This window comes from Larkinella sp. VNQ87, assembly GCF_049445795.1.
Classification (GTDB): domain Bacteria; phylum Bacteroidota; class Bacteroidia; order Cytophagales; family Spirosomataceae; genus Larkinella.
The window spans coordinates 57672-115342 of sequence record NZ_JBMSDT010000017.1 but is presented as its reverse complement, the minus strand read 5'-3'; the positions used below and the strand labels follow the sequence as shown (position 1 = coordinate 115342).

The 57671-nt window shown below is 51.1% G+C and carries 53 protein-coding genes and 1 tRNA gene (2 of these 54 cut by a window edge); 25 read left to right on the top strand and 29 right to left on the bottom strand.

Annotated elements, in window-relative coordinates; genetic code table 11:
- Positions 1–1247 carry the 3' portion of a beta-N-acetylhexosaminidase gene (locus ACO2Q8_RS25665; RefSeq protein ID WP_423347745.1) on the top strand. Its footprint begins 418 nt before the window's first position, so only the last 1247 of its 1665 coding nucleotides appear in the window; its start codon lies beyond the left edge, outside the window; it ends in the stop codon at positions 1245–1247.
- A 62-nt stretch (positions 1248–1309) separates the two neighbouring features.
- On the opposite strand, the gene ACO2Q8_RS25660 is transcribed toward ACO2Q8_RS25665, so the two are convergent.
- Positions 1310–1558: a (4Fe-4S)-binding protein gene (locus ACO2Q8_RS25660; protein WP_423347744.1), complete on the bottom strand. Its 249-nt coding sequence runs from the start codon at positions 1556–1558 to the stop codon at positions 1310–1312.
- A gap of 107 nt (positions 1559–1665) precedes the next feature.
- Here ACO2Q8_RS25660 and ACO2Q8_RS25655 point away from each other — a divergent pair, with 107 nt between their 5' ends.
- From ACO2Q8_RS25655 to ACO2Q8_RS25645, 3 genes are all read left to right on the top strand, one after another.
- Entirely contained in the window at positions 1666–2964 is a 1299-nt protein-coding gene (locus tag ACO2Q8_RS25655; protein WP_423347743.1) for an acetylxylan esterase, read from the top strand.
- 91 nt (positions 2965–3055) lie between these two features.
- Complete coding sequence (locus tag ACO2Q8_RS25650) at positions 3056–3952, top strand: SAM hydrolase/SAM-dependent halogenase family protein (RefSeq protein WP_423347742.1); 897 nt, start codon at positions 3056–3058, stop codon at positions 3950–3952.
- Positions 3953–4238: 286 nt separating this feature from the next.
- A complete protein-coding gene (locus ACO2Q8_RS25645) occupies positions 4239–5021 on the top strand; it encodes a M48 family metalloprotease (RefSeq protein ID WP_423347741.1) in 783 nt (260 codons plus the stop codon).
- A gap of 90 nt (positions 5022–5111) precedes the next feature.
- On the opposite strand, the gene ACO2Q8_RS25640 is transcribed toward ACO2Q8_RS25645, so the two are convergent.
- Both ACO2Q8_RS25640 and ACO2Q8_RS25635 read right to left on the bottom strand, forming a co-directional pair.
- Entirely contained in the window at positions 5112–5942 is an 831-nt protein-coding gene (locus tag ACO2Q8_RS25640; RefSeq protein WP_423347740.1) for an ion transporter, read from the bottom strand.
- Positions 5943–5995: 53 nt separating this feature from the next.
- Complete coding sequence (locus ACO2Q8_RS25635; RefSeq protein WP_423347739.1) at positions 5996–7633, bottom strand: amidohydrolase; 1638 nt, start codon at positions 7631–7633, stop codon at positions 5996–5998.
- 142 nt (positions 7634–7775) lie between these two features.
- Here ACO2Q8_RS25635 and ACO2Q8_RS25630 point away from each other — a divergent pair, with 142 nt between their 5' ends.
- From ACO2Q8_RS25630 to ACO2Q8_RS25620, 3 genes are all read left to right on the top strand, one after another.
- Positions 7776–9149, top strand: a complete 1374-nt coding sequence (locus ACO2Q8_RS25630; RefSeq protein ID WP_423347738.1) for a TolC family protein — start codon at positions 7776–7778, stop codon at positions 9147–9149.
- A gap of 114 nt (positions 9150–9263) precedes the next feature.
- On the top strand, positions 9264–9479 hold the full coding sequence (locus ACO2Q8_RS25625) for a DUF2188 domain-containing protein (RefSeq protein ID WP_423347737.1): 216 nt from the start codon (positions 9264–9266) through the stop codon (positions 9477–9479).
- Positions 9480–9567: 88 nt separating this feature from the next.
- On the top strand, positions 9568–10257 hold the full coding sequence (locus ACO2Q8_RS25620) for a DUF421 domain-containing protein (protein ID WP_423347736.1): 690 nt from the start codon (positions 9568–9570) through the stop codon (positions 10255–10257).
- Positions 10258–10273: 16 nt separating this feature from the next.
- On the opposite strand, the gene ACO2Q8_RS25615 is transcribed toward ACO2Q8_RS25620, so the two are convergent.
- The 8 genes from ACO2Q8_RS25615 to ACO2Q8_RS25580 all read right to left on the bottom strand — a co-directional run bounded on the left by ACO2Q8_RS25615 (position 10274) and on the right by ACO2Q8_RS25580 (position 19436).
- Complete coding sequence (locus ACO2Q8_RS25615; RefSeq protein WP_423347735.1) at positions 10274–11335, bottom strand: DNA topoisomerase IB; 1062 nt, start codon at positions 11333–11335, stop codon at positions 10274–10276.
- Between the two features lie 188 nt (positions 11336–11523).
- Positions 11524–13161: a SulP family inorganic anion transporter gene (locus tag ACO2Q8_RS25610; protein ID WP_423347734.1), complete on the bottom strand. Its 1638-nt coding sequence runs from the start codon at positions 13159–13161 to the stop codon at positions 11524–11526.
- A gap of 122 nt (positions 13162–13283) precedes the next feature.
- Positions 13284–13595 (bottom strand): hypothetical protein, encoded by a 312-nt coding sequence (locus tag ACO2Q8_RS25605; RefSeq protein ID WP_423347733.1) that lies wholly within the window; start codon positions 13593–13595, stop codon positions 13284–13286.
- A gap of 115 nt (positions 13596–13710) precedes the next feature.
- Positions 13711–15087: an ATP-binding protein gene (locus tag ACO2Q8_RS25600; protein WP_423347732.1), complete on the bottom strand. Its 1377-nt coding sequence runs from the start codon at positions 15085–15087 to the stop codon at positions 13711–13713.
- Between the two features lie 3 nt (positions 15088–15090).
- Positions 15091–15774, bottom strand: a complete 684-nt coding sequence (locus ACO2Q8_RS25595) for a response regulator transcription factor (protein ID WP_423347731.1) — start codon at positions 15772–15774, stop codon at positions 15091–15093.
- A 10-nt stretch (positions 15775–15784) separates the two neighbouring features.
- Positions 15785–17338, bottom strand: a complete 1554-nt coding sequence (locus ACO2Q8_RS25590; protein WP_423347730.1) for a hypothetical protein — start codon at positions 17336–17338, stop codon at positions 15785–15787.
- Between the two features lie 154 nt (positions 17339–17492).
- Positions 17493–18062: a cupin domain-containing protein gene (locus ACO2Q8_RS25585; protein ID WP_423347729.1), complete on the bottom strand. Its 570-nt coding sequence runs from the start codon at positions 18060–18062 to the stop codon at positions 17493–17495.
- A gap of 33 nt (positions 18063–18095) precedes the next feature.
- Complete coding sequence (locus ACO2Q8_RS25580) at positions 18096–19436, bottom strand: hypothetical protein (RefSeq protein ID WP_423347728.1); 1341 nt, start codon at positions 19434–19436, stop codon at positions 18096–18098.
- 110 nt (positions 19437–19546) lie between these two features.
- On the opposite strand from ACO2Q8_RS25580, the gene ACO2Q8_RS25575 reads away from it, so the two are divergent.
- Both ACO2Q8_RS25575 and ACO2Q8_RS25570 read left to right on the top strand, forming a co-directional pair.
- Positions 19547–20455, top strand: coding sequence for an outer membrane beta-barrel protein (locus tag ACO2Q8_RS25575; RefSeq protein WP_423347727.1), 909 nt, complete (start codon positions 19547–19549; stop codon positions 20453–20455).
- A 160-nt stretch (positions 20456–20615) separates the two neighbouring features.
- Positions 20616–21506: a PIG-L deacetylase family protein gene (locus tag ACO2Q8_RS25570; protein ID WP_423347726.1), complete on the top strand. Its 891-nt coding sequence runs from the start codon at positions 20616–20618 to the stop codon at positions 21504–21506.
- A 352-nt stretch (positions 21507–21858) separates the two neighbouring features.
- Here the strand turns inward: ACO2Q8_RS25570 and ACO2Q8_RS25565 are convergent, their stop codons facing one another.
- Together ACO2Q8_RS25565 and ACO2Q8_RS25560 are read right to left on the bottom strand one after the other, a co-directional pair.
- The gene (locus ACO2Q8_RS25565; protein WP_423347725.1) at positions 21859–22260 is read right to left on the bottom strand and encodes a hypothetical protein; all 402 of its coding nucleotides are present in this window, start codon (positions 22258–22260) and stop codon (positions 21859–21861) included.
- 251 nt (positions 22261–22511) lie between these two features.
- On the bottom strand, positions 22512–23843 hold the full coding sequence (locus tag ACO2Q8_RS25560; RefSeq protein ID WP_423347724.1) for a DUF2254 domain-containing protein: 1332 nt from the start codon (positions 23841–23843) through the stop codon (positions 22512–22514).
- A gap of 222 nt (positions 23844–24065) precedes the next feature.
- Between ACO2Q8_RS25560 and ACO2Q8_RS25555 the strand changes: the two genes are divergently transcribed.
- From ACO2Q8_RS25555 to ACO2Q8_RS25515, 9 genes are all read left to right on the top strand, one after another.
- Positions 24066–24329 carry a hypothetical protein gene (locus tag ACO2Q8_RS25555; RefSeq protein ID WP_423347723.1) on the top strand — a complete coding sequence of 88 codons (264 nt, stop codon included), beginning with the start codon at positions 24066–24068 and terminating at the stop codon, positions 24327–24329.
- A gap of 38 nt (positions 24330–24367) precedes the next feature.
- Positions 24368–25309, top strand: a complete 942-nt coding sequence (locus ACO2Q8_RS25550) for a sterol desaturase family protein (protein ID WP_423347722.1) — start codon at positions 24368–24370, stop codon at positions 25307–25309.
- 72 nt (positions 25310–25381) lie between these two features.
- The gene (locus ACO2Q8_RS25545; RefSeq protein WP_423347721.1) at positions 25382–26074 is read left to right on the top strand and encodes a response regulator transcription factor; all 693 of its coding nucleotides are present in this window, start codon (positions 25382–25384) and stop codon (positions 26072–26074) included.
- A gap of 2 nt (positions 26075–26076) precedes the next feature.
- Complete coding sequence (locus ACO2Q8_RS25540) at positions 26077–27447, top strand: sensor histidine kinase (RefSeq protein ID WP_423347720.1); 1371 nt, start codon at positions 26077–26079, stop codon at positions 27445–27447.
- Between the two features lie 126 nt (positions 27448–27573).
- Entirely contained in the window at positions 27574–28485 is a 912-nt protein-coding gene (locus ACO2Q8_RS25535; protein WP_423347719.1) for a hypothetical protein, read from the top strand.
- A 201-nt stretch (positions 28486–28686) separates the two neighbouring features.
- Entirely contained in the window at positions 28687–30291 is a 1605-nt protein-coding gene (locus ACO2Q8_RS25530; RefSeq protein WP_423347718.1) for a GNAT family N-acetyltransferase, read from the top strand.
- Positions 30288–30479: a hypothetical protein gene (locus ACO2Q8_RS25525; protein ID WP_423347717.1), complete on the top strand. Its 192-nt coding sequence runs from the start codon at positions 30288–30290 to the stop codon at positions 30477–30479. Before ACO2Q8_RS25530 ends, ACO2Q8_RS25525 begins: the two co-directional genes overlap by 4 nt.
- A gap of 31 nt (positions 30480–30510) precedes the next feature.
- On the top strand, positions 30511–32253 hold the full coding sequence (locus ACO2Q8_RS25520) for an APC family permease (RefSeq protein WP_423347716.1): 1743 nt from the start codon (positions 30511–30513) through the stop codon (positions 32251–32253).
- A 27-nt stretch (positions 32254–32280) separates the two neighbouring features.
- Positions 32281–32652, top strand: a complete 372-nt coding sequence (locus tag ACO2Q8_RS25515; protein WP_423347715.1) for a hypothetical protein — start codon at positions 32281–32283, stop codon at positions 32650–32652.
- 351 nt (positions 32653–33003) lie between these two features.
- Here the strand turns inward: ACO2Q8_RS25515 and ACO2Q8_RS25510 are convergent.
- Positions 33004–33077 (bottom strand) — tRNA-Asp (locus tag ACO2Q8_RS25510).
- Between the two features lie 98 nt (positions 33078–33175).
- Between ACO2Q8_RS25510 and ACO2Q8_RS25505 the strand changes: the two genes are divergently transcribed.
- From ACO2Q8_RS25505 to ACO2Q8_RS25490, 4 genes are all read left to right on the top strand, one after another.
- Entirely contained in the window at positions 33176–33697 is a 522-nt protein-coding gene (locus ACO2Q8_RS25505) for a DinB family protein (protein WP_423347714.1), read from the top strand.
- 85 nt (positions 33698–33782) lie between these two features.
- On the top strand, positions 33783–34904 hold the full coding sequence (locus tag ACO2Q8_RS25500; protein ID WP_423347713.1) for a Nif3-like dinuclear metal center hexameric protein: 1122 nt from the start codon (positions 33783–33785) through the stop codon (positions 34902–34904).
- Positions 34905–34922: 18 nt separating this feature from the next.
- Entirely contained in the window at positions 34923–35672 is a 750-nt protein-coding gene (locus tag ACO2Q8_RS25495) for a zinc ribbon domain-containing protein (protein ID WP_423347712.1), read from the top strand.
- A 91-nt stretch (positions 35673–35763) separates the two neighbouring features.
- Positions 35764–37248, top strand: a complete 1485-nt coding sequence (locus tag ACO2Q8_RS25490; protein WP_423347711.1) for a tetratricopeptide repeat protein — start codon at positions 35764–35766, stop codon at positions 37246–37248.
- 102 nt (positions 37249–37350) lie between these two features.
- Here ACO2Q8_RS25490 and ACO2Q8_RS25485 read toward each other — a convergent pair whose 3' ends face one another.
- The 3 genes from ACO2Q8_RS25485 to ACO2Q8_RS25475 all read right to left on the bottom strand — a co-directional run bounded on the left by ACO2Q8_RS25485 (position 37351) and on the right by ACO2Q8_RS25475 (position 40061).
- Positions 37351–38082, bottom strand: a complete 732-nt coding sequence (locus tag ACO2Q8_RS25485; protein ID WP_423347710.1) for a LytR/AlgR family response regulator transcription factor — start codon at positions 38080–38082, stop codon at positions 37351–37353.
- 111 nt (positions 38083–38193) lie between these two features.
- A complete protein-coding gene (locus tag ACO2Q8_RS25480; protein ID WP_423347709.1) occupies positions 38194–39261 on the bottom strand; it encodes a sensor histidine kinase in 1068 nt (355 codons plus the stop codon).
- A 161-nt stretch (positions 39262–39422) separates the two neighbouring features.
- Entirely contained in the window at positions 39423–40061 is a 639-nt protein-coding gene (locus ACO2Q8_RS25475) for a histidine phosphatase family protein (protein WP_423347708.1), read from the bottom strand.
- Between the two features lie 158 nt (positions 40062–40219).
- On the opposite strand from ACO2Q8_RS25475, the gene ACO2Q8_RS25470 reads away from it, so the two are divergent.
- Complete coding sequence (locus ACO2Q8_RS25470) at positions 40220–40639, top strand: hotdog fold thioesterase (protein ID WP_423347707.1); 420 nt, start codon at positions 40220–40222, stop codon at positions 40637–40639.
- Between the two features lie 263 nt (positions 40640–40902).
- The gene (locus ACO2Q8_RS25465) at positions 40903–41310 is read left to right on the top strand and encodes a response regulator (RefSeq protein WP_423347706.1); all 408 of its coding nucleotides are present in this window, start codon (positions 40903–40905) and stop codon (positions 41308–41310) included.
- 7 nt (positions 41311–41317) lie between these two features.
- On the opposite strand, the gene ACO2Q8_RS25460 is transcribed toward ACO2Q8_RS25465, so the two are convergent.
- The 12 genes from ACO2Q8_RS25460 to ACO2Q8_RS25405 all read right to left on the bottom strand — a co-directional run bounded on the left by ACO2Q8_RS25460 (position 41318) and on the right by ACO2Q8_RS25405 (position 56085).
- The gene (locus ACO2Q8_RS25460; protein WP_423347705.1) at positions 41318–42610 is read right to left on the bottom strand and encodes an HlyD family efflux transporter periplasmic adaptor subunit; all 1293 of its coding nucleotides are present in this window, start codon (positions 42608–42610) and stop codon (positions 41318–41320) included.
- Between the two features lie 73 nt (positions 42611–42683).
- Positions 42684–45050 carry a peptidase domain-containing ABC transporter gene (locus tag ACO2Q8_RS25455; RefSeq protein ID WP_423347704.1) on the bottom strand — a complete coding sequence of 789 codons (2367 nt, stop codon included), beginning with the start codon at positions 45048–45050 and terminating at the stop codon, positions 42684–42686.
- 108 nt (positions 45051–45158) lie between these two features.
- A complete protein-coding gene (locus ACO2Q8_RS25450; RefSeq protein WP_423347703.1) occupies positions 45159–46241 on the bottom strand; it encodes a glycosyltransferase family 2 protein in 1083 nt (360 codons plus the stop codon).
- Between the two features lie 3 nt (positions 46242–46244).
- Entirely contained in the window at positions 46245–47678 is a 1434-nt protein-coding gene (locus tag ACO2Q8_RS25445) for a TlpA family protein disulfide reductase (RefSeq protein ID WP_423347702.1), read from the bottom strand.
- 676 nt (positions 47679–48354) lie between these two features.
- Positions 48355–49077 carry a hypothetical protein gene (locus ACO2Q8_RS25440; RefSeq protein WP_423347701.1) on the bottom strand — a complete coding sequence of 241 codons (723 nt, stop codon included), beginning with the start codon at positions 49075–49077 and terminating at the stop codon, positions 48355–48357.
- 63 nt (positions 49078–49140) lie between these two features.
- Complete coding sequence (locus ACO2Q8_RS25435; protein WP_423347700.1) at positions 49141–49404, bottom strand: hypothetical protein; 264 nt, start codon at positions 49402–49404, stop codon at positions 49141–49143.
- A 52-nt stretch (positions 49405–49456) separates the two neighbouring features.
- On the bottom strand, positions 49457–51070 hold the full coding sequence (locus ACO2Q8_RS25430) for a vitamin K epoxide reductase family protein (protein WP_423347699.1): 1614 nt from the start codon (positions 51068–51070) through the stop codon (positions 49457–49459).
- On the bottom strand, positions 51051–52433 hold the full coding sequence (locus ACO2Q8_RS25425; protein ID WP_423347698.1) for a nucleotide disphospho-sugar-binding domain-containing protein: 1383 nt from the start codon (positions 52431–52433) through the stop codon (positions 51051–51053). Before ACO2Q8_RS25425 ends, ACO2Q8_RS25430 begins: the two co-directional genes overlap by 20 nt.
- A gap of 165 nt (positions 52434–52598) precedes the next feature.
- Positions 52599–52964, bottom strand: coding sequence for a helix-turn-helix domain-containing protein (locus tag ACO2Q8_RS25420; RefSeq protein ID WP_423347697.1), 366 nt, complete (start codon positions 52962–52964; stop codon positions 52599–52601).
- 217 nt (positions 52965–53181) lie between these two features.
- Complete coding sequence (locus ACO2Q8_RS25415; RefSeq protein ID WP_423347696.1) at positions 53182–54069, bottom strand: class I SAM-dependent methyltransferase; 888 nt, start codon at positions 54067–54069, stop codon at positions 53182–53184.
- Positions 54066–55280 (bottom strand): glycosyltransferase family 4 protein, encoded by a 1215-nt coding sequence (locus ACO2Q8_RS25410; RefSeq protein ID WP_423347695.1) that lies wholly within the window; start codon positions 55278–55280, stop codon positions 54066–54068. Before ACO2Q8_RS25410 ends, ACO2Q8_RS25415 begins: the two co-directional genes overlap by 4 nt.
- Positions 55249–56085, bottom strand: coding sequence for a glycosyltransferase (locus tag ACO2Q8_RS25405; protein ID WP_423347694.1), 837 nt, complete (start codon positions 56083–56085; stop codon positions 55249–55251). The genes ACO2Q8_RS25410 and ACO2Q8_RS25405 overlap by 32 nt, the downstream gene beginning before the upstream one ends.
- A gap of 240 nt (positions 56086–56325) precedes the next feature.
- On the opposite strand from ACO2Q8_RS25405, the gene ACO2Q8_RS25400 reads away from it, so the two are divergent.
- Positions 56326–57671: the 5' portion of an ELWxxDGT repeat protein gene (locus ACO2Q8_RS25400; protein ID WP_423347693.1), read on the top strand. 292 nt of this gene lie beyond the right edge of the window; the window shows 1346 of its 1638 coding nt (coding positions 1–1346); the start codon lies at positions 56326–56328; its stop codon lies beyond the right edge, outside the window.

The window sequence follows — 57671 nt, the reverse complement described above, 5'->3', positions numbered from 1 at the left end:
CCGTGGCACAGGGCGTCGACTGGTCGGTACCGTGCTGCTCGATTGAAGACCAGCCCCGGTTTGCCTATCGCGGGATGATGCTGGACGTGGCGCGGCATTTTTACCCGACACCGGCGGTCAAGAAGTTCATCGATCAGATCGCTCTTCACAAAATCAACACCTTTCACTGGCACCTGACCGATGACCAGGGCTGGCGGATCGAGATCAAAAAACACCCAAAACTGACCGAAATCGGCTCGGTTCGCAAAGAAACGATGCTGGGTCGCTACGGCAACAATAAATTTGACAAAACACCCTACGGCGGTTTCTACACCCAGGACGAAATCCGGGATGTGATTAAATACGCTCAGGAGCGCTTCATTACGGTGATTCCGGAGATTGAAATGCCGGGCCACGCGATGGCGATTCTGTCAGCTTACCCGCAGTTGGGCAGCAGTCCGGACAAAATTGTGCCCGTAACGGGCCGGTGGGGCGTTCACGAAGATGTGCTTTTTCCGCGCGAAGAAACGTTCACATTTCTGGAAGAAGTGTTGACGGAAGTGATCGACCTGTTTCCGAGCCAGTACATTCACATTGGAGGTGACGAATGTCCGAAAAAGCAATGGCAGGAAAGCCGGTTTTGCCAGGACCTGATCAAGAAACAGGGCTTAAAAGATGAACATGAACTGCAAAGTTACTTCATCGGCCGGATCGATAAATTCATCACCTCGAAAGGCCGGAAAATGATCGGCTGGGACGAAATTCTGGAAGGCGGTTTGTCGCCTAACGCGACAGTTATGAGCTGGCGGGGCGTCGATGGCGGAATTGCGGCTGCCAAACAGGGACACGATGCGATCATGACGCCGACGACGTATTTCTACCTCGACTATTACCAGGCAGACCCGAAAACGACGAACATGCCCCTGGCCATCGGCGGTTTTCTGCCGCTCGAAAAAACCTATTCGTACGAACCGCTTCCCGATTCACTTTCAGCCGACATTAAAAAGCACATCATCGGTGTTCAGGCCAATGTCTGGACGGAATACATTAAAACGCCGGATTACCTCGAATACATGATTTACCCCCGGGCCATTGCGATGTCGGAAATAGGCTGGACGCCCCGGGAACGCAAAAACCTTGAGGATTTCAAGCAGCGGCTAGACGTTCATAAGAAACGGCTCGATGTGCTGGGAATTAACTACTACGGTGCGCCCATCAACCCGAACTTCCAATACGTAAAACCGGACGGATCAGTCGGGAAGTTGTAAGAAAACTGGTATAAATAACCGCCTAAAATCTGGAATATCCGGGTTTTAGGCGGTTTTGTTTTCTACCTTCCCAATGAATTACCATTCCCTTCGACATCGCTTCGGTCATAACTCAAGGCTCCGGAAGGGCATTGGTCGATCTGACGCATAATTCGCTCGGAAGTGGCGCCCTGAATCGTCACCCAGGGGCGTTTTCCGGGATCGAAAACCTGGGGTAAGCCCGTAAAACAGCGCCGGGAATGCATACAGATAGATGGTTTCCAGACAACGGTGATTTCGCCATTGGTGTAGCGGGTTGTAATGTCGTTCATGAATGATCTGGTCAGGATGGAAAGTTCGTACAGGCAAATCGGTAGAGAATGCAGATTTTCGCCTTACCAACACAAATTGCTAAAATTATCTCAATGTCTGCTTTCGTATGAAAAAATACTCCTTACTGCTTTTCCTGAACCTGTTTGTCCTGTTCGGAACTTTCGCCCAACCCGCCGAACGACCGATTAAAATTGTGGTAGCCCCGGATCACATCAACTGGCAGTACCGACCGGGCGAGCCGGTGAAGTTTACCATCTCGGTGCTGCAAAACGGCAACCCGATTAAAGGCGCTAAAATCCGGTACGAAATCGGGCCGGAGAAAATGGAGCCCACGAAAAAAGAAACCGTCACCCTGGCGAACGGTACGACCACCGTCGAGGGTGGAACGATGAAGGCACCCGGTTTTCTGCGCTGCGTGGCCACGACCGACATCGACGGTAAAACCTACCGGAACCTGGCGACGGCCGGTTTTAGCCCGGAGCAAATTACCCCGACGGTTGACAATCCGGCTGATTTTCAGATGTTCTGGGATAGCGCCAAAGCCGAGCTGAGTCGCGTTCCGCTCGACGCCCGGATGACGCTGATGCCCGAGCGTTGCACCGAAAAGGTGAATGTTTACCACGTCAATATTCAGAATTACGCCAATTCGCGATTGTACGGGATTCTTTGCGTGCCGAAGCAGGAGGGGAAGTATCCGGCTTTGCTGCGGGTGCCGGGTGCGGGCATCCGGCCGTATGGCGGCAATATTACTGATGCTGAAAAAGGAATGATTACGCTCGAGATCGGGATTCACGGAATTCCGGTCAACCTTGATCCGGCGGTTTACCTGAACCTGAGCGCGGGCGCTTTGAGTGGCTACATGAACATCAACCTCGACGACCGCGACCGGTATTACTACAAACGGGTGTACCTGGGTTGTGTACGTGCCAATGATTTTCTGGTCAGCCTGCCACAGTACGACGGACGGAACCTGGCCGTAACGGGCGGGAGTCAGGGTGGAGCCTTGTCCATCATTACGGCCGGACTCGACAGCCGCGTGAAATGGCTGGGCGCGTATTACCCGGCGCTGTCGGACATGACCGGTTATTTGAAAAACCGGGCGGGCGGATGGCCGCATCTGTTTACCGGCAAGGCGCTGGCGTTTAACAACACCCCCGCCAAAATCAAAACCGTCGCGTATTATGATGTCGTCAATTTTGCCCGGCTGGTGAAGGTGCCCGGCTATTATTCCTGGGGTTTCAACGACGAAACCTGTCCGCCCACGTCGATGTATGCGTCTTATAATGTAATTTCAGCCCCGAAACAGCTTCAACTTCGTGAGGATACCGGCCACTGGACTTACCCCGAACAAACCGAGTTGATGACCAACTGGCTGGTGCAGCAGTTGAAAGGCAGTGCGAAATGACGGACCGCCGGGCGGCCCCGTTTAGTCCGTGAGTTTTAGCTATCACATTGACTAATTAGCAACTCACGGACTTTAGTCCGTGGGTACTACCATGAACCGAAAAACCGCTTTGTTTTTGATCCACGGTTGGCTAATGGCCACGACGCTGTTTGCCCAGAACGGCGTTTTGGTGTTTCAATCGGATTTCGGGCTTAAAGACGGAGCGGTTTCGGCCATGAAAGGGGTTGCTATGGGCGTGTCGCCAAACCTCAAAATTTTTGATCTGACCCACGAAATACCGGCTTACAACATCTGGGAAGCGGCCTACCGACTCCTGCAAACGGCCCCGTATTATCCGAAAGGCACAGTGTTCGTGTCAGTTTGCGATCCGGGCGTAGGCACCGACCGGAAATCGGTGGTTCTGCTGACGCAATCGGGCCATTATGTTGTGACGCCCGATAACGGAACCCTCACGCTGATTGCCGAAAAGATGGGCATCCGGGAGGTGCGTGAAATCGACGAAGCGGTCAATTGCTTGCGCAATTCCGACGAGTCCTATACCTTTCACGGCCGCGACGTTTATGCGTACACGGGTGCCCGGCTGGCCGCCCGGGCCATCACGTTTGTGCAGGTTGGCCGAAAATTACCCCCGGAAGTTAAAAAGATTCCGTATCAGCAACCGGTGCTTGAAAAAGGGATTTTGAAAGGAACCATACCGGTGCTGGATGTGCAATACGGGAACGTCTGGAGCAACATTCCAAAACCGCTGGTAACGAAGCTCGGGGTAAAAACCGGCGCTAAGGTGCAGGTACGCATTTATTCCAAAACCGAAAAAGTTTTTGACGACCGGGTGGCGCTAGTCAACACGTTTGGCGAGTCGAACGAAGGAGAAAATGTGGCTTACTTTAACAGTTTACTCAACTTTTCGGTAGCGGTGAACATGGGTAATTTCGCCGAAAAATACAAAGTCAGTAGTGGCCCGGACTGGCGTATCGAGGTTGAAAAGTGATGCAGAAGGTTCGAAACGATGAACCGGCGTATCGTTTCGGGACGCCCAAACGTTTTAGCGCAGCCGGCTTTACATACCGAACCACGAGGCAATCCGCAGGCAGACCGTCAGACTGTAGAAACACGGCAGGTAGTCTGCACCCGACGGGTGTGATCGATTGCCTATTTTTAGTGTAACTATTTGGTTGTTAGCGCCTTGTTTTCAATCCTCAAAGGTCTGTAAGAACTTTTCGTACCTTTTTGGTTTAGTATACGACTAAAGAAGAACCTCATTACGCTCTCCGATCATGCGCTCACGAATCACACAAGTTTTAATTGGTTTGGTAATGGCCGTCGTGGCCCTCTTTACCTATTTCACCAATACGCAGGAAAATCCGGTAACGGGTGAAAAACAACACATTAGCCTGACGCCCGAACAGGAGGTTCAGCTTGGGCTGGAAAGTGCTCCTCAGATGGCCCAGGAATTCGGCGGTTTATACCCCGACGAAAAGGTGCAGCAGGCCGTCAAGCGTGTCGGTCAGAAAATCGTCAATTCGACCAGTGTGAAGAATAGTCCTTACCAGTTCGACTTTCACGTTCTGGCCGATAACCGCACCGTGAATGCCTTTGCGGTGCCGGGTGGACAGATTTTCATTACGGCAGCTTTGCTCGACAAGCTCAAGAACGAAGATCAGTTGGCGGGTGTGCTGAGCCACGAAATTACGCACGTGGTCGGGCGACATTCCGCTGAGCAGATTTCCAAACAACAGCTCACCCAGGGCCTGGCCGGTGCAGCCGCCATCGCGACGGAAGACCCCAACTCTCCGGGCCGGAACGCGGCCATTGCCAGCTACGTTGCGAACCTGATTAACCTCAAATATGGCCGTGACGATGAAGTGGAATCCGATCAGTTGGGGGTTCGGTGGATGATCGAAAGTGGTTACAAACCCGAAGCCATGATCGACGTCATGGAAGTGCTGAAAGCTGCCGGAGGTCCCAACCGCCCCTCCGAATTCATGAGCAGCCACCCCGACCCCGATAACCGCATCGAGCGGATCAAGGAAGCCATTGCGAAGTACAAAGGGCAGTAACGTTGGAATGATGAATGATAAATGATGAATGATAAATGTAAAAGTGCCGGACTGAGAATCACCTTTACGTTCATCATTCATCATTCTCTTTCACAGTTCCTTCCCACAATGCGGACAATGGTGTTTGCGGACGGTTTTCTGGGAACGGATGTGTTCGGCGAAACCGGAAGCCAGAATACCGGTCGGCAGGGCAAATAACCCAATTCCCATCACCGCCGTAATCCCCGCCAGCAGTTTCCCCAACGGTGTCACGGGATGAATGTCGCCGTACCCGACCGTTGCCATCGCATTGATGCCCCACCAGAGCGTGGCCGGAATGCTCGAAAATGCTTCCGGCTGCGTCGCGTGTTCGAGGTAGTACATGGCGCTCGAAATGATCACCAGCATAAACAGCAGGAACGACACACTCAGCACCAGTTCTTCTTTCTTGTCTTCCACCACGCTTTGAATGACGTGATAAGCCTTGGAATAGCGCGTGATCCGGAACAAACGGAAAATCCGGAAAATGCGAAGAAGCCGAATCAGGGCCAGATCGGTGTGGAACAGCGTGACGTAAAACGGCAGAATGGCCAATAGGTGAATGAGTGCCGTCGTGGAGAGCACATACCGCAGACGGCCAAAAACCGGGTGGTGATATTTTTCGTTTTCAACACAAACCCAGACCCGTAATAGGTATTCGATGGTAAATAAGATTACCGAAACAATTTCAAACTCCACGAAAAACCGGTGGTATTTCTGGTGGAGGGAAGGCACGGTGTGCAGGATAATCGCCAGCGCGTTTAGGGCGATCAAGATAAATAAAAACAGGTTAAATACCAGGCTGATGCCCCGTTTTCGGCCCGACGAAGTCTCCAGAATCCGGTATAGATTCCGGCGGATCGAATGGGTCGAAGCCGAGTGGGTGTGTAGAGTGGGCTGCATGGCACGAATCGGTCAAAAGGCGGAAAACGACGCTTCGTTTTCGGGTACGGTGGTTATTTTTGAAACAGTTTTTCACCACCCACCCAGGTTTGTAAGACGGTGGCTTTGCGGAGTTCGGTCGCGGGGATTTTCATAATATCTTGTTGCAGAACGACAAAATCAGCCTGTTTGCCGGGTTCGATGCTGCCGCGCAGGTGGTCCTCAAAATTAGCAAAAGCCGCCCAGCTTGTCATGGCTTTCAGGGCCGAAGCCCGGTCGACGGCATTTTCCATCTGAAAACCGCCCGCCGGAAAGCCCTGCGCATCGACCCGGGCCACGGCCGCGTGGAAACCGTACAGCGGATTGACGGCTTCGACCGGAAAATCACTTCCGAACGCAATCCGTCCATTTTGCTTCAGCAGATCCTTGTACGCATACGCCCCCTTCACCCGCACCGGCCCCACGCGCTCGGCGGCCCAGTACATATCGGATGTAGCATGGGTGGGTTGCACTGACGGAATCACCGAATACCGGTTGAACTTCCAGAAATCATCGGGCGACACGACCTGGGCGTGTTCAATACGCCACCGGCGGTTGTTGCTCTTTTTCAGGAGTTTACCATATAGGTCCAGAATCAGGTGGTTGGCGGAGTCGCCGATGCAATGCGTGTTGGCCTGAAACTCGCTCTTCGCCAGCAAGGTCAGCGCCCGTTCCAGTTCATTCGGACTCAGGAGCAGAAAACCGCCGGTTTCGGGCCGGTCGTTATACGGTTTCCGCAGGCAGGCTCCGCGCGAGCCCAGCGCCCCGTCGGCGTAGAGTTTAAACGAACGCACCGTTAGCCGGTCGGTCTGAAACGGGCCGCGTTTGAGGTAGTAGTCCAGGTTCGGTTCACCGAGGCTGATCATCACATAATCCCGGATTTTTAATTTGTTCTCCTTTTGAAGCCGCTCCACCAGCTCAATATCCCGGCGGTCGAGCCCGGCATCGGAAACCGTCGTCAGGCCCAGCGACAGGCAGACCTGCTGAGCGGCCAGCAACTGGCGTTCCTTGTCCTGGGCGTCGGGCTGCGGAATGACACGCCGAACCAAGCCCATCGCGTTGTCGACCAGCACGCCCGTCGGTTCATTTCCGGTTAAGACCACTTCGCCCCCCGGAACTTTGGTATTTCGGGTGATGCCCGCCAGCCGCAGGGCTTTCGAATTGATCACTACCGCATGCCCATCGACCCGAGTGAGGCAAACTGGTATGTTTGGAAAAGCCGCATCCAGCTTTTCTTTGGTCGGAAACTGCTTATCCGGCCAGTCGTTCTGATCCCAGCCCCGCCCAATGAGCCAGAGGGCAGTCGGATTTCTTTTGTGAAAAGCGTTGAGTCGTTGGATAACCTCGTCGTACGAACTTGTACCAACTAAATCGGCCTGGTCGAGCATTTGGCCCAAGCCGAGAAAATGGGCGTGAGGATCGTAAAAACCGGGGTAAACCGGCTGGCCCCGCAGATCGATCACGCTATCGGCAGTGTAGTTGTTCAGAAGGGATTCGGACGAGCCAACGGCCAGGAATTTTCCATCTTTGATCACAAACGCCTGAGCGGTTGTAAAGGCCGAGTCGGCGGTGTAAACCGTGGCGTTGTGAATGAGGATATCCCCCTGTTTTTTTGAGGAACAGGCGATCAATCCGAGCAGGCAAAAACCGGTAAGAAAGTTACGGTAGCGCATAAGTCCTTTTTGATCAGGTACAAGGTAGAAGTTTCGGTACGGTTCGGTTAAAAAGAATTCCCTCCAAATCTAATTCCGGGATACCAGGAATGACAGAATATCTTTTAATTTTGAAGGTCAGTTACCTAAAAATAATACCAGAATGCGCTTTCTTCTAAGCCTAACCCTTTGTATATCGTTCTTCACCGCCTGGTCGCAATCCACCCAATCGCTTCTGCTCCGAAACCGCCGGTCCTCGGTCATCACGCAGGAGGGCCCCACACTGACACTGCAGGAGGCCATTTCAGCCGCGCTTGAGAAGAGCTACCAGATTCGCCTTTTCAAGTCACAGGAGCAAATTGCCCGTACCGATTACAAAACCGCCAAAGCCAGTTTTTTCCCGAACGTGACGGGTAACCTAACCAACAACAGCAACTTACAGAATCTTCGGCAGGAATTTCTCGATGGCCTGCGCCCTCCACAGAATCTCTATGGAATAACCAACCGAAACACGCAGGTGGGGGTGGCCATGAACTGGACGGTTTTTAACGGATTCGGGAACTTCATCGCCTACGACCGGCTGGGCGAAGTGGTGAAGGTCAGCGAAGCCAATACCCGGGCCAACGTCGAAGCGACGGCGGCCGATGTGGCCACGGCCTACTATGACGTCATCCGGCAACTGCAACAACTGGTTTCGCTTCGGCAGGCGCTCGATATTTCCCGGGAACGGCTCGAACTGGCGCGGGCTAACTTTGAAGTCGGCACGCGCTCGCGGGTCGATTTCCTGAGTGCCCAGGTCGATTACAACGCCGATAGTTCGGCCCTGGTGACGCAGCAGCAAAATGTTCGAAACGCGAAAGTGTTGCTGAATCGATTGATTGTCCGCGATCCGGCTACCGAATTTGCCGTCCGGGATACGATCATTGTCAACCCGGACCTGTCGATCGACCAGCTTCGGCAATCGCTGACGAGCAACAACCCGCAGTTGATTGCGGCATCGCTGAATCGCCGGGTAGCCGATCTGAACATCCGGCTGGCGCGGTCGCAGCGGTTGCCGGTCGTTAACCTGGTGGGCGGATACAACTTTACGGCCATCGACAACCAGGGCGGTTTTGGGGTGCGGAGCGCCCGCAACGACGCGCTTCAGTACGGCATTCAAGCCAGTATTCCCATTTTTACCGGTTTCGCTCAGCGTCGGGCTGTTGCCAACGCCCAGACGAACGCTCTGATTACAGAATACCAGGAATCTGATCAACGATTGCTGCTGCAACAGGCGCTGGAACAGACTTACTCGCAATACCGAAATAGCCTAATTTTGGTGAATCTGGAACTGGAAAGCCTCAAGATCGCTAACCAGAATGTTGATATCGCTTTTGAGCGGTACCGGGTCGGGAACTCTACGGCCGTGGAATTCCGGGATGTGCAGCGCAACGCCGTAGCCGCGGAAACCCGCCTGATCGATGCCGAATTCAACGCAAAAATTGCCGAAATCGAACTTCTCCGCCTGAGCAGCCAGATTCTGCAACAAACGAAATAGAATTAAAAATTAAAAGTTAAAAATTAAAAGTAGAGGTGGCAGAGAAAACCGGATAACAAACCACTGGTGGGCTTGTTTTACTTTTAATTTTTAACTTTTAATTTTTAATTGGATATGCCCTGGACGAAGAAGGAGTATCCGGTGTCGTTGAAGAATTTTATGGCACCGGTTCGGAATAAAGCGATCGAGATTGCGAATGCGCTGCTGAAGGAGGGAATGCCGGAAGACCGGGCTATTCCAATTGCCACGGCCCGGGCCGAAGAGTGGGCGTCTAACCGAAATCTGAAGATTCGTAAAGACCGGACCGCCAACAAAGTAGTTAAGAATTAAGAGTTATGAGTTAAGCGCTGCCACTTTATCGGAAACGGCGGAGCCAACTCTTAACTCTTAATTCTTAACTCATAACTCATAACTCTTTATGAAGGAGCCGGTCCAGCCGTTTGACTGGCAGCGCATTTTTTTGCACGATTTCCCGGTGGGCTACCTCGGTGAGGTGGCCCTGCGGACGCTCGTGATGTTTCTGATCCTGCTGTTTGCGCTGAAGATTTCGGGCAAGCGGGAAGTGAAACAACTGTCGGTTTTTGAACTGGTGCTGGTCATCGGGCTGGGCTCGGCGGCTGGTGACCCGATGTTCTACCACGACGTTCCGTTGCTGACGGCTGGGGTGGTGTTCGTGGTGATGATGCTCTGCTACAAATTCTTTACCCGCCTGGCCGACAAAAACAAAACCGTTCGGGAGTCATTGGAAGGTAGCCCAGTCTATGTCATTGAGAATGGGTGCATTCTGGTGCAGAACTTCGACGAGGAAGACCTGGGGCTGGACGAGTTGTTTGCCGAACTTCGGCTCGGCGGCATCGAACACCTCGGGCAAGTCCGAACGGCCATTCTGGAGCATAACGGTGATGTCAGTATTTTTCGCTTTGCCGACGACGAGATAAAACCAGGTCTGCCCCTTCTGCCCCACCTTCTGGAAAAGCCCTTCGAAACCCTTTCCAAGCCCGGTTTATACGCCTGCTGTAAATGCGGTCAAGTGATCGACTTCGGTCAGGGACCAGTGACAACCTGCCAGCGCTGCGAGCACCACAAGTGGGTGCAGGCGCAGGTGTGAAAACCGCCCTATAAATTCACCCCTTCACCTGGTCCTTCAAAAAACGCAGGAGTAATTTCTCGATGGAATCCAGACCGTATTTGGAGGTTTGCCGGAACTGGTTTTTGCGTCTCAGGTACGGGTTCAGGTCCTGGCATTCGTAGGCTTCGAGAATCTGCGGATGTACGTAATACTTCCGGCTGACCGTGCGGGTGTTGCCCAGCCGGTGCGCTACCTGTTCCAGAACCGTATTGAGATTCTTTTTCGCTTCTTTTTCCGTCGAACAGGGTTCCAGTTCGGCCAGCAGACGAAGGGCGTTGACGGTTCCGGCCCAGGTCCGGAAATCCTTGGCCGAAAACTCCTCGGCCGTGTATTCGCGCAGGTACTCGTTGACCATGCCGGAATCGATGCTGCGGTGTTCGCCGGTTTCGTCGTAGTACTGAAACAACTCCTTGCCGGGAATGTCGCGGCAGGCTTTCACCAGCCGGGCGAGTCGCCGGTCGCGGACGGTAATGTCGTGGTAAACCCCCTTTTTGCCTTTGAACCGAAACCGCAGATCGCCGGTGCCGACGTTGACATGCTTGTCTTTCAGTGTCGTTAGTCCGTAGTGCCCGTATTCTTTCTCGTACGAGGCATTGCCAATGCGGATCAGGGTTTGTTCCATCACACTCAGGGCAATGGCAATCACTTTTTCCCGGGTCAGTTCCCGGCGTTGCAGGTCTTTGGCAATCCGGGCGCGGAGGTTGGGAAGGTGTTCGCCGAAGGCAATCATGCGCGAAAACTTGGTTTCGCTTCGCATGGCGTTCCAGTTGGCGTGGTAGCGGTATTGCTTCCGGCCCCGGGTATCGATCCCGGTGGCTTGGAGGTGACCATTCGGTTTGGCGGAAATCCAGACGTTCTCCCAGGCTGGCGGCAGCGCCAGTTGACGGATGCGGAGCAGCGTTTCTTCGTCCTCAATCGGGTTGCCTTTCGCATCGTCGTATTCAAACTGATCGCCCACCCGCCGACGCCGGATACCGGGGGCAGAGTCGTTGACATACACCAATTTGACCGCTCTGGCGGCCTGGGCCGGGTCATGGGCCAGCGCTGCTACATTCATCGGAATCTTTACCATGTTTCCATAAACTGCCCGTGGGGCCAAATGGTTAAAACCGCTCTCCGGAAAAGTTATCGTTGAACGTATGAACAAACGCTACTAATGGTTTCTGTGGGCTGCTGGTTGCCCACAAAAAAATGAGACTGGCCGGAAACCGGTCAGCCTCATCGTCATCTGTCACACAAATTGGATTATTCTCGCTCTTCAATTTCCCGCAAATGCCGGTTTCGTTTGGCGATTATCGATTCGGGAAGGGGGCGGTATTCCGCCGGTTCGCGCAGGAACACCAACTGGATGTTTCGCTGCTGCGCCGTTTCCCGGAAGTTCTGAATGGTGCTCATCACATCGCTGTCGATGTAGGATGAATGGCTGCTGTCGATTTCCACCACGGCGTTGTCCGGCACGGAGGTCAGCAGCTTGACAATGCTGGCTTTACTCAGAAAGGAGACGTAGTCGCCGAGGCTGATTCGGATGTATTCACGATCCCCATCCTGAAAGGTTTCGGTGCGGTGGGCATTCCGGTAGCTTTCCCGCAGCACGAAAAACAGGGCCACCAGCATACCGACGGCAATCCCGGTGAGCAAATCCGTCAGCAGGATAGCGGCAATGGTGACGACAAACGGCACAAACTTGTCGAGGCCCTCGTTAAACAGCTCTTTAAAAATCCGGACCCGCGCCAGTTTATAGCCGGTGATGAGCAGAATCGACGCCAAAGCCGCCCACGGAATCTGGTTCAGCACCGTTGGCAGCGCAATCACGCAGACCAGCAGCAACGTACCGTGGATGAGTGCCGCTACCCGGGTTCGCGCCCCGGCGTTGATGCTGACCGAACTCCGGACAATCACCGAGGTAACCGGAATCCCGCCAATGAGTCCGCTGACGAAATTGCCGATTCCCTGGGCCTTTAATTCGGCGTTGGCGGGCGTTTTGCGCTTCAGCGGATCAAGCTGGTCCGACGCTTCGATGGCCAGCAGAGCTTCCAGGCTGGCAACCAGGGCAATGGAGAGCGCCGAGCTGTAGACCTGCGGGTTGCTCCACTGACTCCAGTCGGGAAAGGTAAACAAGTTCAGAAAACCGCTCAGGCTGACCGCCACCGGCAATTGGACGAGGTGGTTGCCTTTTAATGCCAGTTCGGGAGCCAGTGTCCTGACCAGCCCATTAATGGTAATGCCCAGCACAACGACCACCAGAGCGGCCGGAATATTCTTGAATACCGCATTTTGTTTGAAGAAAGGCCGTTCCCAAAGCAGCAGAATCCCCAGTGACAGAGCCGCAATCAGGATGGCGATTTCGTTCAATTGCCCCATCGCCAGTCGAAACTGACTGATTATGTTGAATCCCTCCGGTTGAAAGAGCGAAAACTCCTCGGCTGCGTCGGCATCGTAGCCAACCAGGTGCGGGATTTGCTTGATGATCAGGATGATACCGATACCGGCCAGCATGCCTTTGATGACCGAGGAAGGAAAGAAATTACTGATAATTCCGGACTTCAGGAAGCCCAGCCCGATTTGGATCAGACCGGCCAGACAGGTGGCCAGCAGAAACGCCGGGAAGGAGCCAAGCACTTCGATGGCGGCCAGCGTAACGACGATTAGTCCGGCTTCTGGCCCTGAAATACTCAGAGCCGAGCGGCTGAACAACCCGACGACCAAACCGCCGACAATACCGGCGATGATACCTGAAAACAGGGGGGCTCCGGACGCCAGCGCAATTCCCAGGCAGAGCGGAACGGCCACCAGAAAGGAAACACCACCGCCCCGGAGATCGCCCTGAAATGTGCTAAAGTCAAAGCTTCGTGTTTTTTTATGCGTTGTTTTTACTTGATTCATCTGCATGATTAGGGTTCCGTTTTGCCTGGCTTTCCGGGCGGTTTCGCCTGCGGAAGTTCGGCTTGCGGGTGTGACAGGTGGTATCCGGTATCTGTTCCGGATAAAAAGAATGGATAGGATGCTTAATTGACGACGTCCGTTGACGCTAGGACCGTTTTCTCATTGTCCGGCCGGGCGACCGAACCCGTTGATTCGGATCCACGCGTAGCTTTCATTTCAAACAACTGACGTTCCAGTTCGCTTTTGACGGCGCGGAGGGAGTCGGCTTCCGATGCTTTCGCTTCATACTGCGAGCGATACGTCTCTTTGCCTTTCTTTTGCTCGTCGTAATTGACATAGAGGTCGAGCGCAATGGCAAAAAAGATCAATCCCCAGACGGTTGCCCAGTTGACCAGGTAATTCGTCTTTTTCGTGGAATTTGTGCGGGTGGCCATAACTTTTGAGAATCGCTTGGTGTGACTTTACAAAAGTAAGCCCCCTATTTAATAGGCTCATTAAGAGTCTATTAGAAGTCAATGAGAAGACGGTTATAAACTGATTAGAATTCGATTAGACCGTTTTGGGAAATTTCAATAAAAAGTTGGTTCCTTCGTTGATGCGCGACGAAACGTGAATCTGACCTTTGTGAAGCTGAATGATGCGATAGGTTAGCGGCAGGCCAATGCCGTAGCCGTGAATCCGTTTGGCGTTTTCGGCCCGGAAAAATGGTTCATAGATGTGTTTGATATCGCCTTCGTCAATACCGATTCCTTTGTCCCTAAATTCGACGGTAACCCACTGACGATCAGCGCCAAGAATAACTTCTACCCGGTTGTTGGTAGAAAACTTACAGCCATTTTCCATTAGGTTCAAAAAGGCCGAAATCAGCAGCGACAGACTTCCTTGTACGGTCAGTGACGAAGGTATGGACCCGGTTTCGCTGGCAAACGAAAACGCCACCTGATAATCCGGTCGGCGGGTAGTCAGCATCTTCGTCGCCTGATAGATCGCTTCGTCGATCGGCACATCATGAAATTTCATGGTCACGTCGTCCAGGCTGACCTGTGCCAGTTCGAGCAGGTTGTTGGCCAGCAGGTTCAGCCGTTTGATGACTTCCAGCACGGATTTCCATTTAGCCTCATGTTCTTCAACCGTGCGCTTTTTGATCAGTGTGACTTCGATCTGACCCGTGATAATGGTCAGGGGAGTGCGTAGTTCATGCGATGCGTTAGCAACGAAGTTGCGCTGAACTTCAAACGCTTCCTGAACCCGGTCGAGCATAGAGTTGAATGTATGTGCCAGTTGGTCGATTTCGTCGCTGTTATCGCCCGCATCGACGCGCTGGTTCAGGTTCGACACCTTGATTTGATCCACCTGACGGATCACGTTGGAAATCGGACGTAGAAACCGCCCCGCAAACACCCAGCCCGACCAGCCGACCAGCGCGATACTGAAGGCCAGTCCAAAGCCCAGAATCTTCCGCAGGTGATCCATCTCAATCAGGCCGTATTCATCGTAAGCCGACGCAATGATCACATACTCCTGGTCCTGGTAGGGGTACGTAATGCCAACAATTTCTTTCCGGTTCCGGCGTAGGTACAACTGTTTCCGCTCCCGAATCCGGGAAAGAAGGTTGCTGCGATCAGCAATTTCTCCGGCGGTGTCGGCACTGGCGTACATCAATTTATTTTGCGGGTTGTAAATAATGATGTGCTCTTCGGGCAACGAGGTTAGATTTTTTCGTTCGATGAGCCGGAGAATCGTCGAGTTGATCTCGTTTTCTTCAATCAGCAGGGATGCCGTAGTTCGGGCTTTATCGGCCAGCCGGTTATAAAAATCCCGTTGCCGGAAATATTCGGAAATAAAGTAAATCACCAGCGAGAAAACCACCAGGTTGGCAGCGACGATAATCAGAAAAGTAACCGAAATCCGGGCGCGTATTTTCATCGTTTATTCCTCCGATTCCTGCATGATGTAGCCAATTCCGCTGATCGTATGAATCAGTTTAGGGGTATAGTCTTTATCGATTTTTTTGCGTAAGTAATTGACGTAAACATCGACAACGTTGGTTCCGGTATCAAAGTTGACATCCCAGACTTTCTCGGTGATTTCGTTGCGGGTTAAAGCCTTGTTCTGATTTTTCATGAAAAATTCCAACAAAGCCAGTTCGCGGGCAGTCAGCAGGATTTTCTGGTTGCCTCGTTTGACGGTTTTGCTCGCCTGATTATATTCCAGATCCGCAATTTTTAAAACCGCCGAATCCGCCGATGGTCCGGAGCGACGCCGGTTAAGTGCTTTTAGTCGGGCTACCAACTCCCTGAATTCGAACGGCTTGATGAGATAATCGTCGGCCCCGGCTTCAAAACCGTTCAGTTTACTTTCCGTACTTCCCAGGGCCGTCAGCATCAGAATCGATACATCTTCGTAACGGTTTCGGATCGTTTTACACAATTCAAATCCGTTGATAACCGGAAGGTTTACGTCCAGCACAACCGTAGTGTATTCCGTATTCGCCAGTAAGATCTGAGCTTGCAAAGCGTCGTTGGCGATATCGGCACTAAATCCATAATCTTCGAGGCCGCTTTTGATAAATGCGGCAACCTCGTGTTCGTCTTCTACAATTAATATTCGCATACCAATTTCGTTATAAATCCCGCAGCAGCTCTGTCATAGCCTGGTATAACTTCGGAGCTGTTTCGGGTCCGGTGGAGTTTATTTCGCCGTAAGGTTTGTCTTTGGCGTTATACAAATACGGTTTTTCTTTATCCCATTCACTTTTTGGAATAATGTATCCTAACTCATCGTTGGCCAGGCCAATAATAAATTTATACTTTCCAGGCATCAGGCTACGGAGCGGAGGTGTTTCCCGAGGTTTTATACGAAAATCGGCCCCCGGCGGATTTTCAACACCGCCGTTGGCAATTTCGGGGTACAGCTCCCCCGGCACGCCCAAAAACGTTGCTTCACCTATCCGGAAAGCCACAATTTCGGTCCGGAAGTTCCCCCAACGACTGTATCCGGCATCCAGCACGCCCAAACCCACCGCCAGTTGGAACAGGTTATTGTCGAGCGGAATCTCCAGTGTTTGCGCCCGAAGCGTGATTCCGGCAGTTTGTACGGTCGCTGTATCGGATTGCAACGCGTTGTAAATCAGCATAGCCAACTGTTTACCCTGAGCGTCGGCTTTTGCAAACGTGGGTTCCTGAAAGCGCTCACCCGTTAGCGGGTCCCGGATGGTTACTTTCGGGGAGGTTGTCATCAAACCGCCGACGCAACCCGAAGCATACACCACCGCTCCGCCCAGGCCTTGCTGCACCACCGAATCGCCCTGTACAATCCCTTTTTCCAGGTAAGCCCGGACATAATGCGGAAAGTCGGACGTGAGCAGGGTGTTTTTGCTCCAGAGCGTTTCGGGATGATTACCCCACACTACCAGTGTGCCTAATGTGCTGTCTTTTTGTGCATCAAGGGCCTGCATGATGTACAGACCTGCGTCTTTCACAAGCGGTTTTCGGGTGTCCATCAGGAGCGAATCTGCACCGGTCAGGTCCTGCGCAAACCGCAATCGCGCCGGACGGAGCTGCCCGACAGCCCGCAGAACCGCCCGCGTAACTTGTTGTTCAACAAAAAGTTCATAGGATTTGTTGACCCCGCTTTTCAGGATACTGCCACCCCACAAACCCAGAAAATCGGGCGCTTCGTGGTTGTGGGTGCTGCACACCATCGCGTACGTAATGCCCGCGCTGGCAGGCAGCGCTTTCCGAACATTAATGACATTTTTGTGCATAAAACCGAGCAGATCCACGGCCACGATGGCCAGCCGGTTTTTCCCGTCGTCGATTACGACGGCCCGTGCCCACAGGTCGTCGTGGATGCCGTTAGCAGCCCTTTCCTGGCCAAAACCGGCCATCCAGTAAGCATCAAACTTTCCATTTTGGTTGCCATCGGTATACGTATCACCTTCGTCCGGTTCAAAGGCTGCATTCCGGTTCTGATCGGTCCAGCGGTCGGGGAGGTGGGGCGTGATGGGCAGAGCCGCAAAGCCGACTTTCAGTAACCGGGGCTGTTCGGGGGCCTTGATACTCAGGTTGAGGGTATAACCCGGATGGCGGTCGCGGCTGTTATAATAGCCATAGCCACCGACCAACACAAGCAGTCCGCCGAGGACGAGCAAAAAGCCGAGGATGAATTTGCGCACGGACGATCAGGAGTTCAGGATTTGGGTCTCCCAAGTTAGCCAAGCGGTTTCAATATCAAAAACCGCACCCGAATCGTTCCGTTTTTAAGCCTGGGTGAGCAGCCAAAGCGGAATGATTCGGGTACGGAGAAAAGGGGGCAGAATTAATCCGGTTTTACAGCGTATGGTCCGTGGCTTGAATGGCCGCCGGAGCCTCCCGGAAATGCTCATATTTGTTCAGCAACCGACCGAGTCTGTACACGATGGGAATGACGACCTTCCGGACCAGCCGGGGAATTTCGAGCATATCATACTCGCTGGCGTAGCGGGTCAGCAGATAAGCGACATCGAAGACCTCCGGCTTGGTTGTACCTGTTTTTTTCTGGGCATTAAAAATGGCGGTGAGGAAATACACAATCGTATTGGCTGGTTTGAGCCAGGCTTTGCAATGAAGGGTTTCGGTTCCGGCATTCCAGAAACGGTGAGCTTCCCCTCGTTTAAATACGATGGTGTCTCCCTCTGCTGCGTACTGCTCCGGTTGTCCCTGGATCTGGTAACCAATTTTGCCTCTAACCACGGTAAAACCTTCATCCTGAAGCCAGTGTACGTGCATCGGCGGGCCGCTGCCGGGTGCTACAAAGTTTTCGCCGTAAACGCGGTCGCCGTCGGCTTCCCGGATCAGGCCCTGAAAAATGAGCGTTTCGCCGTGGCCATTCTCAATTTTGTGGGGGTACGTAATGTTCATTGGATTGTTGGTTGGGATTAATCTGTTGTTGAACTAGTTAAGCCGTTTGACACGGAAGAAGCCCTCGATGCGGCTGGTACCCAGATAGCCCTGGGTGTCGTTGTACCGTCCGGCTTTTTCCAGTTCGAATTTGCCAATGAGGTAATCTCCTACTTTGCCGAAGTGGTAATAGGTCAGAGCGCCCGGACTAGGGTAGAAAACCGGCGGAACCGGATAGAACTGTTTGTAATACACATTGCCCTGTTGATCCGTGAGGTGCAAATGTGGTCCTGATTCAGACACTGTCCACGGCATGGTCATATTTATCAGTGTGACAGGCGAAGTCTCCTCGGTTTCCTGCATAGGCGGCAAGGTCAGAAAGTTGATGCCCCAGTTGTTGCCGTCGGCCGTCACCCCACCCGTAATGGTCACCATTCCGAGTCCCTGATTACTCAAGAGCCGGGCCGATGCAAGTGTGTGAATCCATTTGCCGCCGTTGATCCGGAAGGAAATGCCTTCGTCGCCGATGTAGATGTTCGACACCAGCCAGAGTTCCCGGAACGGTTTTCCGTCGATGGACGTCGGAGCTTTAAGCTTTATGCTGACGGCAACCGGATTCCGGGCGGGAATGGTGTTCGGGGCCAGGTATTGCGCTTTCCAGATAAGCGGGACCAACTTACCCGAACCCGCCAGCTTCCAGGTATCGGTATCAATCAAAGCCGTGGGCGAATCATAGGGTTCGGAAACTTCCGTCTCGCTCGTGAGCGGGACCAAAGCATAATCATCGAGCACCTGCACGGTGAGCGTCAGATCCCCGCCGGGTTTTACGAAACCGACTTCGGGATAGAGTTTCGCCCGTTCAAGCACGGCCCAGTCGCTGAAATGGGTTGTTTCAACGCTGACGGTATGTGCCACTGTATCGACTTTGCCGTTAGCCGCCAGCATCCAGATGCCTTTGTCGTTCTGGTAGGCCAGCGCCAGCGCTTCGGCTACCGTGCCGGATAAGGTTGCCGGATCATATTGGACACGAATTGTAACCGGTTTTTTAAACGAGGTGCCGTGTGGCGCAAGCCGGAAGCCATTGCCCAGCGACTGTGGCCCGGTGCTGCTTATGGGCTGAATGCTAAAAGACTGGGCGGTTTCGACGGCCCCTGCCGGTACGGTGATGGTCAGGCGGTTGTCGGCGGAAGAAAGCTGCCCACCGGCCGGACCGATGGTTTGTGTGGTGGCCGTGCCCAGCGGACTGCCGATGGGATGGACCTTGCCGGGCCGCGACTGCGGTTTTTCGGCTGGGATTTCGGGTTTGTCCGGCGTTACGAGGTTCTGCTCGTGCTTGCAGGACGCAAGCAGGAGGGATAGCGCCAGAAGTAGCGTAAACGAAAAAGACTGATTCATAGGAGTTTGTATTTGTTGTTGTCATGGCCCGATTGGTGGGCATGGAACAAAGATCCGTAACCGGCTCTGTTACCAAAACCGCCATTAGGTTCAAGTGACAAAAGCCGTCTATGAAGCGTGGTTTTCCGATGGTCAGGGTTGAGGCAAACGGTTTTGCCCTGAGTCGATTCTGGTTTTCGACTCTGCAACCCTTTACCCGCTACATTGGTCTTCCAATTGAATACATCCCTAAACGTTCTTCCTGCATGCACTTGCTGTCAATGCTTTATTTCCGGAAAATCTCCCCTGGAGGGATGGTCGTCCTACTGGGGTTGATAATCCAGCAAGCAATCGGTCAATCGCAACGTTGGAGCGTGAGCCTGAAAGCAGGCCTGGGCCTGACGGGTGTCTGGGCGACTCAGCCAGCCTGGTCGTACCTGTACAGGAACCAAACCGAGATCTATCGACCCCGGCTGGGAAGTTTGTTTGGCACGAAAACAAGTTATCAGTTGTCCGGGCATTTTCGGCTTGTCACCGGGCTGGAACTACAGACGATGACCGATGAATTTGAACGCGGTGGCATCCGGATCTCGGACCAGCAATACATTCAGAGCAAATGGGCCCGCTATCACGCCCGGCGGTTGCAAATTCCGCTGACGCTCAACTATCTGTTTGTGGCTCGTCCCCGCTCGGTATATGTTTTAGCTGGGGTGCTGCCCAGCTACCTGTTGCACATGCAGGGAAAGATGACCGATTACCCGGGTGATGACCAAATCGACAGGTATGTCTTTGACCTAGATATGGAACCCTGGGGCTTATTGAAACGCAAGACTCCCCGCTTTCAGTTGCCGTTGCTGGCGGGGGTGGGTGGGGCTATCGGAGAGCGTTGGCAACTGGAATTGACGTATCAATACGTCAGCAAGCCGCTGGAATATGTACGTTCTCCCTATAATTCGATGCGGGAAGTGCCTCCGGATGTTTCCCGCCTGAACCGGAGTATTTTTCTTTCCGCCAGTTATCGGTTGGGGGCTATTCGCTAGTGCGTTATGCTTAAAGGGTTGTATTGTCTGCGGTTTTAAAAACTCGGCTAAAAATAGCATTTTTGAACCAGTCGGTATTTCGAGTCAAAACCGCATCGAAAACGTCTGATTTGAACCGCGATCAGAATGCCGCGTCGAAAACCCTCAAACCGCTTATCCCATGAGAATGTCTTTTACCCTGCTACTGGCCTTGTGCCTCGGAGTAGCCTGTGCGTTTGCCCAAACCAAACCGGCTACGCCTTTGCGTATCATCGTTTTCGGCGCTCATCCCGACGATTGCGACCTGGGCGCTGGCGGAGTGGCCATCCTTTATTCCGCACTGGGTCACCAGGTAAAATTTGTCTCGATGACGAACGGGGATGCCGGGCATCAGGACATTGGCGGGGGCGAGTTGGCCAAAAGAAGGTACCAGGAAACTCAGGAAGTCGCTAAACGACTGGGCATTACGTATGACGTGCTCGACAACCATGACGGAGAACTCATGCCCACGCTGGAAAACCGGCTGGCGGTTATTCGCAAAATCCGGGAATGGAAGGCGGATTTGGTGATTGCGCCACGGACCAATGATTACCATCCCGATCACCGCAACACGGGCATCGTTGTGCAGGACGCAGCTTATCTGGTCATCGTTCCTAACATTTTGAGCAGTGTGCCTCCATTGACTAAAAACCCGGTTTTTCTTTATTTCCGCGACGGCTTTCAGCGCCCCAATCCGTTCCGCCCCGACATAGCGGTCGACATCACCGAAATACTCACTAAAAAAGTAGAGGGTCTCGATGCGCACACATCCCAGTTTTACGAGTGGCTGCCCTGGACCCGGCAAGATCTGGCGAACGTACCGAAAAGCCCCGTGGAGCGTAAAAAATGGTTGCTGACCGCAATGGAAAGGCGTTTTTCACTGACGCCGGAAATCAGGACGACCGTTGAAAAATGGTATGGCCCGGAAAAGGCTGCAACGATCAAAGCGGTTGAAGTCTTCGAGATCTGCGAGTACGGCAGGCAGCCCAGTCCGGAAGAAATCAAGCGACTTTTTCCTATGCTACCGCACTGACCTTATTGGAATAAGTCCGGGTACTGTTTTGGCAGGGCCGTCAGGGGCTTGATCCGAATCACCGGCAGGGCTCTCGTAATTGGCCGAACGCATGCAAAAAAAAACGTACCCTTGCTTAAAGGGGGCGAAGGGTTGCTTTGCATCGGCGACCCGGTTCATGACGCCCTCGGACGGAAAAGATCGGATATTAATGGCCGAGTTGGCCTGACACCAGAAATCGCCCATATATCCTTCCATGATCTGGAACTCCTGATTTTCAAAGTTTATCAAGCCCGTCAATTACAAACGCTGACGGAGTATTGGATAAGCTGTTGAAATAGGATGGTTAGTGGTAAGTAGGCGAACGGTTACATCACTTTTCGGTCGTCAGAATCGTTTGGCCCGCCGGGTACAAGATATCACTGTTGTCTTCGGCGGTCACAAAAATCTCCTCGGGTTTGGCAACAGCCGTCGCATTGAGGCTCGCGGTTAAGGATTTACCGGAAGGATTAAGCTGACCTAATTTTTTAACTGAATTGTCATTCTGCTTCATCCAGACCAAATACGTATTTTTTGCCGGGGTCAGGTTTTTGGGTTCTGCCAGATTTCGGACACTTACTTTCAGGGTGTAATTCTTGTTCCTGTCTTTCTTGACATTTACATTCCCATTCGCAGCAGGAGCCAGGGATGAGGTTTTAAAGGACATCTTCGGCGTACAGGCGTTAAAAGCTGTTAATACGCACAGGATCAGCGTGGTTTTTGAAATCAGTTTCATTTCGTTGAGAATTTAATGGCTTGTTTATTAGACAGTTTATAATCACAATCTTCACATTGACCAATCCACCCAGTGGGCCAGATGCAACACCCGTAAGCTACGAAAAGACGCCTTTGCCAGGACCATCCGATGAGAGGAGTTTATTTCTGACTGGCGTTAAATAGCATAAACTTGCTAAAACTTAAGATAGCCTTAATAAAAACTTGGGAAGTAATAAGAATGAGCTTTTGGTGTACCGTATTGGTTGTTTGCTAGGACCAGGCTCTCATGAGCTGTTGGTACAAAGCCTGGAAATTTTCCCTCTCGTAGTCGGTCGTCAGGGTCTGGTCCGCATAGGCTAGTAACAAGTCGGCTTGCTTTTTAAGCACCGGTTTTCGCTCGGTGGTATGCACCGCGTCGTTCACCAACGCCAATGCCCGCAGCAACCGACGGAACACGGCGTAGTTACCTTTAGCATTGATCCGCGGCAGATCAAAAGCCAGTTGGATATAACTGTTAAAATCCGCACTGCGCACCACGACGCGCAGATGCTGACCATCGGAGCGAATCCGGGCCGGGAATTCGCGCCGGGCGAGTTCTTCGCCAATGGCCCCCAGGTAATCGACGGCCATAATAGCCGTCGTGGTGTCGTTAATACCGGGCGAGAGAGCTTTGAGGGCAATGTCTACCAACTGCTGGATTCCAAACGCTACGTCCTGCTCAATGTTGCGGTGACGTCCGATGCTGACAAAATTGATCAGATCATCCGGCCAGTCGGCTTCCGACGGGTCAGGCCGTTCCATCCCGCTGCGAACGCTGAACAGCACGCTGCCTTCGCCCACAAAAGCGCCCATTTCTTTCTCGATCCGCAACACAACGCGGTGATTCCTTGCCCATTTCAACAACCCCTCGGTATTAATCAGTTGAAGGTAACCCGACTGGCGGGCCTTGACGGGATACCAGCCCGTTTGTTCATCGGTATACCGCAGGGCGGCTTCGGCTTTTTGCGGATCGTCAACCGGTTCGCCAAACCGTTCGGGAAACAGGGCTTCGATGGCCTTGCTGGTTTCACGGAAAATATGCTGTACGATGGTGCCGGTTTGGAGTGATTCGGCGATGTGATGGATGAAAAAGATCAGCGCAGCCACCCCACCCAGGGCCAGGACCAGGCCAATCAGCACGGCGGTGGCGGGTACAAACTTTCCTTCGTCGGCGCTCCGGATGGTGCCCAACACCAGCAGACAGTAGGCAAATACGCTCACGAAGTACCCCATGATGAACTGGTTCACGCGGTCGCGCATGAAGTTGCGCAGGACGCGGGGCGAATACTGGCTGCTAACCTGGGTAATGGTGGCTAAGGTTAACGAAAAGGCCAGGGCCGCTACCGTCAGCATCGAACTGGCAATGGCCGACAACATGCCCCGGGCTCCATCGGCTCCGTTGCCAAACAGCAGCGGAAACCGCTTTGCTCCCTGCCAGTTCGTCGTATCATCAAACTCGACTAATCCATACGCCAGACCAAACGAAAAAAGCACCATGATACCCGGTACAAACCAGAGCGATTCCTGAAGCTGCTGCCAGGACTGACGAAGTCGGGTGTTCATAAAGACTGTTTTACGAACCTAACCCTTTCGGAAGGAAGTTGATTGGTTTATTTACGGAAGGGTATTTTAACCCTGGGAAGCGGGTTAAAATATCAACCGAGATGACCGTATACTAACCGAAATGACCGTTCTAAGGATTTTTTAAGATTAGCTTAAGGCTATCCTAAGTTTAGCAGAGTTGTTCCATAAAATACTATAGATGGAACCAAAACTTCGCAAATCATGAATACGAACTGTCATCCCTATCAACCGGCAGCCTTATTCAACCGGCCTGGACGAGCTATTCAGGACACGGAATGGGTAAAGGACCCCACCGATCCAACGATGACCAAGGGTGGACAAATCCGCAGGGGAGAAAAGGTCTGGTTCCATCAGGAGCAATTTGGCAGTGGCCCGGCCTGGCAGCCCGTTCTTCTGGCTGACCAGACGCGTGCCTATGTGCATCCGTCTCATTTTGAGGATGTCACTGATGGAAAAAAATCCTGACTATTAATGTTTCTGCTCAACGATTAAAGCCTTGTTATATGGATGAAGCCTTTTTTTGCGCCCCTGCCATTCCAATTGATCGCATTTGGACTATTGAACAGCAGGCACCCAATCTTATTTTATGGGCGGCTCCGGCCATACTTTTAATTACCGCCATTGAACTGGTTGTTACCTACATTCAGGAAAAACCGTATTACGAAAAATGGGAAACGTTAGGATCGTTGTTGGTGGGTCTGGGGTCGCTGGTGGTCGGCGCCGGTATCAAATTTAGTCTGCTCTACGGCGTCATCTGGATCTATAATCAACTGCCCTGGCGGATGGCCCTGAGCTGGTGGACGCTCATTCCCTGTTACCTCATCTTTGACTTTTTCAGTTACTGGGCGCACCGGGTTTCGCATGAAAACCGGTTTTGGTGGGCAACGCACGTAGTACACCATTCCGGGGAGCATTATAACCTGAGTGTTTCCTTCCGGCTGAGCTGGATTCAGAACCTGAAGATTATCTTTTTTCTGCCGGTTGCTTTCGTCGGTTTTCACCCGATTGTGTTTTTCACCGTTAGTCAACTGGCCGTGCTGTTTCAGTTTTGGGTTCATACCGAGTATATTCACAAGCTGCCCCGCTGGATCGAATTTATCTTTGCCACCCCGTCCAACCACCGGGTTCACCACGGTTCGCAGGAAAAATACATCGATAAAAATTTTGGGGCTACCTTCATTTTCTGGGACCGGCTTTTCGGCACCTACCAGCCGGAAGAAGAGCGTCCTGTCTACGGCATTACCACCAACATCGACCAGAAAGCGAATCCGTTTCACATCAACTTTCACGAGTTGCAGGACATCATCCGCGATGTGAAGCAGGCAAAAGGCTTTCGCCAAAAATGGTTTTACGCCTTCGGCAGCCCCGTAGAAGTGGCCCGCCGGAAGCAGCGGATGAGCCAGCAAGCGGTAACTCCTCAAGATGCAGACAGCCTGGTCGGATAACTTGCAACAGAATCCGTAAAAAACAGTTTCTTTGAGGCAGTAATTACCGATCTTATTCGCTTCAAATCCGCTGTGGAAACCTTAGCCAAACTTTTGTACATCGAAGACGATAAACGCATTGCCGATGCTACCCAAAAAGGATTAACAAAAGAGGGGTTCGAGGTAGAAACAGCATTCGACGGTTTTGTAGGGGCCCGTTTAGCGACTACCTACGCGTACGACCTGATCATTCTGGACATTAACCTCCCGTTGATGAACGGTTTTGAAGTCTGTAAAGCCATTCGGCAACACGGGCTCGATACCCCCATCCTGATGCTGACGGCGCTCGGTGAAATTGATGACCGGGTGCGGGGCCTCGACCACGGAGCCGACGATTATCTGGTAAAACCGTTCAATTTTCGGGAATTCGTGGCCCGCATCCACGCCTTGCTGCGACGTTCCCAAATCGGCTACGATCAACAGGCCGAAGTTTTGCGGGAAGCCGATCTGGAAATCAATCTGCTCACCAAAACCGTCACCCGCAGCGGGCAGGCGATTGAGGTCACCGCCCGCGAATACGAGATGCTGGAATACATGCTCCGCAACAAAGGACGGGTACTGTCAAAAATGGACTTCGTCGAACACGTCTGGGATCTGAATTTCGACACCAATACGAATATCATTGAAGTGTATATCAATTACCTGCGCAAGAAAATCGATCAGGATTTTGAGCCTAAACTCATTCATACCAAACGGGGGTTGGGGTATGTGCTCAAAGCCCGGTAACCATGAAAATCCGGCACAAAATAGCGTCAGAATTTGCGCTGCTGGTGGCCATGATTTTACTGGTTTTCTCGGCCATCGTTTACCTGACGGCCGAAAACCAGCGCCAGAACAACTTCTACGAACGGCTCCAGCGCCGGGCTTCCACGACGGCCCGGCTGCTGGTGGATGTGCGTGAGTTTGATGCCAGCCTGCTGCGGCTCATTGATAAAAATTCAGCAGCCAAACTGCCTAATGAAGAAGTGTTTGTGTTCAATTACAAGGATAAACTGATTTATTCGAACGTCGAACGAAAACCGGCCTACCTGACGTCTTCCCTGATGGACGAAATCCGGCTGAAACAACGCGTTACTTTTCAGGAAGCGGATCAGGAAGTCATCGGAGTTATTTTCGCGGGGCGGTACGACCGCTTTGTCGTGGTAGCAGCGGCAACGGACAAAGCGGGAAGATTGCAACTGAAAAACCTGCTCCGGACCCTGACGGTGGGCCTTTTAACGGGCATTATCCTGACCGTCGGGCTTTCGATCCTGTTTGCCCGGCAGGCCTTAAAACCGTTCCAGCGGATCAACCGGCAAATATCGTACATCTCGGCCAAGGATTTGAGCCGGCGGCTGACGGAGAGTAAGAACCAGGATGAGATTGGCGAATTGGCGGCTAACTTTAACCGGATGCTCCAGCGGCTCGAGCTGGCTTTCCGGCAGCAGAAGCAGTTTGTTTCGCACGCTTCGCACGAACTGCGGACCCCCCTGGCCGCCCTCAAAACCGAGATTCAGGTCGGACTTCAGCAGCCCCAAACGCTGGAAGAACACCGGGAAATCCTGCACAACCTGCAAAACGACACCGACCGGCTCATCGAACTGTCGAACGCACTGCTTCAACTGGCCCGTTTAGTCGATAGCCCCGATGCCTTTATTTTTGAACCGGTGCGCATGGAGGAAGTGCTCTTGGATGCCAAAAATGAAGTCAGCCGAAGCAACGAGGCCTTTCGCGTCAGTTTTGACTTTGAGCAACTCCCCGAGCAGGAAACCAGCACGCTGGTCAACGGCAATGAAACCCTGCTGAAGTATGCCGTGGTGAATCTGATCTCGAATGCCTGCAAATACAGCCCCGACCACCGGGCGGAGGTTCTGCTGGGATTCGACGATACGCACTGCCTTGTGAAAGTGAAAGATGCCGGAATCGGTATTGCGGCCGAAGACATTCCGCATATTTTTCAGCCTTTTTACCGGGCTCAGAATGCCATGCTGCACCACCGGGGTTTTGGCGTAGGCTTGTCGGTGGCTCGCCGGATTGTTGAGCTGCACAACGGCTCTCTTGAAGTTAAGAGTGAGTTGCACCAGGGCTCTGAGTTCGCCATCCGCCTGCCGCACTGCTGAATCGTCTTCTTTACGCCTAATTAGTTGATTATTAAGCGACTTCTAATCTGCCATTAAGCTTCCCTTAAGGTTGAGGGGCTATCTTTGTAGTATATAATTTATGTTTCACCTCAAAATACTACAATCATGGACCACACACAAGCTAAAACAGCCGCCGTATGGCTGGCCATATTATCCCTGCTTTTTCTGGGTACCAGTATTTATTACTGGGACAAAAGCACGGACCTCAATAACGCTAAAAATAAGACGGAACTCCGGGCCGACTCGCTGCTTTCCGCCAAACTTGATCTGGAGCGGAACATCAAGCAGGTTAAGGAGGACCTGAACGCCCGGCTTACCGAAGCCAATACCCTTAACGATCAGTTGGAAGAACGCGTGGAATCGACGCAAAACCGGCTTCAGGCTAGAGATAATCAGCTTGGAAAGCTTCGTCGGCAAAACGCAGCCAACATTTCCGAACTTCAGGCGCAGTTAGCCCAACTGGAAAGCACTCGTAATGAGATCCAATCCGAATTAACACAGGTAAAAGCCCAAAACCAGCAATCGCTGGCCGCCAATGCCAACCTGAAAAATACCGCTACCCTGCTGGAAGAAAAGAATAAGGCACTCGGTACCGAACTGGCAACGACAAAGGCCCTCATAACGGTCGATAACTTTCGGGTTGATATCCTGAAACCCAACCACAAACTGACGGCCAAAGCGAAAAAAACCGACGAGTTGCAGATTTCATTCACCATGCCGCCCCTGTGGCAGACCGACGACAACGAGACGGTTTACGTGAGCCTCACCGACCTTAAAAATACGCCCATCCAAGGTGCACTTCGTACGGAAACCATTCACGTAGGAGATGCGACGTTGCAGATTCCGGTACACGCCGTCAAAACCGTGAATGCTGCGAACGGCCCGCAAAAAGTTACCATCAACTATACACCCGTTGATAAAATGGATTCGGGCACGTATAAAGTCCGGATTTATACCAACGATGGTTACCTGGGTGCCACCGAGTTTGGCCTCAGAAACAGCTTCTGGTTTTTCTGATCAACGAGCGGGCCGCTAAGTTGCGGCTCGCACAGTACCCATTCACTAATTAGTTGAACGTGATCAGCACCAGACAAATAGAAGGATAACCATGCTAAAATTATTTGTCCAACAAGGGGCATAGTACTGCAGAAAGAGCGTAGGAGAAAGCTCCTATGCTCTTTCTGCTCCACATCATTATCAACTAAAAACTACACGATTATGAACTTGAAAATAAGAACCCTAACCATTGACGACTATGATCAATTGAAAACCGCCATGATCGAAGCCTACCGGAGTATCGGGGGGCAGTACTGGCGAAAAGAACGCATCCGGAGACTGCTTCAGCTTTTTCCGGAAGGGCAGTTCTGTGTCGAAGCCGACGGACAGGTAGTGGCCTGCGCGCTGTCTATTATCGTCAATGAGGCCGAATTTGATAATCGGCATACTTATGAGCAGGTCACCGGAAACTATGCGTTCGACACCCACGATCCGAACGGGGATGTGTTATACGGCATTGAGCTATTTGTTCATCCGGCCTTCCGGGGCCGGCACCTGGGCCGACGGCTGTATGAGGCCCGCAAGGATTACTGCGTACAACATAATCTCCGGGCGATGCGAGTCGGTGGGCGCATTCCGTCGTACCATCTGTATGTCGATGAAGTAACGCCCTGGGAATACATCGAGCACGTTGAGCGCAAGGAAATCTACGACCCGACGCTCAGTTTTCAACTAGCCAACGGCTTTCAGGTGAAACGAATCCTGAAAAATTACCTGAAGGGCGATACGGAATCGAAAGAATACGCCACCCTGCTCGAGTGGAACAATATCTTCTACACACCGAATCATCTCTCTTTATTTCATCCCAAAACCTTACTGAACATGAAAAACCTTCGGATAAAAAGGATTCTCGTTCCGGTTGACTACAGCGAGGTGTCGGCCAACGTCGTAACCCTGGCGGCCGCGATGAGTCAGCGTCATCAGGCTGAACTCTGGCTCCTGCATGTGATCAACCCCGATCAGTATACGTTTCCTGCGGTTGATGGCATGGTGCTCTCCTATTCCAGGGAGGAAGTGATTGAATCGGAAACCCGACGGCTGCAGCAGTGGGGAGAGGGTCTCCTGGGGGATCAGCCCGTTTTGCATTTCATTGAATGCCGGACCGGAACCGTTGTGGACCGCATTACGGAAGTGGCCCGGGAGGTAAGCGCCGATCTGATTGTGATGGGTACGCACAGCGGTTCGGGCCTGCTGCATTACGTGATCGGTTCGCAAGCCTATCGGGCGGTGAAACACGCGCCCTGCCCCGTGCTGACCGTGCCGGCCGAAGTGAAGAAAATCGATTTTAAAAACATTCTGTTTCCGGTTCGGGCGGTTGCGGGCGCACTCGACAAATATGAGTATGCCCAAACGATTGCCCGCAAGAATAACGCCCACCTGACTCTTCTGGGTTTGTCGGAACACGAAGAGCCTGACATCAACGAATCCATCAATCGGGCCATGACCTTGCTCCATCAACGATTCTCGGACGATGCCATTGATACCGATGTCTTGATGACCGAAACCGATTCGGTAGCCAAAACCGTTGCCCAGCAGGCCGAAGAAAACCACATCGACCTGATCGTCAGCACGGCGGATCTGACGACCGACATTCGGCACCTTTTTGCGGGGCCTTATATCAAACAACTGATTGACCGGGCTACTGTCCCGGTGTTGTCGGTGCGCCCGGAACTTTTGCAGGGCGATCCCATGCAGCCCACCGACGGGACGCGAATGCCCATTCTGCCTTCGTTCAGGTCATTCTTTCCGCCTGTTCAACCCAATTGACCCGACCGTTACCCCGGCTGTTTTACAGCTACGAGTTACTGAGAGTCGAATTCGTGAAAAGTGACCTTCGTTTTCGGATCGATGCGCTGTTTCGCCAGCACCACATCACCATCCCGTTTCCGCAACAGGAAGTGTGGTTTCGGAACGAACTGATCAATACCGTACCGAAAAACCGGGAGAATGCTTAATATTACCTTTCCACAGCAAGCATTCTTCTGAATGAAACCGCCCGTCAAAACAAAGTTAAGCGAATTGCCCGCATCGGCCATTTGCGGTAATGACATCAGTTCTTCGTGCCTGTATGTGTCGGCACTCAGCATTTTATACGCCGGGCAGTTTGCCTGGATTTCGCTATTATTAGTGAGTGGAACCCTGTTTTTGTTTCGGAAGATATACGGTGAGGTGGTGGGGGCTTTACCCCTGAACGGAGGAGCTTACAACGTGCTGCTCAATTCGACCAACAAGTCGATGGCTTCGCTGGCAGCCTGTTTGACGATTCTGTCTTACGTGGCCACGAGTGTGATTTCGGCCAACGAAGCGATTCATTATGCGACATCTTTTAACCCTTCGTTGCCCATCATTCTCAGTACAATCGGGCTGTTGTTTGTGTTTTTTCTGCTCAATTTGCTGGGATTGAAAGAATCGTCGAAAGCGGCCGTGATTATTTTCATCATTCATTTGTCGACACTGGTGTTGTTGTGTGTGATTTGCGGCTGGTATGTGCTGACGCAGGGTTTGGACCAGGTGTCGCTCAACTTTACCATTCGGTCGGACCGGAGCCTGCCGGCTCAGCTCTTTGCGGGTTTTTCGGCCGCCATGCTGGGCATTTCCGGGTTTGAAAGTTCGTCCAATTACGTTGAAGAGCAGGGAAAAGGTGTTTTTCCGAAAACGCTTCGCAATATGTGGGTCATCGTGACGGTATTTAATCCGCTGATTGCGATCCTGGCGCTGGGCATTCTTCCGGTTGAAGAAGTGCAAAAACATCAGCAGTCGTTGCTGGCTTTCATGGGCGAGCGGTCGGGAGGCCGGTGGCTTTCGTGGCTGGTTTCATTCGACGCGATCCTGGTTTTGAGCGGAGCCGTCCTGACTTCCTTTGTGGGCGTCAGCGGATTGGTGAAGCGGATGACGCTGGACCGTATTTTTCCGCAGTTTCTGCTGATCGAAAACCGAAAACAGGCGCCGTACTACATTCTACTGGTCTTTTTTCTGCTTTGTGTCGCCATTCTGCTGAGCACCGGTGGAGAACTTCAGGCGCTGGCGGGGGTTTATACCATTTCGTTTCTGGCCGTCATGGGGTTGTTTGGCCTCGGCAATCTGCTGCTCAAACTGCGCCGGAAGCGCCTGCCGCGACCCGAAATTGCCCCGGTCAGTTCGGTTTTAGTCGCTCTGTTTGCCGTCGGTATTGCCTTGTTAGGCAACGTTTTGCTGAACCCTGCTTACCTGTGGGTATTTTTTCAATATTTCATTCCCACGTTTTTACTGGCACTGATGATGATGGATCGTTCGTTATTATTGAAAGGGGTTTTATCCGTTGTTCTGTACCTGTTCAATCCGCTGAAACGCACCATCGAACGATTTACGAGCTGGACGAACCGAACCATCAAAAAAATTAACGACCAGGAATTCGTCTTTTTTTCGAAGGGCGACGATATAGCCTCGCTCAACCAAGTAATGATTTACATTCAGGGAAACGAAGAGACCAATCGCCTGCGGATTGTAACGGTTGAGAACGCGCATTTCAAAGCACCGGAACACCTGCACCGGGATATTGAAACCCTTGACCGGGCGTATCCTGAAATTGATATTACCTATGAAAAAATAGAAGGGCATTTCGGCCCCGAATTAATCAAGAAGCTGTCGGCGCAATGGCGGATTCCGACCAATTTTATGTTTATTGGCTCACCTGGCCAGCGATTCCAGTACCGGATTGAAGATCTCTGCGGGGTGCGCCTTATTATTTAATCTTTTTAGCATTTAAACCCAACTGTCATGGAAAAACAAGCTTATATTCCACAAGTAATTACCTGGGCGCGGGCTCAGGGATTTGAAGATATCAAAGCCAACCTGCCGGAAAACGACGATTTTGAATCGCCGATCAGTTATGGCCGTCAACAAGACGACGAAGAGTTTATTCCGGATGTGACGGGGAAACAGTTTCACGAAAAGTCGTACTTTGAAGTGATTCTGAAAACCAGCCGCACCAGCCGATTGATTTCAAAGCTTAAGCTGATGAGCGTTCTGGCGACCAGAAAAGAAGGTAAATTGTATCTTATGGTTCCTAAAGGGCATTTGCAGTTTGCCAAAGAAATCGCGAAAGAAAGCCAAGTAGTGGCTCAGGTGGTTTCCTTGAACCAGCGCTAAAAATAGGCTTACTCAAATTCAGGTATTTAATAGTACTCCCCAAATCTTGGATAGCTTTTGAGTTAGTTTAAGGTGTGTTCTTACCCCCTTTGGTGAGCCAGTCTGCACTGGAGTCTAAGCTGCCTGTCGATACTCGACGGGTGTCATGAACTGCAACACCTGATAGAGCGTTCGGTGTTGTATTCGATCAACCACTCATCCACCACCCTACGTGCCTGCTGAACACTCAAGGAATAAATAAGGTTTGGAGCATGGATTTTGTTCAAAATGCCATATTGCAGAATTCGGGCACAATTCGGAACAAGAAAAAAGCCCTAAACGCGCTGTTTTAGGGCTTTTTCTAAAGTTTAGCGGTCTGGACGGGACTCGAACCCGCGACCCCCTGCGTGACAGGCAGGTATTCTAACCAACTGAACTACCAGACCTTTTTTGTTTTCGTGTTGGTGATTCTGAAAACGTGGTGCAAAGGTAGTGGGATTTCGATAGAACGCAATACCTTTACAGGAAAAACACGAAAAAAAGCATGAAAAAACCGTCAGCCCATGAATACCCGGTCGATAGTTTCTTCGCCCGGTACATCAACCTGGTTGATACCGAGAATGTTACCGGATTGTTACGCCAGCAGTGTGCCATCGTGGAAAGTTTGTTTAAAAATTTGACCGTTGCCCAGCAAGATTACCGCTACGCCACCGGAAAGTGGTCACCGAAGGAGATGCTAGGGCATATGATCGATACCGAACGGATATTTATGTATCGGGCGCTTTGCATTGCACGGGGTGAACAGCAATCGTTGCCGGGTTTCGACGAGAATGGCTATGCCGATACCGCCCAGTTTAGCAACCAGTCGCAGCAGCAATTACTCCAGCACTACGGTTTTGTCCGCCAGTCGACGCTGGCGCTGGCCGAGAGCCTGACCGAAGAAGCCCTCGACCGCATCGGCACGGCCAACGGCTCGCCCGTATCGGCCCGGGCGTTTTTCACCATTCTGGCCGGACATGAACGGCACCATCTAACCATCCTCGCCGAACGTTACGGCCTGAAATAACCGAAGATGGATTGGTGGGCTGGATGGGTTTGATGCTGGATGCTGAAGACCATCCAGCATCCAGCATCCGGAAACCATCCAAACCATGACCATTCAACAACTGACTGCCTGGCTGGAAGCCTGGGCGCCATTGGCTTATCAGGAAAGCTACGACAATGCCGGTCTGCTGGTTGGCAATCCTTCGGCATCCGTGACGGGTGTGCTGGTGACGCTCGATATTACGGAAGCCGTGGTGGAGGAAGCCGTCCGGAAAAACTGCAATCTGATTGTCGCTCACCATCCCATAATATTTCGGGGTCTGAAAAAGCTGAACGGTCGGAATTATGTCGAGCGGGTGGTGATCAAGGCGATAAAAAACGATGTGGCGCTCTATGCCGCCCACACAAACCTCGATAATGTGGCCGGGGGCGTCAATTTTCAGATCGCCCAAAAACTCGGTTTGCAAAACGTACGGATTCTGGCACCCAAACCGGCTACCTTGATGAAACTGGTCACGTTTGTGCCGATGGCCGAAGAAGGGGCGGACTATGCCGATGCCACCCAGACGGTTTTAAACGCCCTATATGACGCCGGAGTAGGCCAAATCGGCAATTATAGCCGGTGTAGTTTCCGAACAGAAGGAACCGGGACTTTTCAGGGTAACGACGAATCAAACCCGGTTTTGGGCCAGGTGGGTGAAGAGAAAACCGCCCGCGAAAACCGCCTTGAAGTGATCTTTCCGGCTCATCAGCAGCACGCGGTGCTGAGGGCTTTGCGGACAGCGCACCCCTATGAAGAGGTAGCTTACTACCTGACCACTCTCGCGAACGACAACCAGGAAGTGGGCTCCGGAGTGGTGGGCGAGTTGCCCGAAGCGCTCGGTGAAGCGGATTTCCTGGCGTATCTGAAGCAGAAAATGAACCTGACGGTGATCCGGCACACCCCCCGGCGCAACAAACCCGTTCGTCGGGTGGCGCTCTGTGGTGGGGCCGGTGGTTTTCTGCTGAACGATGCCGTGCGGGCCGGGGCCGACGTGTTTATTACGGCCGATTACAAATACCACGAATTTTTCGATGCCGACGGACGGATTCTGATCGCGGATATCGGACATTATGAAAGCGAAGTATACACTAAAGACTTGATTCAACAGTATTTGTTGAAAAAAAATAATACCTTTGCGGTAATTTTGTCCGAAATAGATACCAACCCGGTGTCTTACTACTATTAGGCAGCAAAAACCGCACGAATGGAACTGACGATTGCGCAAAAACTAGAAGCACTTCTTAAACTTCAATCCATTGATTCCCAGCTCGATGAAATAAAAAAGATCCGTGGCGACCTGCCCGAAGAGGTACGCGATCTGGAAGATGATATTGCTGGTTTCGAAACCCGGATCGGTAAATTCAACACCGATATTCAAGCGCTGGAAGAGGAAATCGACCGGAACAAGGCGGTAAAGAAAGACGCTGAAAAGCTGATTTCCCGCTACAAGGATCAGCAAATGAACGTCCGGAATAACCGCGAGTTCGACGCTATCTCGAAAGAAGTGGAATTGCAAACGCTGGAGATTGAACTGGCTGACAAGAAAATTAATGAAGCCGCCTTCAAAATCCGGAACAAGCAGGAAGAGATCAAGGCGACGCAGGGCGCGCTCGATGAACGCAAGGAGGATCTGAAAGCCAAAATGCAGGAGCTGAACCAGATCACCTCGGAAAGCCAGGACGAAGAGAAAACCCTGCTGAAAGAGCGCGACGATCAGGCGACTCACATCGAGGAGCGACTGCTGAAATCGTACAACAAAATTCGGGAAAACGCGCTGAACGGGCTGGCGGTGGTTGTGGTCAAACGGGGTGCCTGCGGGGGATGCTTCAACGTGGTGCCGCCCCAACGGCAGGCCGATATCCGGGATAAGAAGAAGATTATCGTCTGCGAACATTGCGGTCGGATTTTTGCCGATGTCGAAGGGATGCCCGAACCCGTTTCGTCGCGTCGGTAGTTCATCTCATAAATTTTGTAAAAGGCTGCCCGTGGGTGGCCTTTTTTTATACCCGTTGGCAGACGGGACCATACGAACCGTATTTTGCACCATGCGAATGCTGCTGCTTTTCTGGTTAGGGCTTTGGGCGTCGATGGCGCTGCACGCGGCTGATTTTGAATTCACACCCACGCTTCAGCGCGCCTATGCCGATGTGCTGAAACTGAAGGTACAAGACGGTCGGCGGGCTATGGCCGGGGAAGTTGCCCGTGAAAACGGCGTAGCGCTGTATATTGATGATTTGGCCGATATGGTCACCCTGCTGGTGTCCGACGACCGCAAGCTGTTTGAGCAGTGGGAGGACCGGGAAGATCAGCGGTTGGATGCCTTACGGGATCTCGATGAAAAATCGCCCTGGCAGCGGTTTGCGCAGGCCGAAGTACGGTTGCACTGGGCGTTTGTCAAGCTGAAATTCGGGCAGGAAGTCGGCGCGAGCTGGGATGTGATTCGGGCCTATAAACTGCTGGAGGAAAACCGCAAGAAGTTTCCCGGCTTTCTGCCCACGTACAAATCGCTTGGGTTGCTGCACGTCATGATTGGGGCCGTTCCCGATAACTATACCTGGGTGACCCGAATTCTGGGGTTACAGGGCAACATCCGGCAGGGCTTACAGGAAATCCGGACGGTGGCGCAGAAGGATACGGTTTTTCAAACGGAAGCCCGGTTGATCGACCTGATGATTCGGGCGTATGTCCTGAAATTTACGACGGGTGATGTGGCTAATTTGAAAAAGCTGGTTCAGGAAAACCCGGATAACCTGCTGCTGCACTTCCTGGCCGTGTCGGTTTTGATGAAAGAGGCCCAAAGCGAAGAAGGTCTGGCGTTCCTGCATGAGCGGCCCACCGGACCGGCTTATCTGCCTTTTCCGATTCTGGAAAACCTGCGGGCTGATATTTTGTTGCAGAAAGCCGCTTATGATCAGGCCGCCAGTGCCTACCGTTCGTTTCTGAGTCAGTATAAAGGAGTGAATTTCCTGAAAGATGCGTATTACAAACAATTTCTCTGTTACTGGCTACGTGACGACAATGCCCGGGCCGTCCCGTTTCTGCAACAGGTTTTGAAGGTCGGCACAACCGTGGTGGAGTCCGACAAAGCGGCTCAGAAGTTTGCCGAGATGTATTTCAAAAAAGGCCTTTCGTCCCGCCAAAAAATCCTGATGAAGGCCCGGCTGGCAACGGACGGTGGGTATTACGACACGGCTTTACAAACGCTGCGGTCCTATACGGAAGCCTCCTTCCCGGTGGTAATTGAAAAGGCTGAATTCAATTACCGGAAGGGTCGGATGCTCCAGCGTCGGGGTGATGCCGATGAAGCGGTTCCGTTTTTTGAACGAGCCATTGTCCTGAGCGAAACCGATCAGCTTTCCTACGGAGCCACCTCGGCACTGCAACTGGGCTATATTTACCAGCAAAAACGCAACCCGGCCCAGGCCCGGCAGTATTTTCAGAAAGCGCTCAGTTACAAAAAACACGAGTACAAAAACAGCATCGACAACAAAGCCCGGGCAGCGCTAAATGAGTTAGGAGTTAAGAATTAAGACGGGGCCGCCCGGCGGTTGGCTGACGCATTCTATTCGATTGAGGCAGCGCAACTCATAACCGCACGGGCGGCCCCGTCTTAATTCTTAACTCATAATTCCTTACAGGCTCATGAGCTCCTTGAAGCGGATGGCCTGCCGGCGGCTGATTTCGATTTTGTCGCCCCCTTTGAGGGTAACGAGCAATCCTCCGCTGAACCAAGGCTCGATTTTGTCGATCCACGGCAGGTTGATGATGTGCTTGCGGTTGGCCCGGAAAAAGGTGTTGGGGTCGAGCCGGTCTTCGAGGCTGTTCAGGGATTTTAGCACCAGTGGTTTCTGGTCATCGAAATGCAGCCTGACGTAGTTGCCCATCGATTCGAACAGGCGTACTTTCCCGAGCTTGACAAACCAGCATTTCTCACCGTCTTTGACAAAAACCTGATCATTTTCGCCCAGCACTTTGTTGACATCCCGGCGCGGGGCTTCCACTTCAGGGTGGTGGTTGTTTTCCTCAATGCGGTTGATCGCTTCCGAAAGCCGGTTCAGTTCAATCGGTTTCAGGAGGTAATCCAGCGCGTTGTATTCAAATGCTTTGATGGCGTATTCGTCGTAAGCCGTCGTAAAGATAACTTCCGGGGCTTTACCGTCGATGTCCGATAACAACTCAAAACCGTTTTTACCTGGCATCTGGATATCCAGAAACAGCAGTTCGGGCTGGAGTTCATCAATCAATTTGAGGGCTTCATCGGCATTGGCCGCTTCGCCGATGACTTCAATTTTTGGGAAATTATCCAGCAACCGGCGGAGTTCGTTCCGGGCCAGCCGTTCGTCGTCAACGATCAGTGTCTTCATTTTATCGTTTAAGGTTTAAAGTTTAAGGTTTAACGTCTATAGTTTAGGGTCGACAGTTAAACGGAATGGCCACTCGTTAAACGTCAAACCTTAAACTTTAAACGATAAACACTAAACTCTCTTCAATTCTTCCGTTCGTTTAAACACCCCGGCGGATTGCATCGGGATGATAATATCGGCGCAGACCACGTCGGCCGATTCCTGGTGAATGGTAAAGCTGGCTTCGGGGCCGTAGAGCAATTCAAGCCGCTGGGAGGTGTTTTTCAGTCCAAAACCGCCGGAAGCTTCCGTATTGCCCAAGACGCCGGTATTCCGGATGCGAATAGACAACAGCCGGTCTTCCAGCCAGGTGGTCAGTTCGACAAAACCGCCGTTGATGGCTTTCTGAACGCCGTGTTTGATGGCATTTTCAACCAGCGTTTGCAGCATCATCGGTGGAACCTGCAAATACTGCGTTTTCGGGTCGACTTCCAAACGGCAGTTCAGCCGGTCTTCGTACCGCACCTTTTCGAGCGCCAGGTAATCTTCAACGGTTTTAATTTCCTCGCGGAGTTCGACGGTTTTGCGTCGGTCGGCCAGCAACGAGTTGCGGAGGATGTTGGAAAGCTGCGTAATGCTTTGCTGAGCTTTCGTGGGATTTTCGAGGACCAGCGCCCGGATGCTGTTAAGGGCATTGAACACAAAATGCGGATTAAGTTGGGAGCGCAGCACTTTGGCTTCAGACTCGCGGATCGAGGTTTTCAGCAGAATCTTCTCAATCTCGGCGTTGCGGGATCGTTCCACGTAGTGATAAGCCGTGTAGCTCAGAACCCAGGCCAGCATGCACTTGCCCCAGTTGAGGAGGTAGCCCAGCACAATCGAGGGTTCGTCGGCCAGGTATTGCGGCAGCACCTGTTTGTCGATGGGCAGGTTGATCACCGTCATGATGACGGCCAGCACAAAAACCGACAAGATAACCCGCGGAACCAGTTGAAAGAAAGGAAGCTGCACCCATCGCCATCGCTTGATCATCAGGCGGTAGAGGTGAGTCAGCAAAATGCACAGAATGATGGTGGCAATTGCTTCGTAAAAGAAATCCGCTTTGTATCCTTCCGCAAACGTAAAGATCGCGAACTCCGCCATAATGAGCATCGTCCACCCCACAATCTGGCAAAACCAATATATTCTATTTTTCGACATGCGTTCACTTCAGTAATCTACTCCAATGATACTGTATACATAGCGAATATAAGATTTTGTGGATGAAGTAGGGGTATTATTACAGGAGTGGTTATATAGAAGGGTCAGTTGTCGGATTTGGCGTATGTAAACCCGTTGGTCCAAAGTGAGCGTTGGCCTTTTTACGGATGCATCACCAGTGCCAGCAGGTGGGTACTGTCATTGGCCACGTCAATCCGAAAGACCCTGGTTTCGTAGTCGTAAGTCAGCTTGTAAAGGCAGAGATTACTGTGCTCGTAGCGATCCATCGTGGCCAGCGATTCGTTCATCAACCACGAGAGCAGGATGCGAATGGCCCGGCCGTGCATACAGATTAAAACCGGGTTTTCGTCGGGGCGCGACAAAATCAGGTCGATCACGGGCTTCTGACGGCGGGCTACTTCATTCGGGCTTTCTCCCTCTTCCGTAGGGTAGTCGGTATGGCCGGCGGCCCAGTTTTCGATCAGCGTCCGGTAGTATTCGTTGTCGAAGCTATTGGGCATTTTGCCTTCGCGGGCCCCCCAACTGATTTCATTGAGTCCGGCATAGCTTTCGTGCGGAATACCGGCTTCAATAAACTGCTGCACCGACTGCCGTGTCCGGCGAAGTTTGGACGTGTAAACTTTGGCGAAAGGAATGTGCTGATAGGCCTGGTAAAAAGCCTGTGCCTGCGCCTGACCCAGGGCATTCAGATCGGAATCAACCCCGCTGCCCTGCACAACTCCCTGGCGATTGTAGTCGGTTTCGCCGTGGCGGATAAGATAGATGGTTTTTTGTTTCAATCTCGCTTTTGTAATATTGAATCCCAGTTTATACAGAATGAATAGCGACTAATGGACGGCGAACCTTCAAATAGTTAAATTTTTACTATTCATTTTACCCTATCAGCCAACTTTTTCGTTTAAAAACGCCTGCAAAATTAGGAAAAAATCTTCACAGAATGAAGCCTGACTGGACATTAGAATCCCTGCAACAGTTTCACAAAAACTCCATTGTCGACCACCTGGGTATTGAGCTGACCGAGTTGGGAACTGATTTTTTGGTGGCCCGGATGCCGGTCGATCATCGTACCCAACAGCCGTTCGGAATTCTGCACGGCGGGGCCTCCGTAGTGCTGGCCGAAACACTGGGCAGTGTCGCATCCGTAATGCAACTGGCAGATCCTAACCGTCAGCGGGCTGTCGGTCTTGAGATCAATGCCAACCACATCCGGTCGGTGAAAGAAGGCTGGGTGTACGGACGGGCTACGCCGATTCATGTCGGACAATCCACCCATGTCTGGGACATCCGGATTACGGACGAAGCTGGAAAACTTGTTTGCGTATGCAGGCTTACGGTAGCGGTCATCAACGCCCGATAGGCCTTTTCGAGACAACTTCCGGGAGGGACACTTAGGCATTCACCATCGGGAAAGTATAGGTATGAAATTGAACGAAAACCGGAATTTTGTTCATGTTATTTACCGAAAACTAACTAAGTATTTGTTTTGTGCAAATTGGTTTTTAAATATGTTACCGAATCAGGTGGTAAGTATATATATTTAAGCTGATTTACGCACACGTTATGAACGGCTCAACATTCAATCAACTACCCGAAACTGTTACACGAAAACTTCCGGTCAACTTGAATCCAACAATTTATATCATTGAGGACAATGATGATAATTTATTTTTGTACGAATGGATTTTTGTCCGGCATTTACCTGATTATTCATTCCATCTTTTTTCCGATGGTTTGTCGGTCCAGCATCATGTCGGACGGGCTACGCAAAAACCAGATCTGATTCTGCTGGACTTGAAAATGCCGAACGTGAGTGGATTCGAGTTACTGACGCACTTTAAAACCGACCCTTCCTGGAAACACATTCCGGTGGTGATCTTTTCGCATTCTACCTCTCCGCGGGAAATCGAAGCCTGTTACCAGGCGGGTGCGAGCGGGTTTGTCCATAAAGAGATTTCGGTTCACGGCATCAAATCACAATTGCAGTCAATTTGCCATCAGTGGTTGCAACAAGGCCGGTTGTCGGTGTGATTCGGTTTTAACGCCCGTGGCTGAGTTTGCGAAGCTGGTAGAAGAGTTTTTCAATCAACCGGCTGTCTTCTGTCATGATTTCGGCCGATGCCGCCATGCCGGTCCGGTAAACGAGCGTTTGGCCGTAGGTGGTTTTCAGGCCCGACGGTAGCTGAACTCGGGCCAGAAATACACTGTCCTTGAGCGAAACGTCGGCAATGGTAGCGATCTGGCCTTTAACGGCCCCAAATTCTTGAAAAGGATACCCGGCAAACTTGACCAGCACTGCCTGGCCGGTTTTTACTTTGCCGAAATTTTGCTGCGGAATGCGCAGTTCGCCGTAATAGGTGATGGTATTCGGAGCAATAAACAGCAATTCCTGCCCGGTCGTGACGTGCTGGTTTTCCTGTAGGACGGACGGGAAATAGATCTGGCCTTCTACGGGGGCTACCACAACGTATTTGGCCTTCCAGGCTTCCACCGCACTTTGCAGGGTATTGAGGGCCTGCATGAAATTATCCCGTTGTTCGGTGACTAGTTTGTCCAGTTCCAGAATTTCCTTTTGTTTGCCCCGTTGAGCGCTTAGGTTGCTGATCAGGGCCGAAGCGGTTTGCTGGTAGGGCATCTTACGGGACAGGTTTTTGCTTTCTTCCCGCTTCAATTCAAGGGGCGCAATGGTTTTATCGGCGGCAAGTTTCTGCTGAATTTCGAAATCCTCCTGCGCCAGCTTCATGTCTTTTTCCTGGAGCCGATGCTGTTCGTTCAGGTTGTCGGCCATGGCCTTCAAATCGACCAGTTCCTGCTCCAGTATCCGGCGTTTACGACTATAAAAACCGTCATTCAGATAGGCCCGGAGTTGAATGTAGGTTTGTTCGAAGGTTTGAAAAGCGGTTTGTAATTCGCCCAGCCGATGGTAATTTTCCAAATCCAGTCGGTTCAGCGCTTCCAGGTTGCCCCGCCGGGCCATTTGCCAGGCCCGGCGGAGTTGGGCCGACAACCGGAGGACTTCCTCGTGTTGCGCCGTACTTTCCAGATAGGCCAAAATCGCTCCCGAGGAGACGGTTTTTCCTTCTTCGGCGAATAACCGGACCAGTTTGCCCTCTGAGCGGGTGACGACGGCTTTCGGGGCATTGACGGAAGTCAGCTTAAACGACGCCCGGACCAGATCGGGGTAATGAACCACCCACGAACCGGCGAGAAGCAAACCCAGAACGCCCAGGACGACGGTGATGCCCCAGCGCAGCAGCCAGCCCGGTGGGCGGGTGAGCAACTCCTGCACGTCTTCGGAGCGAAGTTCAATGAAGTCAGAACCGGGATTCATAGGATGGATGGGATTGACAGGAGGATACTGGATGGAGTGGATTTCGTTGAATTTATAGAGAATAGGGATGGATTCAGGCTCCTAATTCCAGTTGGTTTTTGACAAGTTGCCAATAGTCCCCCCGTTGGGCGATGAGTTGGGCGTGGGTGCCGGTTTCGGTAATCCGGCCTTTATCCAGGACCACAATCTGATCAGCGTGACAAACGGTGCTGAGCCGGTGGGCCACCACAACCACCGTCCGGTTTCGGAAAAAATCGGTCAGATGATGCATAATCACGGCTTCGTTGTTGGCGTCGAGGGCGTTGGTCGCTTCGTCGAAAAAGATGTACTGCGGGTCTTTGTAAACCGCCCGCGCAATCAGAATCCGCTGGCGCTGGCCCTGGCTGATGCCGTTTCCTTCGGCCCCGATTTTGGTGTGGTACCCCAGCGGCAGCGATTCGACAAACGCCTGGAGATTGGCTACCCGCACGGCATGGTCCAGTTTCAGCGCGTCGATTCGGTCGACGCCCACGGCGATGTTGCGGGCAATCGTATCGGAGAAAATAAAACCGTCCTGCATCACCACGCCACACTGCGTGCGCCAGAGCGCGTGGCCGACATTGCGCAGGGCCGCTTCGCCCAGGCGGATTTCGCCTTTGGTGGGGTCGTAAAATTTCATGAGCAGTTTGAGCAAAGTGGTTTTGCCACTGCCGCTCATGCCGACGATGGCCGTCGTTCGGCCTTGCGGAATGAGCAGGTCGAGGTCGCGCAGAACCGGCTCGTTCCCGGCACCGGGGTATTGAAAGGCCACGGTTTTTAGCTGCAGGCTTCCGGCCTCGGGCAGTTTGTCGAGCCGGGGCCGGTCAAGGGGTTCTTCGTCAGCCAGCGTGTGGATTTCGTTGAGCCGCTCCAGGCTGATTTTGGCATCCTGAAAACTCTGCACAAAACCGATCAGGCCTTCGATGGGGCTGTTCAACTGGCCGATAATCTGCTGCATGGCCAACATGGCTCCGAGCGTCAACTGGCCGTTGATGACGGCCTGGGCGGCCAGGAAGGTGATGAGAATGTTTTTGCCTTCGTTGATCGTGAAGGCTCCAGCCTGCTGGTACTGGCTCAGGGCTAGCCCGCGCATTTGCAGCCGGAACAGGCGCGCCTGGAGCCGCTCCCAGGCCCAGCGCATGGGCCGCTCGGCTCCGGCCAGTTTAATTTCCTGCATGCCCTGGATGAGTTGCACCAGCGAACTCTGGTTTTTGGCCCCGGCATCGAACCGCTTGAAATCCAGTTTCCGGCGTTGGCGCAGGAACAGCAGCACCCAGCCGATGTATAAGGCACTGGCCGCCATGAAAATGCCGAAGATAGACAGGTTGAACATCGCCAGCACGACACCGAAAATGAGCAGATTGATGAGCGAAAAGAGCACGGACAGCGTTTGTCCGGTTAGGAACGACTCGATGCGGTGGTGATCGCCGATGCGCTGCATGAGGTCGCCGAACTGCTTGGTATCGAAAAACGGAACCGGCAACCGCATCAGTTTAATCAGAAAATCCGACAGAATGTTGAGGTTGATGCGGGTGCTGATGTGCAGCAGAATCCAGCTTCGGATAAACTCGACCGACAGGCGACCGGCCATCAGGGCCAGTTGCGCCCCCAGTACCAGGTAGACAAACGGGATGTTCTGCGTGTTGATGCCGATATCGACCACCGATTGGGTCAGAAACGGAAACAGCAACTGCAACCCGCTGCCGACGGCCAGGCCCAGGATCAGTTGCACCAGCAGGTGTTTGTACTGCCAGAGGTAAGCCGCGACCCGCTCAAAACCGTAAGAAGCGGCTTTTTCGTCTTCGTGCTCGTAAAAAGCGGGAGTCGGTTCGAGCAGCAGCACGACGCCCTCACTTTGCCCGCCGGATTGCGTTGCCAACCAACCCTGACAGAATTCGTCGGCCGTGTAGGTGATCAGTCCCCGCGCCGGATCGGCCACCGCTACACTGCCCTGGCGGACCTCCGGTTTCGCTGGCTCAGGCGGAGGGACGGGCATGAAACCGGGTGGAATCACGATCTGATCATCGGATAAATCCGCAAACGGCTGGAGCGGGCGGTGCAATTCCTCCCGATCAACCAAAACGGGCGCTTTGCGGCCACCCCGGATTTTTGCCATCCAGTTGCCGGAACTTTTGATGGCATGAATGACGACAAAGTGGTTTTGCCGCCAGTGGACGATGCAGGGCAGCGGAGCTTCTTCGGCCAATTTTTCGAAGGGAATCTTGACGCCCATCGTCCGAAAACCGATGGCTTCGGCGGCTTCCGATATTCCGAGCATCGACACCCCATCTTTCCCAATCCCGGATTTATCCCGCAGCGACTGCGCCGTGTACGACCGGCCGTAATGCTTCGCCACCATTCGTAGGCAGGTTGGCCCGCAATCCATTTGATCAAGTTGGCGGTAGTGGGGAAAAGAAGCCATTGGTAGAGTGGTTAAAATAGCGAAACTTTGTCACCATCCGCAGGCAGGTCGGACCGCACGGGCTGGCGTTCCAGTCCATTGGGTCGAGTTGGCGGTAGTGGGGGAATTTCATAGGACGTCTAAGGAATGTATCCGTTTCTTCTCGCGAGCGAATTTCTCAAACTGCGGATTTGTCTTCATTAGCCCTAATTCAACCAATTGAGCCGAATCCTGAAACCGGACGGAGTCCTGATTGGCCAGACACAAGTCCGGAGTTTGAGTGAGTTTACGGTTGAAGTCTTTGTAGTAAGAAGCTTTGTTAAAATGCTGCTCCCGAATCGATTCTTCTTCGGCTTCCTGAATGAAATCCTGCAAAAACTTGGTGTGAAACACGACTCCCTGTAGATCACTAACCCATGCGCCATTAATGGCGTGCATGCCCTGGCCTAAATAGGTGCCGGAGCTATTTTGGAAGAGCGGAAATTTGTTCAGGGAAGTAATCGGGGTGCTTTTGCCGAAAATCCGCTCTCGCATGCCGCCTGTGTAGTGAGTTGAGTCGAAAGTTTTCCAATTCTTTCGGTCAAAATACGGGAAGGTTACCTCATAATGGGATGTATCGAAATAGGGCACTACCTCCAAGGGATTCTGCCCGGGCTGGTAGGAAATATCCCGAATGGCCTGGTCCGAATACAGGTCTAAAAGCAGAGCACGCAGAGCGGTAGATTCGGTTTGCTCCAGGAATTGACACATATCCCGGATTGACAAGTTTTCGGCATTTGGAAAGGAAAGTAACTCATCGATATCGACCACGACACACCAGTGGTTTTTGCCATAGGTTTCCAACAAATGTTCCATCCAATACCAATGGTTCCGGTAGGCATCGCCGGTCGAAAAAACATGGACATTTTTTTCGGCTAATGCCAGCTCCACAGACTGATCGGTCGAGGCATTATCCAACAGAAAGAAACGATCAACCTGTAAATTCTTATAATAGTTGATAAAATAGGGTAAGCGTAGTGACTCATTTCGCATAATGGCGAAAAGCCGTATCTCATTTTTTTTGTTTGGAATGGTACTTTGATCGAGTCTACATATGGTTGAGTTGCTTCTATTTTTTAACGACTGATATTGAGAGTTAATTCTGTGTCGTTTCCAATTCAACAAAGCCCAGTTACGCAAGGTTATTAGATTGTATTTTAGTTCAGTAAACATAAGTTAGTTCTTTAGCAGTTTACTAAACACTTCTCTAATTTTTGGATCACTAGGTCGGGGTGCATCATAATTTAAAACTTTGCCCGTTTTATCCATTATAATGTAACGTGGTATAGATTTTATATGTAACTGTTTAACTATGTTTGACAGCCCGGCTTCAGGAAGCCAATAACTTTCAGTTTTTGAAATATCAACTTGTTTCATAGATCGTTCCCAAGCAGTTCGATACTTATCTATTGATATATATATAAATTTTATTCCTTTTTTATTGTATTCTTCTTTTAAAGATTTAGAATGTGGTAACTCACTAAGGCATGGCCTACACCAACTAGCCCAAAAGTCTACATATATTGCTTTATCAGGACTTTCATTGATTAACTCTTGTAGATTTTTATAACTCTTTCCTGAGTATTTAATTAACTCATTGCTATTTGATTTATTATAGTTGGTAGATAAGTAATTATTTTTAACTATTCTTACGAGAGACGTATCTTTACAAGTTTTGATAAATCTTTTAGCGAAGCTATTTACAGTAGCGCTTGAACTTATGGATAAGGAGGCAAGAGAATAAAATAAAACAGCGTCTCTTGAAGATCCTTTGTACATTTTTTCACACTGTAAATAATACTTTTCGTGATTTTTTTTTGTAAATTCATCTTCGACAAAATAGATTGCATAATTATATAGGAAATCAATATAATATTCGTGCTTTGTTAAAGTGTCATTTATGTATGATTGATTTATGTACTTTTTTATCAAATTTTTATTTTTTGATTGTAAGATTCCTCCTAAAAAGGAATAGTATTGACCCTGTATAGTCTGTTTATAAAAGTTGTAGCTTACTGCTTTATTATTATATAAGCTGTCTAAAAATTTGTTGCTATTTAGGAAACTATATAAAGGATTTAAAATTTCGCCATTTCTTACTTTTTCTTTTTGTCCATTGTTGCATAAAATATAATTCAAAATTTTGTTACCAAAGTTGTCAATTCCGTTAAAATTATCATTCAATAATGAGTAATAATTAATTTCTATATGATGATAATCTTTATTCAGTTTCTTCAAAACAGGGTATTCTTTTGAATTTATGGATATGATAATGTGGTCTTTAGGGAAAAGATTGTACTTTATATTAAATGAGTTTTCGCATTTAAAAGAAGTAATAACTGCAAGGATTTTTTCGTTTGTCAACAAAGAATCCTTGGGATTTTTTGCGTTCAATATAATTAAATGGCTTCCATTTGAATCAATACAATTAATCCAAATTTCTTTATTTTTATCTTTGTAATTTAGCTCTAAGACAATATAAGATTCTTTATTATTTGATTTAATGCTCGCTATGGAACAGTTAATTGAAAAGAAAAAAAAATATAGCCAACCGATGTGTAAAGATCTTATAATTAATCTGTTAATGCGGTAGTAGCATTTTGCTTTCATAATATTAAAATGATAGATTTTGGTGCGGAATTGTGTTGAAGTTTTCGATATAAGACTATATCGAAAACTTCAAAATAGCTAAGCCATTTGGTTCCAAGAACAGGATTTGCAACACCAATGTGTCCCATTTGTTAGTGCTCCCGATTGTGCATTATTTTTCGACACACCATTGTTGTCATAAGATGCCTTTACCCATACTTTACTAGTGACAGTAGAGTATCCACCATTAGCATTTGGCATAGAGGAATAAACGATTTGTTGGTATCCACATTGATACCCCCCTGTTACTTTTTTCATTTCTGTCCTTGTCAATGCAAAATTGCCGAAGTTTGATAATTTGTTCATCTTGGTTTGAAAATTTAAGTTTTTAAATGGATGTATGTGAATTGGCCAATTCCTAAGCGAAGGATGTTTCCATCAGTGATAAATTTCTGGACACCTGGGTTACATCGGGAATCCGGTACAAAGAAGGCAAGGCAATACCGTTGAGATAAAGACTGGGCGTGCCAGTAATGCTGGCACGCGCACACCACCGGCGATGCAGGCCGAGTTGCTAACGGGCGGCTTCGGGTTGAGTAGCGATTTGTAATTTTCATATCTGTTATGATACTTATAGAATCATAGTTAAGGTTAAATTTGACATAAATAATGTAAAGAAATTTGAAGTAATTTAGATTTAGTTGGTGCAATTCGAATCCAGTTTTAATTTATTTATTTTCTCAAAATAAAGTTTATCTCTGTTTCTTACATAGTCCATCAAAAAATCAATGTCTTTACTTGTCTCGTTCGTGTGTACTGTTACTTGCTCTGAAGTGTTTTTAAAGTCAGATTCCTGTTCTTTAATTAAATCACTACAATATGAAATGTTTTTATTTAAATATTCACACAGGTCTATAGAATGAGCGAAATTCTTAATCTTTAAAAGAGCAATGTATATTAAGCCAATATTTATGCCTCCTGTTTCTGTGAATTCATTCAAATAATATTCTATTTTTTCTGCATTAGTTGATTTGTTTTCACAATAATATTTAACTAATACTTGAGAGCAGACTTGTCTATATAGATTTTTATATTTGTGATTTTTAAGCTTTTCTACTGTCTGAATATAGTTTATGTCTAAATCTTGCTCGAAGCGCTTATTGGAATATAAAGACGAGATTCCTGAGTGGGGTAGCCCCATTTTTTTTAAAAATAACTCTTGCTCTTTTAATAAAATAGCTGACTTAGCTGAGTCACCTTTAATATAGTCAAATCTATATTGTAATGTGATTATTTCTGTAATTGTATCACATGTCGCTGTGCTAATTAATGAATAATTGTATAAACTTAAATAATCATTCCTTTGGTTAAAAAGAACCAGGAGATAAGTAAATAAAAGATAGTATAAGATAGTTTTCATGATAAACTGTGTATTTATACAGTAGTAGGCTTAAAGTCTACTACTGTATGTGTTAATTAATCATCAGGCCATGTATTTTCCTTGAGGCCATTTGCCGCAAGCTTTAGCTGCCACATCGCTTGAAACATATCCACTGTACTTCTTTCCATTTTTAGAATATTCAAAATAGGCAGCGCCTGTGCTTGGAGCAGCACATGAACTTGTGGAAGTAGCATATGTAAATGTGCCACCCTTTTTGTTGCAAGTGCATATTGTACTCCCCCCTGTTACTTTTTTCATTTCTGTCCGTGTTAATGCAAAATTGCCGAAGTTTGATAATTTGTTCATCTTGGTTTGAAAATTTAAGTTTTTAAATGGATGTATGTGAATTGGCCAATTCCTAAGCGAAGGATGTTTCCATGAGTGATAAACTTCTACACACCTGGGTTACATCGGGAATGTGATACAAAGAAGGCAAGGCAGTACCGTTGAGATAAAGAGTAGGCGTACCGGTAATGCTGGCAAGTTCACACCACCGTCGGTGTAGGTCGAGTTGCTGACGGGCGGCTTCGGATTGAGTGGTTACTTGTAGGCTTGCTTTCCACTTTTCAACGTTGCGGTCTTCGCGTTTAAACCAGCTATGCAATGCTCTCCCAGCCTGTTCGGAAGCCAAATTAATGACTTGTTCGGCTACCTGATAGGCGGCTGAGTTAGAAATAGAGAAGACAATTTCGCATTTGACATCCGATGTATTTTCCAGCAGGTTTTCAATTTCCTGGTGCATCTTGGCGCAAGGGCCACACATCGGATTGGTTACCATCGTCAGGGTATTAGGAGCTTCCGGATTACCTACGATGACCACGTTCATGCCTTCAAAAATGGGCGGCATCGTGCGCTGCTTACTGAACAGACTTTCCAGATACTCCGGATTGAATTTTAATTTCAGTAATTCGCGCCGGAGCGGTGCGGTTTGTCGGGCCTGGGTGAGCGGTTCTTTAATAAATGCCCACAGCACCGCTACCAGCGTGAAAGAAAAGAGCAGTACGCCGAGTCCTTCCGAAGATAGTTCGCCCCAAAGCGTTTGGCCCGCTAACGCTTCCAGCCACAGTGTGAGTTGAACAGCCGTACACAGGATGCAAAATTCTTTGGCTACAAACGCCTGATAATAGAGCGAGTACACGGTATACGGTAAGGCCAGCACATTGAGCCAGAGCAGATACTGGACAACCGAGGCAGCAGGAAGGAGCAACACCAGCAAACTGGCTATCAGGCCACCCCCAAAGTAAATGAAACCGATTTCCGACCAGCTTAACCAGCTAAAGAGTTTAGCTGCTTTTGAGTTTAAAATACTGTGGCAATCCGTGCGATTACCCAAGTGGCAGATGCTTCGTAGGAGTGAATTGTTCGAATCGACACCATAAGCCAAGAGAAAACCGCTTAGAATAGTCCCAACTACTTTCAGGCACGTCAACCAAAACAACGACTGATCCAAGCCGGAGTGCATCTGCTGGTAACCATACCGCAGCACAAAGCCCAAACAAACCAGCAGACCAAGGACGATGAAGGGATACCGGCTGTTGGCAATCTGTTCCCGTCGGCGGTTTTCAGTGTATCGGCTCTCGCCCGATTCGGGGCTGGGTTCAATCAGCAGCGCCACCCCGTCCCAGATCCGGCTGAAATCGATGCGATTTTGCTTTTGCCAGCCCCGTTTGGTATGGAGCCATTCAATGGTATCATCGGTAACCTGCCGGATGGGAGCAAAGAAACCGCCCTCGATGGTTAAGTGCGCTAAGGCGGGGAGCGGAATGTCGGGAAGGCGGTCGGCGGTGATCCGGGTTGCCAGATTGGGCACATTGACTTCGTTCAGCACATCGCTCAACGCGACCAGGCTCGGAAAATCCGGGTGCTGGCTCAAGGCGGTCCTGAGCGTTGTCGAGGTCACCCGGACCTTGCCCATCCGCAGCAGTTGCTCCAGGGCGTCGAAAGCGTTCTTTTCAGCAGGATTGAAGTTCATGGATTTGCGCAGAAACTAATTCGTTCATTACTGTTTTTAAAGCTTCCGGCTGATACGTTTCCGCCATGCTATCCCGAAATTGCCGGAGGGTGCCCCGAAAAGTAGGTTCTTCCAGCAAGCGGGTGATTTTAACCTGCATCGCTTCAACCCGTTCCTGGCTAAAAATACCCCGAAGGCCCAGTCCGTGGTACTCCACTTTAAAACCGTTGCCGTTCTGGTCATAATGAAGGTCAAGCGGATAGACCAGCATGGGCACATTGAAAAGAATACTTTCCTTGACGGAGCTTAACCCGCCGTGCGTCACATACACATCAGTGTGTTTCAAAACCGTTAACTGAGGCACCCGCGTAAACAAATGCACATTCGGCGGCAGGCTTCGTTGGTAACGCAAAGTTTCAATCACCAGCCGGTTGACCGAGAAAACCGCCTGAACGAACGGGATGGCCTGCAAGGCATCCAACAACGTGTTCAGGAACATGAGCAACACTTTGTCCGAGCCTTCGTAGTATGTGCCAAAGGTGCAGTAAATCAGACGGTCACCGGCTTGTTTCCGGTTCAGAATCGCTCCGAAACGGCTTTCAAACGAGGGGTCCAATTCGGTGTCTTTCCGGTTTTGCCGCGTACAAAGTCCCAGATAGTATTGGTTCGGCTTTCGTACCTGGGGCGAAAACTCCAGTTCGAGCGGAGCCAGCACCAGTTCCGGAATGTTCTCGAACAAGAGGGCGTTCGTACGGTCGTTAGCAATCGGATGCTTGTCCAGAAACTGGTCAATGCTTCCCAGTTGTTTGAACTGGCGATCCAGCAACCACCCCATGAGTGTCTGGTACGGATACCGAAGTTTGATCCGCCACGGAGTACGTTGGTTTCTGACAGGCATCGTTTCTTCCCGCTGTTCCGGCCAGACGCCTTCGGATACGGTCGGAAAACCGGGTATCCGGTAGGTCGACAGCATGGGATTCACAAAAAGCAACTTCCGGTTTTTGGCCTTCGGATAAACCGCCAGCAAATCCGTGCTGTTAAAAATGTCGATCAGGATGGCGGCCGGGTTGATGCGGTCGATGATTTGCTCCAGTTCATTCCGACGGTGCCAGTAAACCTCGTTTTTTACAATGGCTTTCAGCACCTGCCAGCGGCTCCGGCTTTTTTTCGTGTCGGCCACAAACCCGCTTTCCATTCCCAAACCGATTCGGTACGAACTGGTGCGAATGGCCTGAAATCCCTGCTTGGTGACGATCTCGGCTAACACGTCATTGGTGACGGCTACATAAACGGTATATTCGTCGGCCAGTAAGTCGGCCACATAGAGGGCCGGAATCACATGGCTGCGAATCGAAGCAGGCAGAAACAGAATGCTTTTTTTCATCAGACGAGCAGGGGAAACGAAAGCCGTAAGTGTCTGACAAAAATCGACGCTAGTATTGAAGCGTCCAATCGGGATCCTGCTAATTTATACCGGAATAATCTTAAAGTTTACCCGCTTTCCGATGGGATGTATCAGGCTAACCAGTATGATTATGTTCAGGTTGCTTTACGCGACCGAACGGTTGCTTCCGGGGTAGGTCCGACGTAACCGTTCGTTTTCTGCCTTCAACTGTTCGACCTGTTGACTCAGGAAGACAATCATTTGTTTTTGTATGATCACCAGTTCCTCCTGCGTGCTGTGCTGTTGAATGGGAACCTTTTTAACCCACTCACTCAACGCCTGCGGAACCAGGGCGGTCAACTCAACCTCAAAAACATACGCCAGTTTGATGAAATACTCGGCGGGTAGGGCAGCTTTGTCGCTTTCCCAGGCGCTGTAGGTACTTTGGCAGGTGCCAATTTGCTCGGCGATTTCGGTCTGAGACAGTTTCCGGCTTTTCCGGTGTTGGCAGAGGCTGGTTCCGAAGTTCATAAAGCGAAGAGATTGGTAAGCGGGATAGGATTGGTTAGCCAACAATACAAATTTCTCCGGGAAAATCCATATGAAAATGTTATCTTTTATTATGTGGCAGAAAATAGACCCGATACCGATAATTTATCGCCAAAGTAGTTACAAAAAAGAGCGTTTATTGTCTGGTAATGAGCAGACTGGTGGGTAGAGGTTGTGGACAATTATTCTGGTAATCCAATCACTTCCGTCCTTCCACATACAGCGACGGTTCCAGGGGATAATCGCCGTAAGCCGATTGGTCGAAGTTGTACCGCTCCCAGTGCTCGATGCCGGAAGTTTTGTAATCCTGTACCACCACGTCCCGAAAACCGGCCTGCTCGAAAAGCCGCGTCAGCAGCACGGCGTCGTAAATCCACCGGTTTTTTTCGCGGCTCAGGTGCAGGTGCCAGGGACGCCGGAACTTGGCGATGGCCTTTTGCAAGCCAATCTGAAAAAAAGCGTTCAGCCGAAAACCGGGGCTGGTCGGGCTGCCGTCGATGTACCGGATTTCGTTTTTCAGGATCTGCTTGAGCGACGGGTTGGGCAAATCCTGCAACGCCCGCAGCAAATCACCGTTGAGGTACATCAGGTGTTCTTCCACAAAATCCTTCGTCAGAATGGCATCCAGCATCGCCCCGCCCGACTGCTGCCGAACCGACTGGTCGATGACGTTGAACAAGGCCCACTGGTATTGCTGAAACTGCGTTTTGGTCGGCTGCTGCCGGTACTCTTGCAGTTGGTTGAGGTAATCGGCCGCAAAAAACTCCAGGTCGGGCGTCGACACCCGGCAGACGGCCCCCGGTTTGAGTAGCCGGTAGGCTTCCTTCAGAAACTGCGCCCCGGCCGCCAGCGACAGGTGCTCGTGGACGTGAAAACTATACAGCGCATCGAACGACTGGTCGGGAAACGGCAGCGGTTTTTTCAGACTGGAATTGATGAGTTTAGGCTCGTTGGGCTGGGGCAGGGCCGTAAACCGGACATGGCTCCATTCACCGGCTAATTGGCGTTTTTGGGGGGTGTAGAAGATAAATTCCGTGCGCCAAACCAGTAAATAGTGTTTGTTGAAGGGGTTCTTGACCAGATTCATGCGTGTTGGGAGGATAGGGTAGAATGACAAATTTGATTAAATCGCCGGGCAAATTCCTGAATACGGGTGTGATAGCCAGCGGCACCGGCGGATTCAGCGACGAGGTGCGGGCCGGGCCGAAGCCGGGGCCAGTGTTCGAGCAGACAATCGGCGATGGCCCGGACCGAATACGGATCGAACAGGAACGTTTGTTCGGTTTGCTGCTCGCAGTGCATCGGAATGTCGGACGCCAGCACGGTTTTTCCCAGCGAGCGGCAGTCTTCCAGCAGGGCGCTCCAGCCTTCAAACAACGAGGGCTGCACGATGGCGGCTGCGCCCCGCATCAACTGTACCTGATCGGTCCGGGGCAGCAGGCCGAGCAACCGTACCGCCGGGCGGAGCTGATAGCGGTCGAGAAAAGCCTGCACCTCGGCAGTATAAGCTGGATGACGCGGGTCGTGGGGGTGGCCGGTGCAAACCAGTACAAGATCCGTCAGCCCGGCCTGCCGGACCCGGTGCAGTGCTTCCAAAAGCCGCAGATGGTTTTTATGCTTCCAAAACTGGCTCGGAAATAGCAGGTACTTGTCTGGTAATTCGTATTTCTCCGTAAAAGCCGTCACCTCGGGCCGTTGCCAGTTTTCGCCCAGATACATCGTAAAATTCAGGATGACAAACTTATCGGCCACCATAGGATACAACCGAACCGCATCGTCATAACTCGACTGATTGCTCACAATGACCCGATCCGACCGCTGCATAATTCGCCCGAAGTCCTGCCGACGTTTGGACAACTGGTAGGCTGTGAAGTATTGGGGCAAATGCAGATGCTGAAAATCCGGAATCCAGCTAATCTGCCGGAACGGGACCGAGCGTTGCACTACCTCGTTGGCCGGAAACACCAGGTCGACCCGGTTTTGCAGCGCGAGTTGCGTGAGGCTTTTCGTCGGGTACCGGGGCCACTGCCCTTGCCGGATTTGTTGAACCATCTGGTAGCTTTTCCGAACCCACGGAAACGACCGGCCGGGAAAATAGTCGAAAAAATGCACCCCGTCCAGGTAGGGTTGCACGGCCTGAAAATCCTGCGGGCGGTGAATATCCTGGTGCAAAAAAAGTTGAAACGAAGATCGTTCACCGTTGGGTAACAGCGAATTACCGTACAGCAGGCTTTGCAAATACTGAACGCCCGCAATCCAGCCCGCATTACCGTTCCCGATCAGTCCGATGTTTCTCATGAAAAGGAGTGAATGGGTGAAGCATGGAGGGCGTTTGCCGCCATTTTTGCAGCCGGAATTTCAGGTTTCCCAGGCCCAGTTTCCGTCGCCAGAACCAGCTCTGCTGCTGGAGCCAGCAGAGCAACTGAACCCACCAGCGAATCGGCGGACGGAACAACCGGGCGTGAATGTGCCGGATTTCGGCAAAACCGGTCCGGGGATCGCGGCTGCTGATGCCCGATTCGCCGTAGATTGCCACGACTTCATCCAGCCGTTGGTAAGGAATCTGTTCCAGCGCCAGCCGCAGATTCAGCTCGTAATCCGACGAGATTTTCAGTCGCTCGTCATACCGGAACGAATGGAACAGCGAGCGGTGGTAAAACGTCCCCTGGTGGTGAATAGCCCAGTTCAGAAAGTATACCGAACCGCAGTAGGCGGGCACCACAAAATCGTTGCGGGGATAGAGCACACTGGCCGTCACGAAGCGGGTCCGGGTCTCGTCAAAATACCGGGCGATGGAGCCAAGGGTTTGAGGGGCATAAAGTTCGTCGTCGCAACCCATAAAGTAGAGCCACCGGCCCCGCGCCTGATCGATGCCACAATTCATCCCGGCGTAAAGCCCGACCTGCGGAATGACCTGCCAAACCAGCGGTAAAACCGGCTCAAATTCCTGAAGAATAGCGATGGTCCCATCGGTGCTGCCACCGTCGATGACGACAACCTCGTACGAAGCAAACGTCTGTTTCGCCAGGCTTTGCAAACAGCGGCCCAGCGTTGCTTCCCCATTCAAGACCGTAATGATGATGGATAGGATCGGTTGGGTCATAGGCCACACATCGGTCCTGCAAAATAAAAAGATACCGCGAAAATGAAGGATGGAAGATGTGAAAATAAGGCTGGAATTTTGTGAACGGTTGGGGAAGAGAAGGCTAACCAGATCGGCCGAACAAAAGGCTCCGTTCGGATGCTGACAGAAAAATGTAGCGCCGAATACTCAATAGGGGTTGTGAAATGTATTGGTAATCAGTAGGTTTATGGGTGTGTCTCACTGTCGTACCATCTTACTATGAAAAACCGCTACTCGTATCTCAACTACCTGTTCATTGTTTGGAACTTCGCGTTGGTAACCCCATCGTCGGGGCAATATATGCCTGCGCCGACTCCATCTTACTACGTCACCCGGATCAAAGAAATTAACCCAACCGGAAATGGACTGGGAGCCTACTCATTCATTGAATTTCAGAATAAGGTTTACTTCACAGGCAACGACGGCGTGAATGGCTATGAACTCTGGGCTACCGATGGAACGGCCGCAGGGACGGTTTTGGTCAAAAATATCAATCTGAACGGTTCGTCGGCACCCCATAGTTTCGTTGTCATGAATGGCGTGCTCTATTTTTCGGCTGACAATGGGGTACACGGACGGGAACTCTGGAAAACCGACGGAACCGCCAGTGGTACCCAGCTTGTCCGGGATATTAACCCATCGGGTGATTCATTTCCAGGTTCTTTCGCCGTTAGTGGTACTACGCTTTTCTTTGTTGCCGATAACGGCAGCGCCGGTTGGGAACTCTGGAAAACCGATGGGACTACTGACGGCACGCGCCTGGTGAAAGACATCAATCCGTCGGGCAACGGCCTGGCCAATCTGGCCGAACTGGAAATGTTCGATGGTAAAGTTTATTTTGGCGGCAACACCTCCGCCAGCGGAACCGAACTCTGGGTTTCGGATGGCACCAGCGCCGGAACCGTTCAGGTCAAAAACATCAATCCCAACGGCAGCAGCTCACCAAGCTGGCTGAGGGTTTGCAACGGACAGCTTTTCTTTCGCGCTCAGGGAAACACCGGGGAATGGGAGCTTTGGAAAACGAACGGCACCAGCGCCGGAACCCAATTGGTAAAAGCAATACCGGCTACCTACCTGACGGTGGTGGGTACCACGCTCTTTTTTGTGGGAGAGAATGCCACCTACGGAACCGAACTTTGGAAGTCGGACGGCACCAGCGCGGGTACGGTGTTGGTGCGGAACATCAATCCGGCCGGAGGTTCGCATCCTTATGGCCTGCGTGCCTTTCAGAACCAGGTGTATTTCGGTGCTAACGACGGAACCGGCATTGCCTTCTGGAAGTCCAACGGAACCGCTTTCGGCACGCAGCGGGTAATCTCGGTCGAGCCGGAACGAATAACCGTCATTGGAAATTACCTTTATTTTGCGGCTGGCCGACTCTGGCGGTCAGATGGCACCAGCGCCGGAACAAAAGAGATGGGCGTTGGCTACGATTATACCAATCCTCACTTTATGATGGGCTATGGAAATCTCGTTTTGTTTGCCGCCAATGACCAGCAGGGTGTCTCCGGAACAGATAATTACGAATTACACAAGCTGGCGCCGTGCTATGCCTGCCCCGTAGG

Bases quoted from the DNA above. Each gene is read 5' to 3' on its own strand.
- ACO2Q8_RS25640 (WP_423347740.1), bottom strand. From the start codon at position 5,942: ATGCAGCCCACTCTACACACCCACTCGGCTTCGACCCATTCGATCCGC.
- ACO2Q8_RS25480 (WP_423347709.1), bottom strand. From the start codon at position 39,261: ATGTCGAAAAATAGAATATATTGGTTTTGCCAGATTGTGGGGTGGACG.
- ACO2Q8_RS25470 (WP_423347707.1), top strand. From the start codon at position 40,220: ATGAAGCCTGACTGGACATTAGAATCCCTGCAACAGTTTCACAAAAAC.
- ACO2Q8_RS25635 (WP_423347739.1), bottom strand. From the start codon at position 7,633: ATGCGCTACCGTAACTTTCTTACCGGTTTTTGCCTGCTCGGATTGATC.
- ACO2Q8_RS25440 (WP_423347701.1), bottom strand. From the start codon at position 49,077: ATGAAAACTATCTTATACTATCTTTTATTTACTTATCTCCTGGTTCTT.
- ACO2Q8_RS25415 (WP_423347696.1), bottom strand. From the start codon at position 54,069: ATGAATCTGGTCAAGAACCCCTTCAACAAACACTATTTACTGGTTTGG.
- ACO2Q8_RS25425 (WP_423347698.1), bottom strand. From the start codon at position 52,433: ATGAAAAAAAGCATTCTGTTTCTGCCTGCTTCGATTCGCAGCCATGTG.
- ACO2Q8_RS25430 (WP_423347699.1), bottom strand. From the start codon at position 51,070: ATGAACTTCAATCCTGCTGAAAAGAACGCTTTCGACGCCCTGGAGCAA.
- ACO2Q8_RS25445 (WP_423347702.1), bottom strand. From the start codon at position 47,678: ATGAAAGCAAAATGCTACTACCGCATTAACAGATTAATTATAAGATCT.
- ACO2Q8_RS25630 (WP_423347738.1), top strand. From the start codon at position 7,776: ATGCGCTTTCTTCTAAGCCTAACCCTTTGTATATCGTTCTTCACCGCC.
- ACO2Q8_RS25600 (WP_423347732.1), bottom strand. From the start codon at position 15,087: ATGAAAATACGCGCCCGGATTTCGGTTACTTTTCTGATTATCGTCGCT.
- ACO2Q8_RS25410 (WP_423347695.1), bottom strand. From the start codon at position 55,280: ATGAGAAACATCGGACTGATCGGGAACGGTAATGCGGGCTGGATTGCG.
- ACO2Q8_RS25655 (WP_423347743.1), top strand. From the start codon at position 1,666: ATGAAAAAATACTCCTTACTGCTTTTCCTGAACCTGTTTGTCCTGTTC.
- ACO2Q8_RS25490 (WP_423347711.1), top strand. From the start codon at position 35,764: ATGCGAATGCTGCTGCTTTTCTGGTTAGGGCTTTGGGCGTCGATGGCG.
- ACO2Q8_RS25460 (WP_423347705.1), bottom strand. From the start codon at position 42,610: ATGAATCCCGGTTCTGACTTCATTGAACTTCGCTCCGAAGACGTGCAG.
- ACO2Q8_RS25405 (WP_423347694.1), bottom strand. From the start codon at position 56,085: ATGACCCAACCGATCCTATCCATCATCATTACGGTCTTGAATGGGGAA.
- ACO2Q8_RS25595 (WP_423347731.1), bottom strand. From the start codon at position 15,774: ATGCGAATATTAATTGTAGAAGACGAACACGAGGTTGCCGCATTTATC.
- ACO2Q8_RS25485 (WP_423347710.1), bottom strand. From the start codon at position 38,082: ATGAAGACACTGATCGTTGACGACGAACGGCTGGCCCGGAACGAACTC.
- ACO2Q8_RS25650 (WP_423347742.1), top strand. From the start codon at position 3,056: ATGAACCGAAAAACCGCTTTGTTTTTGATCCACGGTTGGCTAATGGCC.
- ACO2Q8_RS25580 (WP_423347728.1), bottom strand. From the start codon at position 19,436: ATGAATCAGTCTTTTTCGTTTACGCTACTTCTGGCGCTATCCCTCCTG.
- ACO2Q8_RS25645 (WP_423347741.1), top strand. From the start codon at position 4,239: ATGCGCTCACGAATCACACAAGTTTTAATTGGTTTGGTAATGGCCGTC.
- ACO2Q8_RS25515 (WP_423347715.1), top strand. From the start codon at position 32,281: ATGGAAAAACAAGCTTATATTCCACAAGTAATTACCTGGGCGCGGGCT.
- ACO2Q8_RS25495 (WP_423347712.1), top strand. From the start codon at position 34,923: ATGGAACTGACGATTGCGCAAAAACTAGAAGCACTTCTTAAACTTCAA.
- ACO2Q8_RS25535 (WP_423347719.1), top strand. From the start codon at position 27,574: ATGGACCACACACAAGCTAAAACAGCCGCCGTATGGCTGGCCATATTA.
- ACO2Q8_RS25540 (WP_423347720.1), top strand. From the start codon at position 26,077: ATGAAAATCCGGCACAAAATAGCGTCAGAATTTGCGCTGCTGGTGGCC.
- ACO2Q8_RS25605 (WP_423347733.1), bottom strand. From the start codon at position 13,595: ATGGCCACCCGCACAAATTCCACGAAAAAGACGAATTACCTGGTCAAC.
- ACO2Q8_RS25660 (WP_423347744.1), bottom strand. From the start codon at position 1,558: ATGAACGACATTACAACCCGCTACACCAATGGCGAAATCACCGTTGTC.
- ACO2Q8_RS25520 (WP_423347716.1), top strand. From the start codon at position 30,511: ATGAAACCGCCCGTCAAAACAAAGTTAAGCGAATTGCCCGCATCGGCC.
- ACO2Q8_RS25420 (WP_423347697.1), bottom strand. From the start codon at position 52,964: ATGAACTTCGGAACCAGCCTCTGCCAACACCGGAAAAGCCGGAAACTG.
- ACO2Q8_RS25455 (WP_423347704.1), bottom strand. From the start codon at position 45,050: ATGGCTTCTTTTCCCCACTACCGCCAACTTGATCAAATGGATTGCGGG.
- ACO2Q8_RS25625 (WP_423347737.1), top strand. From the start codon at position 9,264: ATGCCCTGGACGAAGAAGGAGTATCCGGTGTCGTTGAAGAATTTTATG.
- ACO2Q8_RS25450 (WP_423347703.1), bottom strand. From the start codon at position 46,241: ATGTTTACTGAACTAAAATACAATCTAATAACCTTGCGTAACTGGGCT.
- ACO2Q8_RS25570 (WP_423347726.1), top strand. From the start codon at position 20,616: ATGAGAATGTCTTTTACCCTGCTACTGGCCTTGTGCCTCGGAGTAGCC.
- ACO2Q8_RS25505 (WP_423347714.1), top strand. From the start codon at position 33,176: ATGAAAAAACCGTCAGCCCATGAATACCCGGTCGATAGTTTCTTCGCC.
- ACO2Q8_RS25530 (WP_423347718.1), top strand. From the start codon at position 28,687: ATGAACTTGAAAATAAGAACCCTAACCATTGACGACTATGATCAATTG.
- ACO2Q8_RS25585 (WP_423347729.1), bottom strand. From the start codon at position 18,062: ATGAACATTACGTACCCCCACAAAATTGAGAATGGCCACGGCGAAACG.
- ACO2Q8_RS25575 (WP_423347727.1), top strand. From the start codon at position 19,547: ATGAAGCGTGGTTTTCCGATGGTCAGGGTTGAGGCAAACGGTTTTGCC.
- ACO2Q8_RS25620 (WP_423347736.1), top strand. From the start codon at position 9,568: ATGAAGGAGCCGGTCCAGCCGTTTGACTGGCAGCGCATTTTTTTGCAC.
- ACO2Q8_RS25555 (WP_423347723.1), top strand. From the start codon at position 24,066: ATGAATACGAACTGTCATCCCTATCAACCGGCAGCCTTATTCAACCGG.
- ACO2Q8_RS25500 (WP_423347713.1), top strand. From the start codon at position 33,783: ATGACCATTCAACAACTGACTGCCTGGCTGGAAGCCTGGGCGCCATTG.
- ACO2Q8_RS25550 (WP_423347722.1), top strand. From the start codon at position 24,368: ATGGATGAAGCCTTTTTTTGCGCCCCTGCCATTCCAATTGATCGCATT.
- ACO2Q8_RS25435 (WP_423347700.1), bottom strand. From the start codon at position 49,404: ATGAACAAATTATCAAACTTCGGCAATTTTGCATTAACACGGACAGAA.
- ACO2Q8_RS25610 (WP_423347734.1), bottom strand. From the start codon at position 13,161: ATGAATCAAGTAAAAACAACGCATAAAAAAACACGAAGCTTTGACTTT.
- ACO2Q8_RS25615 (WP_423347735.1), bottom strand. From the start codon at position 11,335: ATGAATGTAGCAGCGCTGGCCCATGACCCGGCCCAGGCCGCCAGAGCG.
- ACO2Q8_RS25565 (WP_423347725.1), bottom strand. From the start codon at position 22,260: ATGAAACTGATTTCAAAAACCACGCTGATCCTGTGCGTATTAACAGCT.
- ACO2Q8_RS25560 (WP_423347724.1), bottom strand. From the start codon at position 23,843: ATGAACACCCGACTTCGTCAGTCCTGGCAGCAGCTTCAGGAATCGCTC.